Origin of the sequence: Sphaerisporangium rhizosphaerae (assembly GCF_042665155.1) — a bacterium.
In the GTDB taxonomy this organism is placed as follows: domain Bacteria; phylum Actinomycetota; class Actinomycetes; order Streptosporangiales; family Streptosporangiaceae; genus Sphaerisporangium; species Sphaerisporangium rhizosphaerae.
On record NZ_JBHTCG010000002.1, the window covers coordinates 456,176 to 512,827 of the forward strand.

48 protein-coding genes (2 of these 48 only partly in view) are annotated in these 56,652 nt (G+C 72.4%); 24 read left to right on the top strand and 24 right to left on the bottom strand.

Annotated features, from left to right (window positions below; all coding sequences use genetic code 11):
• The 7 genes from ACFQSB_RS04670 to ACFQSB_RS04700 form a co-directional block, all read left to right on the top strand.
• Positions 1-468: the 3' portion of an SseB family protein gene (locus tag ACFQSB_RS04670; protein WP_380824416.1), read on the top strand. It extends 108 nt beyond the left edge of the window; the window shows 468 of its 576 coding nt (coding positions 109-576); its start codon lies off the left edge, out of view; the stop codon is at positions 466-468.
• 47 nt (positions 469-515) lie between these two features.
• Positions 516-1,331, top strand: coding sequence for a prepilin peptidase (locus ACFQSB_RS04675; RefSeq protein WP_380824417.1), 816 nt, complete (start codon positions 516-518; stop codon positions 1,329-1,331).
• A 126-nt stretch (positions 1,332-1,457) separates the two neighbouring features.
• Positions 1,458-2,636 (top strand): chorismate synthase, encoded by a 1,179-nt coding sequence (aroC, locus tag ACFQSB_RS04680; protein WP_354839186.1) that lies wholly within the window; start codon positions 1,458-1,460, stop codon positions 2,634-2,636.
• A complete protein-coding gene (locus ACFQSB_RS04685; RefSeq protein ID WP_354839189.1) occupies positions 2,633-3,139 on the top strand; it encodes a shikimate kinase in 507 nt (168 codons plus the stop codon). The genes aroC and ACFQSB_RS04685 overlap by 4 nt, the downstream gene beginning before the upstream one ends.
• Positions 3,136-4,212 (top strand): 3-dehydroquinate synthase, encoded by a 1,077-nt coding sequence (aroB, locus tag ACFQSB_RS04690; protein ID WP_380824418.1) that lies wholly within the window; start codon positions 3,136-3,138, stop codon positions 4,210-4,212. The genes ACFQSB_RS04685 and aroB overlap by 4 nt, the downstream gene beginning before the upstream one ends.
• Before the next feature lie 118 nt (positions 4,213-4,330).
• Positions 4,331-4,765: a type II 3-dehydroquinate dehydratase gene (aroQ, locus tag ACFQSB_RS04695; RefSeq protein ID WP_354839195.1), complete on the top strand. Its 435-nt coding sequence runs from the start codon at positions 4,331-4,333 to the stop codon at positions 4,763-4,765.
• A complete protein-coding gene (locus ACFQSB_RS04700; RefSeq protein ID WP_380824419.1) occupies positions 4,762-5,547 on the top strand; it encodes an SGNH/GDSL hydrolase family protein in 786 nt (261 codons plus the stop codon). The genes aroQ and ACFQSB_RS04700 overlap by 4 nt, the downstream gene beginning before the upstream one ends.
• An 86-nt stretch (positions 5,548-5,633) precedes the next feature.
• Here the strand turns inward: ACFQSB_RS04700 and ACFQSB_RS04705 are convergent, their stop codons facing one another.
• Positions 5,634-7,811, bottom strand: coding sequence for an ATP-dependent DNA helicase (locus ACFQSB_RS04705; protein WP_380824524.1), 2,178 nt, complete (start codon positions 7,809-7,811; stop codon positions 5,634-5,636).
• A gap of 573 nt (positions 7,812-8,384) precedes the next feature.
• Here ACFQSB_RS04705 and ACFQSB_RS04710 point away from each other — a divergent pair.
• Positions 8,385-10,631: a hypothetical protein gene (locus tag ACFQSB_RS04710; protein WP_380824421.1), complete on the top strand. Its 2,247-nt coding sequence runs from the start codon at positions 8,385-8,387 to the stop codon at positions 10,629-10,631.
• Positions 10,632-10,660: 29 nt separating this feature from the next.
• A complete protein-coding gene (locus tag ACFQSB_RS04715) occupies positions 10,661-12,259 on the top strand; it encodes a Na+/H+ antiporter (protein ID WP_380824422.1) in 1,599 nt (532 codons plus the stop codon).
• Positions 12,260-12,346: 87 nt separating this feature from the next.
• Here ACFQSB_RS04715 and ACFQSB_RS04720 read toward each other — a convergent pair whose 3' ends face one another.
• The gene (locus ACFQSB_RS04720; RefSeq protein WP_354839210.1) at positions 12,347-12,604 is read right to left on the bottom strand and encodes a UBP-type zinc finger domain-containing protein; all 258 of its coding nucleotides are present in this window, start codon (positions 12,602-12,604) and stop codon (positions 12,347-12,349) included.
• A gap of 42 nt (positions 12,605-12,646) precedes the next feature.
• Entirely contained in the window at positions 12,647-13,393 is a 747-nt protein-coding gene (locus ACFQSB_RS04725) for a YqjF family protein (protein WP_380824423.1), read from the bottom strand.
• Positions 13,394-13,570: 177 nt separating this feature from the next.
• Between ACFQSB_RS04725 and ACFQSB_RS04730 the strand changes: the two genes are divergently transcribed.
• The 3 genes from ACFQSB_RS04730 to ACFQSB_RS04740 are packed head-to-tail and all read left to right on the top strand — an operon-like array spanning position 13,571 to position 14,826.
• Positions 13,571-13,939, top strand: a complete 369-nt coding sequence (locus ACFQSB_RS04730) for a hypothetical protein (protein WP_354839216.1) — start codon at positions 13,571-13,573, stop codon at positions 13,937-13,939.
• Between the two features lie 56 nt (positions 13,940-13,995).
• Positions 13,996-14,337, top strand: coding sequence for a YidH family protein (locus ACFQSB_RS04735; protein WP_354839219.1), 342 nt, complete (start codon positions 13,996-13,998; stop codon positions 14,335-14,337).
• Between the two features lie 24 nt (positions 14,338-14,361).
• Entirely contained in the window at positions 14,362-14,826 is a 465-nt protein-coding gene (locus ACFQSB_RS04740; protein WP_380824425.1) for a DUF202 domain-containing protein, read from the top strand.
• Between the two features lie 94 nt (positions 14,827-14,920).
• Here the strand turns inward: ACFQSB_RS04740 and ACFQSB_RS04745 are convergent, their stop codons facing one another.
• Complete coding sequence (locus tag ACFQSB_RS04745) at positions 14,921-16,036, bottom strand: ferritin-like domain-containing protein (RefSeq protein ID WP_380824426.1); 1,116 nt, start codon at positions 16,034-16,036, stop codon at positions 14,921-14,923.
• Between the two features lie 89 nt (positions 16,037-16,125).
• On the opposite strand from ACFQSB_RS04745, the gene ACFQSB_RS04750 reads away from it, so the two are divergent.
• The gene (locus ACFQSB_RS04750; RefSeq protein ID WP_380824427.1) at positions 16,126-16,830 is read left to right on the top strand and encodes a TetR/AcrR family transcriptional regulator C-terminal domain-containing protein; all 705 of its coding nucleotides are present in this window, start codon (positions 16,126-16,128) and stop codon (positions 16,828-16,830) included.
• 48 nt (positions 16,831-16,878) lie between these two features.
• Here the strand turns inward: ACFQSB_RS04750 and ACFQSB_RS04755 are convergent, their stop codons facing one another.
• Positions 16,879-17,739, bottom strand: coding sequence for an aggregation-promoting factor C-terminal-like domain-containing protein (locus ACFQSB_RS04755; protein ID WP_380824428.1), 861 nt, complete (start codon positions 17,737-17,739; stop codon positions 16,879-16,881).
• A 477-nt stretch (positions 17,740-18,216) separates the two neighbouring features.
• Positions 18,217-19,215, bottom strand: a complete 999-nt coding sequence (locus ACFQSB_RS04760) for a LacI family DNA-binding transcriptional regulator (RefSeq protein ID WP_354839234.1) — start codon at positions 19,213-19,215, stop codon at positions 18,217-18,219.
• A 167-nt stretch (positions 19,216-19,382) separates the two neighbouring features.
• On the opposite strand from ACFQSB_RS04760, the gene ACFQSB_RS04765 reads away from it, so the two are divergent.
• From ACFQSB_RS04765 to ACFQSB_RS04780, 4 genes are all read left to right on the top strand, one after another.
• Positions 19,383-20,603, top strand: a complete 1,221-nt coding sequence (locus ACFQSB_RS04765) for an ABC transporter ATP-binding protein (protein WP_354839237.1) — start codon at positions 19,383-19,385, stop codon at positions 20,601-20,603.
• Positions 20,604-21,345: 742 nt separating this feature from the next.
• Positions 21,346-21,960 (top strand): hypothetical protein, encoded by a 615-nt coding sequence (locus ACFQSB_RS04770; RefSeq protein ID WP_380824429.1) that lies wholly within the window; start codon positions 21,346-21,348, stop codon positions 21,958-21,960.
• The gene (locus ACFQSB_RS04775; protein ID WP_380824430.1) at positions 21,950-23,707 is read left to right on the top strand and encodes a DUF4012 domain-containing protein; all 1,758 of its coding nucleotides are present in this window, start codon (positions 21,950-21,952) and stop codon (positions 23,705-23,707) included. Before ACFQSB_RS04770 ends, ACFQSB_RS04775 begins: the two co-directional genes overlap by 11 nt.
• Positions 23,708-23,815: 108 nt before the next feature.
• Positions 23,816-24,490 carry an arsenate reductase/protein-tyrosine-phosphatase family protein gene (locus ACFQSB_RS04780; RefSeq protein WP_380824431.1) on the top strand — a complete coding sequence of 225 codons (675 nt, stop codon included), beginning with the start codon at positions 23,816-23,818 and terminating at the stop codon, positions 24,488-24,490.
• Here ACFQSB_RS04780 and ACFQSB_RS04785 read toward each other — a convergent pair.
• From ACFQSB_RS04785 to ACFQSB_RS04805, 5 genes are read right to left on the bottom strand one after another with little or no spacing between them, the layout of a single operon-like run.
• Complete coding sequence (locus ACFQSB_RS04785) at positions 24,480-25,859, bottom strand: tyrosine-protein kinase domain-containing protein (protein ID WP_380824433.1); 1,380 nt, start codon at positions 25,857-25,859, stop codon at positions 24,480-24,482. The two genes, ACFQSB_RS04780 and ACFQSB_RS04785, sit on opposite strands and share 11 nt — an antisense overlap.
• A 4-nt stretch (positions 25,860-25,863) precedes the next feature.
• The gene (locus ACFQSB_RS04790; RefSeq protein ID WP_380824435.1) at positions 25,864-26,904 is read right to left on the bottom strand and encodes a glycosyltransferase family 4 protein; all 1,041 of its coding nucleotides are present in this window, start codon (positions 26,902-26,904) and stop codon (positions 25,864-25,866) included.
• Positions 26,901-27,890 carry an NAD-dependent epimerase/dehydratase family protein gene (locus tag ACFQSB_RS04795; RefSeq protein WP_380824436.1) on the bottom strand — a complete coding sequence of 330 codons (990 nt, stop codon included), beginning with the start codon at positions 27,888-27,890 and terminating at the stop codon, positions 26,901-26,903. The genes ACFQSB_RS04790 and ACFQSB_RS04795 overlap by 4 nt, the downstream gene beginning before the upstream one ends.
• A 12-nt stretch (positions 27,891-27,902) precedes the next feature.
• Positions 27,903-28,856: an NAD-dependent epimerase/dehydratase family protein gene (locus ACFQSB_RS04800; RefSeq protein ID WP_380824438.1), complete on the bottom strand. Its 954-nt coding sequence runs from the start codon at positions 28,854-28,856 to the stop codon at positions 27,903-27,905.
• Positions 28,853-30,010, bottom strand: coding sequence for a glycosyltransferase (locus tag ACFQSB_RS04805; protein ID WP_380824441.1), 1,158 nt, complete (start codon positions 30,008-30,010; stop codon positions 28,853-28,855). Before ACFQSB_RS04805 ends, ACFQSB_RS04800 begins: the two co-directional genes overlap by 4 nt.
• A 484-nt stretch (positions 30,011-30,494) precedes the next feature.
• Here ACFQSB_RS04805 and ACFQSB_RS04810 point away from each other — a divergent pair, with 484 nt between their 5' ends.
• Positions 30,495-31,748 carry a hypothetical protein gene (locus ACFQSB_RS04810; RefSeq protein ID WP_380824443.1) on the top strand — a complete coding sequence of 418 codons (1,254 nt, stop codon included), beginning with the start codon at positions 30,495-30,497 and terminating at the stop codon, positions 31,746-31,748.
• Positions 31,745-32,899 (top strand): glycosyltransferase, encoded by a 1,155-nt coding sequence (locus ACFQSB_RS04815; RefSeq protein WP_380824444.1) that lies wholly within the window; start codon positions 31,745-31,747, stop codon positions 32,897-32,899. The genes ACFQSB_RS04810 and ACFQSB_RS04815 overlap by 4 nt, the downstream gene beginning before the upstream one ends.
• A 149-nt stretch (positions 32,900-33,048) precedes the next feature.
• On the opposite strand, the gene ACFQSB_RS04820 is transcribed toward ACFQSB_RS04815, so the two are convergent.
• From ACFQSB_RS04820 to ACFQSB_RS04840, 5 genes are all read right to left on the bottom strand, one after another.
• Complete coding sequence (locus ACFQSB_RS04820) at positions 33,049-34,356, bottom strand: hypothetical protein (RefSeq protein ID WP_380824445.1); 1,308 nt, start codon at positions 34,354-34,356, stop codon at positions 33,049-33,051.
• A gap of 64 nt (positions 34,357-34,420) precedes the next feature.
• Complete coding sequence (locus tag ACFQSB_RS04825) at positions 34,421-35,530, bottom strand: glycosyltransferase family 4 protein (RefSeq protein ID WP_380824446.1); 1,110 nt, start codon at positions 35,528-35,530, stop codon at positions 34,421-34,423.
• Positions 35,531-35,609: 79 nt separating this feature from the next.
• Positions 35,610-37,961, bottom strand: coding sequence for a hypothetical protein (locus ACFQSB_RS04830; RefSeq protein ID WP_380824448.1), 2,352 nt, complete (start codon positions 37,959-37,961; stop codon positions 35,610-35,612).
• A gap of 67 nt (positions 37,962-38,028) precedes the next feature.
• Positions 38,029-39,960, bottom strand: a complete 1,932-nt coding sequence (gene asnB / locus ACFQSB_RS04835) for an asparagine synthase (glutamine-hydrolyzing) (protein WP_380824449.1) — start codon at positions 39,958-39,960, stop codon at positions 38,029-38,031.
• On the bottom strand, positions 39,961-40,944 hold the full coding sequence (locus ACFQSB_RS04840) for a methyltransferase domain-containing protein (RefSeq protein ID WP_380824450.1): 984 nt from the start codon (positions 40,942-40,944) through the stop codon (positions 39,961-39,963).
• 246 nt (positions 40,945-41,190) lie between these two features.
• Here ACFQSB_RS04840 and ACFQSB_RS04845 point away from each other — a divergent pair, with 246 nt between their 5' ends.
• Positions 41,191-45,444 (top strand): DUF4082 domain-containing protein, encoded by a 4,254-nt coding sequence (locus ACFQSB_RS04845; protein ID WP_380824451.1) that lies wholly within the window; start codon positions 41,191-41,193, stop codon positions 45,442-45,444.
• Between the two features lie 74 nt (positions 45,445-45,518).
• On the opposite strand, the gene ACFQSB_RS04850 is transcribed toward ACFQSB_RS04845, so the two are convergent.
• Genes ACFQSB_RS04850 through ACFQSB_RS04860 form a run of 3 tightly spaced genes read right to left on the bottom strand, consistent with a single transcriptional unit; the run spans position 45,519 to position 48,288 of the window.
• Positions 45,519-46,229: a class I SAM-dependent methyltransferase gene (locus ACFQSB_RS04850; RefSeq protein ID WP_380824453.1), complete on the bottom strand. Its 711-nt coding sequence runs from the start codon at positions 46,227-46,229 to the stop codon at positions 45,519-45,521.
• A gap of 17 nt (positions 46,230-46,246) precedes the next feature.
• Complete coding sequence (rfbB, locus tag ACFQSB_RS04855) at positions 46,247-47,224, bottom strand: dTDP-glucose 4,6-dehydratase (protein ID WP_380824455.1); 978 nt, start codon at positions 47,222-47,224, stop codon at positions 46,247-46,249.
• On the bottom strand, positions 47,221-48,288 hold the full coding sequence (locus ACFQSB_RS04860; RefSeq protein ID WP_380824456.1) for a glucose-1-phosphate thymidylyltransferase: 1,068 nt from the start codon (positions 48,286-48,288) through the stop codon (positions 47,221-47,223). Before ACFQSB_RS04860 ends, rfbB begins: the two co-directional genes overlap by 4 nt.
• Positions 48,289-48,645: 357 nt before the next feature.
• On the opposite strand from ACFQSB_RS04860, the gene ACFQSB_RS04865 reads away from it, so the two are divergent.
• A complete protein-coding gene (locus ACFQSB_RS04865) occupies positions 48,646-49,632 on the top strand; it encodes a glycosyltransferase family 2 protein (protein WP_380824457.1) in 987 nt (328 codons plus the stop codon).
• A gap of 568 nt (positions 49,633-50,200) precedes the next feature.
• Here the strand turns inward: ACFQSB_RS04865 and ACFQSB_RS04870 are convergent.
• From ACFQSB_RS04870 to ACFQSB_RS04885, 4 genes are all read right to left on the bottom strand, one after another.
• Positions 50,201-51,943 (bottom strand): PQQ-dependent sugar dehydrogenase, encoded by a 1,743-nt coding sequence (locus tag ACFQSB_RS04870; protein WP_380824459.1) that lies wholly within the window; start codon positions 51,941-51,943, stop codon positions 50,201-50,203.
• A gap of 376 nt (positions 51,944-52,319) precedes the next feature.
• Complete coding sequence (locus ACFQSB_RS04875; protein ID WP_380824461.1) at positions 52,320-52,751, bottom strand: RICIN domain-containing protein; 432 nt, start codon at positions 52,749-52,751, stop codon at positions 52,320-52,322.
• 205 nt (positions 52,752-52,956) lie between these two features.
• Positions 52,957-53,157 carry a DUF397 domain-containing protein gene (locus tag ACFQSB_RS04880; protein ID WP_380824462.1) on the bottom strand — a complete coding sequence of 67 codons (201 nt, stop codon included), beginning with the start codon at positions 53,155-53,157 and terminating at the stop codon, positions 52,957-52,959.
• Positions 53,150-53,968 (bottom strand): helix-turn-helix domain-containing protein, encoded by an 819-nt coding sequence (locus tag ACFQSB_RS04885; RefSeq protein ID WP_380824464.1) that lies wholly within the window; start codon positions 53,966-53,968, stop codon positions 53,150-53,152. The genes ACFQSB_RS04880 and ACFQSB_RS04885 overlap by 8 nt, the downstream gene beginning before the upstream one ends.
• A gap of 169 nt (positions 53,969-54,137) precedes the next feature.
• Between ACFQSB_RS04885 and ACFQSB_RS04890 the strand changes: the two genes are divergently transcribed.
• Positions 54,138-54,638 carry an ATP-binding protein gene (locus tag ACFQSB_RS04890; RefSeq protein WP_380824466.1) on the top strand — a complete coding sequence of 167 codons (501 nt, stop codon included), beginning with the start codon at positions 54,138-54,140 and terminating at the stop codon, positions 54,636-54,638.
• 46 nt (positions 54,639-54,684) lie between these two features.
• Here ACFQSB_RS04890 and ACFQSB_RS04895 read toward each other — a convergent pair whose 3' ends face one another.
• Positions 54,685-55,311: a TetR/AcrR family transcriptional regulator gene (locus tag ACFQSB_RS04895; protein ID WP_380824468.1), complete on the bottom strand. Its 627-nt coding sequence runs from the start codon at positions 55,309-55,311 to the stop codon at positions 54,685-54,687.
• Between the two features lie 104 nt (positions 55,312-55,415).
• Between ACFQSB_RS04895 and ACFQSB_RS04900 the strand changes: the two genes are divergently transcribed.
• Positions 55,416-55,880 (top strand): ester cyclase, encoded by a 465-nt coding sequence (locus ACFQSB_RS04900; protein WP_380824470.1) that lies wholly within the window; start codon positions 55,416-55,418, stop codon positions 55,878-55,880.
• Positions 55,881-56,082: 202 nt separating this feature from the next.
• On the top strand, positions 56,083-56,652 hold the 5' portion of the coding sequence (locus ACFQSB_RS04905) for a hypothetical protein (RefSeq protein ID WP_380824471.1). 48 nt of this gene lie beyond the right edge of the window; 570 of the gene's 618 nt are visible here — the first part of the coding sequence; it begins with the start codon at positions 56,083-56,085; the stop codon falls past the right edge of the window.

Here is a 56,652-nt window from a genome sequence, read left to right on the forward strand (position 1 = left end):
GTGGCGTCCGCGCTGAGCAGTGCGCGCCTGCTGGTCCCGGTGGTCGCGCTTCTGACGCGGGCCGAGGTCGGCGAACACGGGCTCAAGCAGGAGAAAGAGAGCGAGATGGCGCTGCCGGTGCTGGTCGGCGCCGACGGCAGGAAGGCCGTCCCCGCCTTCACCGGCGTCGCGTCGCTCCAGTTGTGGCGCGCCGACGCCCGGCCCATCCAGGCGGCGACGCCCCAGGTCTGCCGGGCCGCGCTGAGCGAGGACGCCGCCGCCGTGATGGTCGACGTCGCGGGCCCGGTGCCGTTCGCGATCGAGGGCGGCCTGCTGCACGCCTTGGCGTCCATCGGCCGGATGCCGGCGGGGGACGACGCTTTGGAACCGATGCTGCGAGAGCTGTCCCGGCACGCCGAGGTGACGGTGGCCCGCGTCCCCGAGCGCAGACGCGGCCTGCTCACCCGCCTGCGCCGACACGCGAAATGACCGCTGTTTCCCGGGAGAGGCGACCGCCGGGGCACTAAGGTCGGCGGGTGAGCCTCATCGTCGCCGAGGCCGCGCTCGCGGGTCTGCTCGCCGGAGCCTACGTCCGCGTCCTGGCCGGCGCTTTCACCCCTGCCGCCACCCGACCTGACGACGAGTCCCGCTTTCACGACGAGTTCGGACCTGACGACCAGGCCGGACCTGACGACGAGTCCCGACCTGACGACCGCACCGCGCCTCAGGATCAGGCAGGGTCCCAGGATCAGGCCGGGTACCAGGGGCCGGGGCGTGGGGTGTATTGGGCGGAGGGGCGGGAGGCGTTCCGGCGGGTGGTGCGGGCCGCGCCCGTGCCCGCGTGGCCGCCGGTGGTCGAGGCGGCGGTGGCGGCCGTGGTCGGGCTGGTCGTGTGGCGGCTGGAGGGCGATGGCCGGGTCGCCGCCTGGTTGTACCTGGCTTTGGTGGGCTGCGCGCTCGCGGTGATCGACTGGCGGACCCAGCGGCTGCCAGACGTGCTGACCCTGCCCTCGTACCCGATCGTCGCCGCACTGCTGGTCCCCACGGGACGGCTGGGGGACGCGCTGCTCGGCGGCCTCGCCCTGGCCGGCGCCTACGCCGTGCTGTGGTTCGCCCGCCCGGCCTCGCTCGGGCTGGGCGATGTGAAGCTCGCGGGCCTCGCCGGGATGCTCACCGGCGCCCTCGGCTGGGACGCCTGGCTCGCGGGCGCGATCGCCGGGCAGTTCCTCGGGGCCCTGTACGCCGTCGGCCTGCTCGCGACCCGCCGCGGCACGCTGAAGAGCCAGTTCCCCCTGGGGCCGTTCATCCTGCTCGGCACCCTCACCGCCCTGCTGGTCTCACCGTCCCCCTGACCGGCGCGTGACCCATGGTGGACGGTGGGTGCGGCGTGCCTGGTCCCGCCGTTCCGTGAGCGGCGCGTGATCACATGGTGGACGGCGGGGTGAGGGCAGTGGGCCGTGCATGGAAGACTTGTCATCATGTTGCGCTGGTTGACCGCAGGTGAGTCCCACGGCCCTGAACTCGTCGCGATCCTGGAAGGGATGCCCGCCGGAGTGGCGGTCACGACCGCCGACGTCGAGCAGGCCCTGGCGCGGCGCCGCCTCGGGTACGGCCGCGGCGCGCGCATGAAGTTCGAGCAGGACGAGGTGACCATCGTCGGCGGCCTGCGCCACGGCCGCACGCTCGGCAGCCCCGTGGCGATCAGGGTCGGCAACAGCGAGTGGCCCAAGTGGGAGACGGTGATGGCGGCCGATCCGGTCGATCCCGACCTGCTGGCCGCCCAAGCCCGCAACGCGCCGCTGTCGCGCCCGCGCCCCGGGCACGCCGATCTGTCGGGCATGCAGAAGTACGGCTTCGACGACGCCCGTCCCATCCTCGACCGGGCCAGCGCCCGCGAGACGGCCGCCCGGGTGGCCCTCGGCCAGGTCGCCCGCAACTTCCTCAAGCAGGCGCTCGGCGTCGACATCGTCAGCCACGTGGTGTCCATCGGCACGGCCGACGCGCCGGACGGCATGATCCCCATGCCCGGCGATCTGGCCGCCGTGGACGAAAGTCCGGTGCGCTGCCTGGACGCCGAGGCCGGCGCGGCGATGATCGCCGAGATCGACACGGCCAAGAGGGACGGCGACACGCTCGGCGGGGTCGTCGAGGTGATCGCGTACGGGCTGCCGCCCGGGCTCGGCAGCTACGTTCACTGGGACCGCCGCCTGGACTCGCGCCTGGCCGGGGCGCTCATGGGCATCCAGGCCATCAAGGGGGTGGCGGTCGGGGACGGCTTCGCGACCGCGCGCCGCCGGGGCTCGCAGGCCCACGACGAGATCGAGAACACCGCCGAGGGCGTGCGCCGCATCACCAACCGGGCGGGCGGCGTCGAGGGCGGCATGACCAACGGCGAGCCGCTGCGGGTGCGCGCCGCCATGAAGCCGATCTCCACGGTGCCCCGCGCGCTGTCGACGGTGGACGTGCGCACCGGCGAGGCCGCCAAGGCCATCAACCAGCGGTCCGACGTGTGCGCGGTCCCCGCCGCCGGTATCGTCGCTGAGGCGATGGTCGCGCTGGTGCTCGCCGACGCGGCCGTCGAGAAGTTCGGTGGCGACTCCGTGGAGGAGGTCGCCCGCAACCTTTCCGGCTACCTGTCGTCGATGGTGATCAAGTGACCTCTCCCAGAGCTGTGCTCATCGGCCCGCCCGGGTCGGGCAAGTCCACCATCGGCCGCCTGCTGGCCGGCCGCCTGGGCGCCGGCTTCCGCGACACCGACGAGGACGTCGAGGCCGTGGCCGGCAAGCCCGTCTCCGACGTCTTCGTCGAGGACGGCGAGGAGCGGTTCCGCGAGCTGGAGGCCGAGGCCGTGCGCCGGGCCCTCGCCGAGCACGACGGCGTGCTGTCGCTCGGCGGCGGCGCCATCCTGCGCGAGGCGACCCGGGAGCTCCTGGCGGGGCACCCCGTGGTCTACCTGCAGGTCGGCCTGGCCGACGCCGTCCAGCGCGTCGGCCTGGCGCAGGCCCGCCCGCTGCTGGTGCTCAACCCGCGCAGTCAGCTCAAGCGGCTGATGGAGGAACGCCGCCCGGTCTACGAGCGGCTCGCCTCGCTCATCGTGGCCACCGACGGCCGCACACCCGAAGAGATCACCGACGAGATCGTCAAGGGGCTGCCGGCATGACGAGCACCCGCATCACGGTCAAGGGCGAGCGCCCTTACGAGGTGGTCGTCGGCACGGGCGTGCTCGCCGAGCTGCCCGGCCTGCTGGGCGACGGCGTCGGCACGGTCGCGGTGGTGCATCCGGCCGGCCTTCCCGAGATCGCCCGCCCGGTCTGCGGCGCCCTGTCCACGGCCGGGCACACGGTCGTGCCGCTGCCCGTCCCCGACGGCGAGCGCGCCAAGTCGGTCGACGTGGCCGCCGAGCTGTGGTCGGCGTTCGGCCGGCACGGGATCACCCGCACGGACGCCGTCGTCGGTGTCGGCGGAGGGGCGACCACCGACCTGGCCGGGTTCGTCGCGGCCACCTGGCTGCGCGGCGTCAAGGTCGTGCAAATGCCCACCACCCTGCTCGGCATGGTGGACGCCGCGGTGGGCGGCAAGACCGGCATCAACACTCCCGAGGGCAAGAACCTCGTCGGCTCCTTCCACCCGCCGGCCGGGGTGCTGTGCGATCTGGCGACGCTGGTGTCGGTGCCCCGGGAGGACTACGTCGCCGGTCTCGCCGAGATCATCAAGGGCGGCTTCATCGCCGACCCTGAGATCCTGCTGCTGGTCGAGGACGACCCCGAGGGCGCGCGGACGCCCGAGGGCCGGCACACCCGCGAGCTGATCGAGCGCAAGGTGCAGGTCAAGGCGGACGTCGTGGGAGCCGACCTGCGCGAGTCGGGCGTGCGCGAGATCCTCAACTACGGCCACACGCTGGCCCACGCCATCGAACGCGTCGAGGACTACCGCATGCGGCACGGCGAGGCCGTGTCCATCGGCATGGTCTACGCCGCCGAGCTGTCGCGGCTGGCCGGGCACGCGCCCGCGGGGCTGGTCGAGCGCACCCGCTCGATCCTCGCCTCGGTGGGGCTGCCCACGGCCTACCGCTCAGAGGTGTGGTCCCAGCTGCGCGACCACATGCGGGTCGACAAGAAGAACCGCGGGGCCCGGCAGCGCTTCGTGATCCTGGACGAGGTGGCCGAGGTCACCCGCCTGGAGGATCCTTCGGAGGAGCTGCTGGAGGCCGCGTTCCGCGAGATCGCGCGATGACGGCGGGCACGCGGACGACACGCTCGCAGCGTCGCTCGGCCAAGGACGGCGGGGTCCGCGGGGAGCGTGCCGAGCTCGGCGGCGGCGTTGACGGGTACGAGCAGGCGGCGAAGGTGAGATGAGAACGGTCTTCGTGTTCAACGGTCCCAATCTGTCGCGTCTCGGCACGCGCGAGCCGGAGGTGTACGGGGCGGACACCTTCGCCGACCTCGAGGCGCTGTGCCGCCAGACCGGCAGGGAGCTCGGGCTGTCGGTCGACGTCCGGCAGACCAACGACGAGGCCGAGCTGGTCTCCTGGCTCCACGAGGCCGCCGACGGCGCGATCCCCGTGGTGCTGAACCCCGCCGCCTTCACCCACTACTCCTACGCTCTGCGCGACGCCATCGCCCAGCGCACCGCCCCGCTGGTCGAGGTGCACATCACCAACCCGGCCACCCGCGAGGAGTTCCGGCACACCTCGGTCGTCGCCGGGGTGGCCACGGGCACGATCGCCGGGTTCGGGCTTCGCTCCTACGAGCTGGCCCTGCGCGCCATCGCGGAGGACGCACGGTGACGACGGAACTCCACCCGTCCGGCAGCCCGTACACCTCGTACGCGGCGATCGGCGACAGCTTCACCGAAGGGCTCAACGACCCCGGCGCCGACGGGCACTTCCGGGGCTGGGCCGACCGCGTGGCCGAGCGGCTCGCCGCGCTGCGGCCCGACTTCCGGTACGCCAACCTCGCCGTGCGGGGCAGGCTGCTGGACCAGATCGTCGAGCAGCAGGTGCCGGCCGCCATCGAGCTGAAGCCCGACCTGGTCAGCCTGTGCGCGGGCGGCAACGACCTGCTGCGGCCGGGCGCCGACCCCGACCGCATGGCCAAGACCCTCGCGCGGGCCGTCCGCGACCTGCGCGGCGCCGGCGCCGATGTCGTGCTGTTCACCGGCGTGGACCCGCGCGACACGCCGCTGATGCGCCAGGTGCGCGGCCGGTGCGCGGTCTTCTACCTGCACGTCCGGTCCATCGCCGACCTGTACGGCTGTCACCTGGTCGACCAGTGGTCGATGCAGGCGCTGCGCGACTGGCGGGCCTGGAGCGAGGACCGCCTGCACATGAACGCCGAGGGCCACCGCTTCGTCGCCGCGAAGGTCTGCGAGGTTCTGGGGGTGCCGTCGCAGGACGACTGGCGCCACATCTGGCCGCCCCGCGAGCAGGTCGACCGCAGGGCCAAGCTGCGCGAGGACCGGCTCTGGGTCCGCGAGCACCTGCTCCCGTGGGTAGGCCGCCGCCTGCGCGGCACCTCCTCGGGCGACACCGTCACCCCCAAGCGTCCGGACCTCGAACCGTACGCCTGACGGCGAAAGGCACGCATCCCGCCCGTTCCCACGTCGGGCGCCGCAGGAGGGCGCCGGGGTCGTCGTTGGGTGGGTGGTGGCGGGGTCTATGACGGGGTGGTGGTGAGGCGGCGGAGGGCGGCGCGGACCTTCTGGGGGTCGGTGGTGGCCCAGAACGGCGGCAGCGAGTCGCGCAGGAAGCCGGCGTAGCGGGCGGTCGCGAGGCGGGGGTCGAGCACGGCCACCACGCCCTTGTCGTCCTGGCCGCGCAGCAGCCGCCCCGCTCCCTGGGCCAGCAGCAGGGCCGCGTGGGTGGCGGCGACGGCCATGAACCCGTTGCCGCCGCGTGCGGCCACGTGCCGCTGGCGGGCCGAGGCCAGCGGGTCGTCCGGCCGGGGGAACGGGACGCGGTCGATGATCACCAGGCTCAGCGAGGGGCCGGGCACGTCGACCCCCTGCCACAGTGACAGGGTGCCGAACAGGCAGGTGGCCGGGTCCTCGGCGAACTGCTTGACCAGCAGGGAGGTCGAGTCGTCGCCCTGGCACAGCAGCGGCACGCCGAGCCGTTCGCGCAGCGCCTCGGTGGCGGCCTTGGCGGCCCGCATGGAGGAGAAAAGGCCGAGCGTGCGCCCGCCCGCGGCCTCGATCAGCTCGGCGATCTCGTCGAGGTACTCCTTGGGCAGACCGTCACGGCCCGGCTGGGGCAGGTGCCGGGCGATGTAGAGGATGCCGCTGCGGGCGTGGTCGAACGGCGACCCGACGTCCAGGCCGGTCCACGCCTTGCGCTTCGGCCCTTCGCCCTGGCCTGGCGCGCCCTCCTGGCCGGGCTCTCGGGTCTGCCCTGGGGCGCCCTGCCCGCCGGGGCCTTGCTCGGCCGTCTCGGAGGACTGCTGGCGCTCGGCGGCCGATCGCGCCGGACCGCTCTCGGCCGTGGGCGCCGGCCGCAGATCCTCCTCGCCGGCGGGACGGTCGGGGGCGGCGGCCGGGCGGGCGGGACCGAGGCCCCATTGGCGGGCCATGCCGTCGAAGGTGCCGCCGAGGGCGAGCGTGGCGCTGGTGAGGATGACGGTGCGGTCGGCGAACAGCTTGTCGCGGAGCATCCCGCCGACGCTGAGCGGCGCGACCTTGAGCACGGCGGGACGGCGCTCGGTGGCGCCCTCCAGCCACACGACCTCGGCGCGGTCGACCTCGGAGTCGCCGCCGAAGGCGTCCAGGATGCGCACGGCCGTGTCGTGCACGTCGTCCAGCGCGGTGAAGGCCGCCTTGCGCTGCCCGGCCGTCTCGGGATCGTCCTTGTCGCGCCCGCCGCCCCAGCCGTCCCCGCCGCGCGACCCCATGGCGGTGAGGCACGCGAACGCGGCGTCCCGCAGGACCGACAGCGTCACGCCGAGGACCTGCGGGAGCTGGTCCAGCCGTCCCGGCGGCGCGGCGCCGAGCAGCGCCTTGAGATCTTCACCCGCCTCCTGGAGGCGGTCGGCGACGCCCTGCTCGATGAGCCGCCCGACGCGGCGCACGGTCGCCGAGACCGTGACGTCGGACAGCTCGTCGGTGACGACGCTCGTGACCCGGTCGACCAGCTCGTGGGCCTCGTCCACCACGACGACGTCGTGGTCGGGCAGGACGGCGAACTCCTCCATGGCGTCGATCGCCAGCAGCGCGTGGTTGGTGACCACGACGTCGACCTGGCCCGCGCGCTCTCTGGCCTGCTCGGCGAAGCACTCGGCGCCGCTCGGGCAGCGCTGCGCGCCCAGGCACTCCTTGGCGCTGACGGAGAACTGCCGCCACGCCTGCTCGTTGACCCCGGGCACCAGCTCGTCGCGGTCGCCGGTCTCGGTCTCCTCGGCCCACTCCTGGATGCGCTGGACCATGCGGCCGGTGGCGCTGACCTCGCGCGGGTCGAAGAGCTGGTCGCCCTCGTCGTCCGGCCAGGCGGCGGTCAGCTTGTAGCGGCAGAGATAGTTTCTTCTGCCCTTGAGGATGGCGAACTGTGGCTCATGGGGCAGATGGTCGGCGAGTGAAGCGGCGAGCCGGGGCAGGTCGCGGTCCACGAGCTGGCGCTGGAGGGCGATGGTGGCGGTGGAGACGACGACGGCGCTGTCGGACTCGATGGCGTGCCTGACCGCCGGCACGAGGTAGGCGAGGGACTTGCCCGTACCGGTGCCCGCCTGCACCGCGACGTGCTCGTCATGCTCGATGGCGTGCCGGACGGCCTCCGCCATGGCGACCTGGCCAGGCCGTTCGGCGCCTCCGACGCCCGTGACCGCGGCCCGCAGGAGCTCGCCCACGGGCGGCAGGTCTTCCTCCTCCTCGAAGTCCTCGAGGTCCTCGAAGTCCTCCTCCGAGTCCTCGGAGTTCTCGAACTCCTCCCCGGAGTCGCCCGCGCCGGACTCAGGGTGCCCGCCGTACCCGGCGTTGTGTCCGTCCAGGTCGTCCCCGTCGTCCCCGCCGGTGCCGTCCACCCCGGAGGCGGCGGCGTCGCGGGCGTGGCCGGTCGTGCGGCCGGGGGCGTGGCCGGTGACGTCGTCGGGGACGCCTTCGAGGGCGCTGAGGGAGTCGTCGAGCACGGCATGCAACGCTACCGGCCCCACGGGGGTCGCCGTGCCCGGAGCGCTCAGCCGACCCGCGGCGCGTTCCGGGTCCATCTCGGCATTCCGGAACCCCGGTCGCGGACGGCGTGGCAGACTGGCGGGGCCGGGTCTCGGGGGGTCAAGGGCGATCCGCCGTTCGCCTGCCCGCTTCTGGGGCCAGTGTGCGAGCTGTGACCAACGGGGTCTGCCATGACGGCGACATGTACGGTTCGGTAGGGTTTCTTGAGGTTGAGTGGACGAATAAAGGCTGGTTAAAGCACGATGTCTGCCATGTCGGAAGTTGTCCCACTGCCGTCGTTCGGTGAGGTGTTCTTCGACGCCCGAGGCCAGGAGCGCGTGCTCCGGGTCACCTGGCACGACGGCACGCTCGTCCTCAGTCTCTGGCGGGGCGAGATGTGCACCGCCAGTTTCCGCATGCCGATGGAGGACGTCGGGCGTCTGCTGGACACGCTCGACGAGGGGTACGCAGAGGCGGGCGGCGAGTACGCCGAGGGGGAGGAGGACTACGGCGACGAGGCCGAGGACGCCGAGTACCCCCAGTACCCGGGCACCGGGCAGTACGCCAGGCCCGCAGGTGTGCCGGCCGAGGACGGCTACCCCGACGAGGACCACTACGCCGACGACCAGGCCTACCCCGACGAGCACGGCTACGCCGACCCCCACTCCTATCCGGACGGGCAGCCCGACCATGCCCAGGGCTACCCGCGTGAGGACGCCGCCGCCCCCGTGGGCTCCCTGGGCCCGAACGACGTGCTCGTGGCGCGCGGCGCGGCGCCCGTCCCGGACAAGCTCGTGGCCCCCCGTCCCCGCCGGGGCGCGGACGACACGCACGGCGGCCGCCGTCCCTCGAGGCCCGCGCCCCGGGCGGCCCGGCAGGCCGAGCGCACAGAGCACGCAGAGCACGCAGAGCACGCGCCGTACGCCCAGCGGGCGCCGCAGGCGGAGTACCCGACCCAGGGCCTGGACTACCCCGCCCAGGTCCCGCAGGGTGACCACCCGGCCCGCGGCGACCATCCGGACCGTCTGGCGGCCTCCGGCCACCCCGGCCACCCTGAGCACCCCGCTTACTCCGCGAGCCCTGAGTACCCCGCCGATCCCGGTCACTCCGCGAACCCCGGGTACCCGGCGAGCGCCGGCCACCCCGCCCGCCCCGAGTTCCCCGCTCGCCCCGAGTTCCCCGCCGGCCCTGATCTCCCGGCGGGTTCCGAGTACGCGGTGGGCCCCGAGTACGCCGCGCCGGACCTGGGGCCTCGGGCCGGCTACCGGCCCGAGGCCGGTCACCTGGCCTCCGCCGACCACCCCGTCCCCACCGGTCTCGCGCCGGGCGAGCTCCCGGGGCGGGGAGGCGGCCTGTCCGCGCGCCCTGAGCAGCCTTTCGGGACGGCCCTGCCCCAGGTGCCCCACCAGGCCGTGCCGTCCGTCCATCACCTCCCCGGGCCGGGGCCGAGCACGGGCCCCCAACCGGCCGCCTCGGAGTACGCCGCGCACCCCGACTACACGCCTCCCAACGGCTTCCCGCCCTACCAGGCCGACTACGTCCCGCCCGCGGGCGGCGCCCCGCGCGCCGAGTACGGCGCGCCCGCCGACCCGGCGGCGCGTGGCGACTTCGGCGCGCGCGGCGAGCACTCCGGCCCGCACGAGCACGCCGGCGGCGCCGGGCCGGACGGCCCGGCCGTCCAGGGCGGCCCCGCCCGCCGCGGCGCCGCGGCCGAGTACGGCGCGGGAACCGAGTATGGCGCCGGCACCGAGTACGGCACGCGAACCGACTACGGCGCGGGAGCCCAGTACGGCGCGGCGACCCAGTACGGGGCCGGCGCCGAGTACGGCGCGGGAACCGAGTACGGGGCCGGCACCCAGTACGGACGCGGCGCGGAGTACGGGCGGGGGACGGACTACGCCCGCGGCTCCGACCACACGGGCGCGGCGGAGTACGGTGCGGCGCCCTCGTCCGGCTACACCGCCTCCTCCGACTACCCCTCGGGTGCCGCTTCGCCCGACTACACCCCCGGTGCCGGCTATGGGGCCGCGCCCGAGTACGGCGTGACGGCCGAGTACGGCCGCCCGAACGGGTACGCCACTCCACCGCTGGACTACTCCGCGCCGCCGCCCGGCTACGGTTCCGCGGGCGAGTACCCGCCGCCCGCCGAGTACGGCGGGGCCCGTTACGGCGCGGGCGACCTGGACGCGGTGCCGCCGGAGAACCTCATCGTCAACGACTCCCTGCCGTTCGGCCAGGCGCCCGGCGGCCGGCCGGAGGGGCCCTACCGGGCCGAGGCGCCGGGCGGCGGCTACGGCGACAACCCGCACCTGTCCTCGCAGGCCGCCGTGGACCCCTCGGACCCACTGGGTCTCGGGGCCATGGGGCAGCGCCCGGCCGACTCCACCGACCCGGAACTGCCGCGCCCGTACGTGCAGGACAACATGTTCACCACCGGTGAGCGGGTGCGGCCCGACGGCCGGCCGCGCACCGACGAGCACGGCCGCCCCTACCCGCAGGAGACCGGCCGCGACTGGTAGGGATCCCGCGCGGCATATCCTTTGGGACGATGAACATTACGACGGCGCTTCAGCTCGTGCTGCTCCCCGCCGGCGCGCTGGGGGTCGCCGCCGTGGCCCGCTGGCGCGGCTGGCCCACGCCGCTGCTGCTGGTGCTCGCGGGGCTCATCGCCGGGCTGGTCACCTCCCAGTTCCGCGGCGTCCCCGAGTACCGCCTCGACCCCGACATCGTGCTGCTGGTCTTCCTGCCGCCGCTGCTGTACTCGGCCGCGCTGGACAGCTCCTACCTGCGCCTTCGCGCCGTCCGGCGGCCGGTCGGGCTGCTGTCGGTCGGCCTGGTGCTGTTCACGGCGGCCGTGGTGGGCCTGCTCGTGCACGCCCTGATCCCCGGGATCCCTCTGGCGGCGGCGTTCGCGCTCGGGGCCATCGTCGCCCCGCCGGACGCCGTGGCGGCCGTCGCGGTGGGGCGCAGGCTCGGCCTGCCCCGCAAGGTCATCACCATCCTCGTCGGCGAGAGCCTGTTCAACGACGCCACCGCGCTGACGGCCTACCGCGTGGCGGTGGCCGCGGCGGTCGGCGTGGGCGTCAGCCCGCTCGCGGCCTTCGGGCAGTTCGCGTACGCGGCGGGCGTCGGGCTGGCCATCGGCCTGGTGCTGGCGTTCCTGGTCGGCAGGGTGTTCGGCCGGCTGCGCGACCCGCTGATCAGCAACACGATCTCGCTGCTGCTGCCGTTCGTGGCCTACCTCACCGCCGAGGCGGTGCACGCCTCGGGCGTGCTGTCGGTCGTGGTGGTCGGCATCCTGCTCGGCCACCGCATGAACCGCACCAGCTACGGCACGCGGCTGGTCTCGCACTCGATGTGGAAGGTGCTCGACTTCTTCCTGGAGATCGTGGTCTTCCTGCTCATCGGGCTGCAGCTCCCGCTCATCCTGCAGGGGCTGCGGGGGGAGAACCCCTGGCACGTCGCCGGGTACGCGGTCGCGGTCTTCGCCGCGGTGGTCGTCGCCCGCGTCGTCTGGGTCGTCCCCAGCACCTACCTGCCCCGCGTGCTGTTCCGCAAGATCCGCGAACGGGAGCAGCGGCCGCCCGCCTCGTCGGTGGCGGTGATCGGCTGGGCGGGCATGCGCGGCGTGGTGTCGCTGGCCGCGGCCTTCGCCCTGCCGGCCGACTTCCCGGCCCGCGACATGGTGCTGTTCCTGACGTTCGTCGTCGTCATCGCCACCCTGCTGGTGCAGGGCCTGTCGTTCCCCCTGCTGATCAGGAAGCTCGGCGTCTCCAGCGAGCAGGAGGTCTACCGGGACAACCTGACCGAGGCCGCTGCCCAGCAGGCGGCGGCCGGCGCGGCGCTGGCCCGGCTGGACGAGCTGACCAAGGAAGGCGTGCTGGAGACCCACGCGGACGTCGTCGACCGCCTGCGCGTGCAGGCCGAGCGCCGGGCGATGGGCGCCTGGGAACGCCTGGGCGGCGGCGTCGGCCCCGAGGGCGAGGAGACGCCGAGCTCCCTGTACCGCCGGCTGCGCCGCGAGATGCTGGCGGCGGAGCGGTCGGTGCTGGTGCGCATGCGCGACGAGCGCCGCATCGACGACGAGGTGCTGCGCCGGGTCACCATGGAGCTCGACTACGAGGAGGCCACCCTGGCGCGCGACTGACCGCGCCCCCCGACGCCCGCGGGCGGCTCACCCGCCCGTCCGCGCCCATTCGCGCCCGGCCCTCGCCGGGTCTGCCACGGTGCCCGGCTATCGGGCCAGGTGTGACATGCCCACCGTCTCGTGGACGAAGCACCACAGCCATTCCTCGCCGTCCTGGAAGGACCGCATCACCGGGTGACCGGTCTGCTCGAAATGCCGGGTCGCGTGACGGCCGGGCGAGGAGTCGCAGCAGCCGACGTGGCCGCATTCGACGCACTTACGCAGGTGGACGTAGCGCCGGCCCTCGGCCAGGCACTCCTCGCACCCGTCGGGCGTGCGCGGCTCCGCCTCAGCCCTGATCGTCATGTCTTCACAGTGACCCATTCGACCCCCCTATGGGTAGCGATGTTAGTGCAGGTGGCCGGGCGCGGCGGTCCGCGGCGGGCGCCACATGCCGATGCGCGTCGCGACGCCCGCGGAGGCGTGCACCAGCGGTTCCTCGCCCGAGTCGGGGAGCCCCGCGGCGCGCACGAGGTCCTGGCGCAGGTGGCGGAGCCGCGCGTGACGCAGCGGCCAGGGAGGGTGCTCGACCTCCGCGTGGACCAGCCGGCCGGCGACGACGCTGAACAGCCGGTAGCGGTCGGTGAGGAAGCTCACCCGCTCGTCCCGCTCCTCCGGGGTAAGGGGCGCGCCGAGTTCGACGTCCGCGTCGCCCCGGGCGGCGGCGGGGCCGGGCCAGCGGCGGCGGCAGCGGTACCGGTAGAGGCCGTCTTCCACGCGCACGGCCATGCGCGACCAGTAGTAGGGGAGCCAGAACCCGGCCCGGGCGGCGAGCACGGCCGGCAGCCGCCCGGCGTCCAGCGAGAGGAACCACAGCCCCCGGCGCCCGTCGCCGTCCCGGACGTAGGTGCGGACGTTGGTCTCGGGGAAGCGCGACAGCCACGGCAGCGCCGGCACGGCGGGGGGCCGCACCCCCTCCATGAGGAAGGGCACCAGGCCGACGTAGGCCGCCTCGTCGAAGGTCTCGACGGTGAGGCCCGCGGGGAGCAGGCGCTGCACCGTGGCGGGCGGGTAGCGCCAGTGGATGAACGTCAGGGCGGTCCACCGCTGGTGCATCACCGGCAGGGAGACCTTCGGTGACCAGGTCGTGCGCATGGCCTGCTCCTACCCGGTGCGGCGGTTCCATGCCCAGGACCGGGCCTGGTGCTCTGACCGCCGATGGGGGTGCCGCCGGTGGCTCCCGAGCCGGCCGCCTTCTTCACGGCGGGCCGGATCCGACCTTTCCGAAAAGCGCGCGCGTCCGGTTCCGGGGAGTTGGATAGGGTCCAATTCATGCGACTCATCCCCCTCGCCGCAGCGACCGCGACCGGATTCCTCCTGCTCACCACGGGATGCAGCACCGTCGACAAGGCACAGGCGTGCATCGAGGCCAACAAGGTCATCGCCGAGACCGGCTCGAAGATCACCAGCCTGGCCAACGACCCGAAGGCGATGGACAAGGCTCTGGAGGACGGGGCCGCGAAGTTGCAGGACGTGGCCGACAAGGCCGGGAACACCACGCTGAACCAGGCGCTGGGCGACCTGGCCGACCGGTTCAAGGACCTCAACATCAAGGACGCCAACGACGCGGTGGACGCCGCCCAGAAGGTGGCGACCGACACCGCCTCGACGCTCAAGGCGATCGCCGAGGAGTGCACCTGACGAGCGGCCAAAACCCGAGATCTCTAGGGGGAATGGCGCTGAATTAGCCTTTCCTCATGTCTGTCGAGGGGAAGGAGCCGGACCCCCGGTTCACGCTGGCCAACGAGCGGACGTTCCTCACCTGGCTCAGCACGTCGCTGGCGCTGAGCGCCGGCGGCGTGGCCATGGCGGCCCTGCCGCGGGACGTCTTCGTGCCGTGGGTCCGCACGTCGCTCGCCGTCGTGCTGGTGCTGCTGTCGGCGCTCGCGGCGGTCCTGTCCTACCCCCGGTGGCGCAACGTGCAGCGGGCGCTGCGTCATGAGCAGCCGCTCCCGCCGCTCGCCTTGGCCCCGCTGTTCGGCTACGGTGTCGCGGCGGTGGCCGTCCTCGCGCTGATCCTCATCCTGCTCGCCGGATGACCGATGCCAGGTGACCGTTGCCGGGTGACCGATGATGACGACCCGGGCGACCGGGGTGATCCCGAGTACCGGGAGGGCCCCGACGACAGAGGAGCCCCGGACGACAGGGGAAACCCGGACGACAGAGGGAACCCGGACGACCATGGTGACCCGGTGACCTGGCCCGGACCGCGGGAGCGGCCCGGCCTGCACAGCGAGCGGACGCTGCTGGCGTGGATCCGCACGGGCACCGCGCTGGCGGCCGGCGGGCTCGGCGCGGCGGGCGTCGCCGGCCGGCACACCGGGGACGGACGGGCCGCCGTCCCCTTCGTGCTGGCGGCGCTGTGCGGGGCTGTGCTGCTGGCCAGGACCCGCGTGCGGTACCGGCGCGTCGAGCGGGCCGCCACCGAGGGGCTGCCGCTCGACGCGGGCGCGGACGCCCTGCTGGCCTGGCTCGGCGTGCTCGCCGTGGTCTCCGGCGCCGTCGCCTTCGTCCTGGTCTCCGCCTGAGGACGGCGCCGGACGGCGGCCGGTCGCCTTGGCCGAGGGCGCGGTCGGTCGCCGGGGTCGAGGGCGCGGTCGGTCGCCGGAGCGGAGGGCGCGGTCAGTCGCCGGAGCCGAGGGTGATGGTCTCGGCGATCTCCTCGGCGCGCTCGGCCTCCTCGGCGGCGAAGCGCTCGGCGTCCAGGCGCTCGGCGACGTCCTCGTCCTGCTTCATCAGCGCGTCGAGGTTCTGCCCGGCCATCTCCAGCACGCCCATGTCGGCGTAGGCCTTCTGCAGGCGTTCGCTCCACAGCCCGATGTCCTTGACGCAGGGGACGATGCGGCTGAACAGCAGCGAGCGGAACAGCTGGAGGTACTGCGACTCGTCGGTGGCCCGCATGGCCTCCTCGACCTCGGCGGGGGACAGGCCCAGGTTCTCCCACTGCTCGACCCCGCGCAGGCGGTCGCGCATGAGGTAGCAGCCCTCGATGACGAAGTCCTCGCGCTCGCGCAGCTCGGCCTGCGACAGCTCCTTGTAGTAGTCGCGCAGGGCCATCCGGCCGAAGGCGACGTGCCGGGCCTCGTCCTGCATGACGTAGGCGAGGATCTGCTTGGGCAGCGGCTTGGTGGTCATGTCGCGCATCACGCCGAACGCGGCCAGCGCCAGCCCTTCGATGAGCACCTGCATGCCGAGGTAGGGCATGTCCCAGCGCGAGTCGCTGAGGGTGTCGTCCAGCAGGGACTTGAGGTACTTGTTGATCGGGTAGGCGATGCCGACCTTCTCCTGCAGGAACCGGGCGTAGGTCTCGGCGTGGCGGGCCTCGTCCATGGTCTGCGTGGCGGCGTAGAACTTGGAGTCCAGGTCGGGCACCGACTCGACGATGCGGGCCGAGCAGATCATCGCGCCCTGCTCGCCGTGCAGGAACTGGGAGAACTGCCAGGCGGCGCCGTGGCGGCGCACCTCTTTGCGCGTCTTGTCGTCCATACGGTGCCACAGCGGGGTGTCGTAGATGGCGATGGACTGGTCGGGGATCCCCAGCACGTTGTAGGGGTCGACCTCAAGGCCCCAGTCGATGCGCCTGACCGAGTCCCACTGCTTGTCCTTGCCCTTCTGGTACAGGGCGAGCATGCGGTCGCGGCCCTCGTCGTACTCCCAGGTGAACCGGGTGGACCCCTTCATCTCCACGTCCCAGGTGGAGAGTTCGGCGGGGATGGTGTAGAGCTCGTGGGTCGACACAGGGGCCTCCAGGGGGGCGTACACCGTACGTCTCTGGAGGGTGGCACGTACGCTGTACGTACGTCAATCGCCCCGGTAAGAATGCTCACATGCCGCCTCTCACCCGTCCCCGCATCGTCGCCGCCGCCATCGACCTGATCGAGCGGGAGGGCGCCGACGCCGTCTCGATGCGGCGCATCGCGGCCGATCTGGGCGTCGGCGCCATGTCCCTGTACAACCACGTCAGCAGCAAGGCGGCGCTCCTGGACGCCGTCGCCGAGTTCGTGCTGTCGCAGATCTCCTTCACCGACGATCCCGGGGACGCGTGGACCGAGCGGGTGCGGGTGCAGGCGCGCGCGGTCCGGCAGATCGCCCACGACTACCCGCGCTCCACCATGCTGGTGATGAGCCGCCCGGTCCGCTCGCCCGCCGGGCTGTTCCCCCTGGAGCGGGCGCTGGCGACGTTGCGCGAGGCCGGCTTCTCCGGCGAGGACGCCGTCAGGGTCGTGCGCACGTTCATCGCCTACCTCGTCGGCTCGCTGATGCGCGAGGTCGGCGTCACCCCGGCCTTCGCCCCGGTGCACGACTCTGAGGACGGGCACCTGGCCGAGGTGGACGCCACGCTGTTCCCCCAGGTGGGCGCCCTGGCGTCTCTGCTGGTCGCGCGCGACCACGAGGAGGCGTTCGAGTACGGGCTGGACCTGCTGATCAGGGCGATCGCCCTGCAACTCCAGGACTCGGCGCGTCTCCAGGGCCCGGCCGCCACGCGGCCGAAGGAGTCCACGGCCGCCAAGGAGGGAAGCGCCCGGGGGTGAGCCTCCCCGGGCGCGGAGTGCGCCCTTCCCCTGGGCACTCCCGTCGGCTCAGTACCAGTTGTGCGAGCGGAAATGACCCCAGGCGCCGCACGGTGAGCCGTACCGGCCCTTGATGTAGTTCAGGCCCCACCTGATCTGGGTGGCGGGGTTGACCCGCCAGTCGTGCCCGATGCCGACCATCTTGCGCCCCGGCAGCGCCTGCGGGATTCCGTAGGCCCCCGACGAGGGGTTCTGCGCCCGGTGGTTCCAGTTGCTCTCTCTGGTCCACAGGCTGTCCAGGCAGCGGAACTGGGTCACCGGCCAGGCCCGCTGGGTGAGCAGCCGGTAGGCGATCGCCTTGTTCCTGCCCTTGGGCGTCGTGGGCGCCCACGCGCGGATCTGTGGTCGCGCGGAGGTCAGCCAGGTCCCGCGGTGCACGACGGCGGCCTTGCGCGCCGTCCCGCTCGCGGCCCTCGCCCTGGCCGTCGTGGCGGCTCGCGCCGCTCCGGCCTTCTTGACCGCTCCCGCCTTCTTGGCGGCGCCGGCCGTCGTGGCGGCTGTGGCCGCCCGGCCCGCCATGGCCGTCCTGGCGACTGTGGCCGCCCTGCCCGCCTTGGCGGGCCGGGCCGCCTCGACGAGGCCGGTGGTGAGTCCCGCCCGGGTCCAGACCGGCACCCGGGGCCGGCTCAGGGTCCAAGCCGAGATCCCCGGCCAGGCGGTGGTGGTGTGCGACCGGGCGCCGTCCGGCGCCGCCGAGACCGGCTCGGCCGGTCCGGTGTCAGGAACGGCCCGCTCCGCCGCTCCGACTGTGGTGGAGCCGGGGGTCGCCTCCGACTCCGCGATGGCCTGGGCCGCTCCGGCCGTCCCGTTCAGGACGGTGGCGGCGATGACGGCCGCGACTGCGCCACGAAAAGCGCGGTTACTGTCCAACTCGGTCCTATTCGTCGGGTCGCGTGCGGCAGGCGGCCGCACGCGGCGGCCGCCGTCGTCCCCCGCCCATGGCTCGGGCGGCAGGACGTCCGCGTGGCCGTTCCGGAATCGGTTGAGACACACCTGGTGTCCCCGGAAGGCGCCGCGACGGGTTCTAGGGCGGTTTCTAGTAGCCGCCGCGCCCGCCGCCCGTGATCCGCGACACGCCTCGGACGGTTGTTTGCGATCGGCGCGGCAGATCTCTGCCGTCTCGCGGGGCCCGGTTGCCCCGTGCCGCGCCCGCCGTGATCCGCGGATGACGCGGAAATGCCGCACAGTTGAGGTTTCGGGCGACACCACCCGCGAATACCGGACTACCGCGACATCCCGCCCGGCGAGCCGCGTCCGCGGTGCATGCCGTTTTCCGGAAGGTTTCGTGGGATTGGCGGTGGTACGTGAGGGGGCGATGCCCGGAACATGACCCGGACGCCCGGCGGGTCAGCGGCGAGGGCCGCAGCTCGCGCGGACGATCAGCTCGGTGGGCAGGGTCACCGTGCGCGCGCGCCGGCCCTCGCGCAGGACCAGCTCGGCGGCGCGGTAGCCCATGTCCTGCGCGGGCTGGGAGATGACGGTGAGCGGGGGATGGCACAGCTCGGCCCACGGCACGTCGTCGAACATGATCAGCGACACGTCGCGCGGCACGCGCACGTCCAGCTCGCGCGCCGCCAGGACGGCCGCCTCGCCGAGCAGGTTGCCGCCCGCCACCAGTGCGGTGATGTCGGAGCGGTGCTGCAGCAGCCCGGCGGCGGCGGCGTAGGCGGAGTCGCGCGTCGCGTGGGCGTGCACGATCAGCTCCTCGTCGACGGGCACGGCCCGCGCGGCCAGCGCCTCGCGGAACGCGCGCACGCGCTGCGCCTGGCCGTGCCGGGCCAGCAGGGCGATGCGCCGGTGCCCGAGCCCGGCCAGGTACTCCACCGCCGTGCGCACGCCGGTGCGGTCGTCGGTGACCACCGAGGGGACGTGCTCGGCGCCCCGCACCGGGCGTTCGGCGAAGACCACGCCGAGCCCGGAGCGCAGGGCCGGCACCCACATCTCGCCGTCGCCGGAGGGAACGGCGATCACCCGGTCCAGGCCCTCCTCGATGAGCGTGCCGATGAGGTGGGCCTCGCGCTCGGGGTCGTCGCCGGTGGTGCCGATCATCACCGGCTCGCCCGCCGACCGGGCGCAGGACAGGACGCCGTCGGCCAGCCGTCCGTAGAAGACGTCGGTGATGTCGGGGACGAGCAGGCCGATGCCGCCCGTGCGGCGCCGGCGCAGGTTGCGCCCGAGCGCGCTCGGCCGGTAGTCGAGCCGTGCCGCGGCGGCCAGGACCTTCTCCCTGGTCTCGGCACTGGCCGACCCCGTGCCCGACAGCACCCGCGACACGGTGGCGACGCCCACCTCGGCCGCCTCGGCCACGTCCTTGATGGTCGTGCGACGCTGCCCGATCGGTCTCATGGAAACGATTCCATCATGAGTTCCACCGGCAAGCCAAGCCGGGGGGTCCATCCGAAGAGTGTGAGAAGCCACTATTCCGGAAGGGCTTGACAGAGATGTCCGGTTCCGGTGAGATTCATGAAAACGTATCCACATCCGGCGGCACCCCGGACGCACGAAGGACGGCCATGGCAAATATCGTTCTGCGCAACGTCGACAAGATCTACGCCGGCGGTGTCAAGGCCGTGAACGGCCTCAACCTCGAGATCCGCGACGGCGAGTTCATGGTCCTCGTCGGCCCGTCCGGTTGCGGCAAGTCCACGGCCCTGCGCATGATCGCGGGTCTTGAGGACATCAGCGGCGGCGAGATCGCCATCGGCGACCGGGTGGTCAACCACCTGCCGCCGAAGGACCGCGACATCGCGATGGTCTTCCAGAACTACGCCCTCTACCCGCACATGACGGTCGAGGAGAACCTCGCCTTCGGCCTCAAGCTTCGCAAGATGCCCAAGGCGGACATCTCCAAGCGGGTGCAGGAAGCCGCCAAGATGCTGGGCCTGGAGCAGTACCTCAAGCGCAAGCCGGCCGCCCTGTCCGGTGGTCAGCGCCAGCGTGTCGCCATGGGCCGCGCCATCGTCCGCGAGCCGCAGGCGTTCCTCATGGACGAGCCGCTGTCCAACCTGGACGCCAAGCTCCGCGTCTCCATGCGCGCCTCGCTCAACACCCTGCACGAGCGCCTCGGCGTCACCACCGTCTACGTCACCCACGACCAGGTCGAGGCCATGACGCTGGGCGACCGGGTCTGCGTGCTGCGCGACGGCATCCTCCAGCAGGTGGACACCCCGCAGAACCTGTTCGAGGCCCCGGTCAACCTGTTCGTCGCCGGCTTCATGGGCTCCCCGTCCATGAACTTCGTCAACGCCGAGCTGGCGCGCGACGACAGCGGCGCCGCCGTCGTCTTCGGCGGGTACAAGCTCCCGGTCCCCGACTCGACCTTCGCCGAGAAGCCGGGCCTGGACCAGTACCTGGGCAAGAAGCTGATCCTCGGCATCCGTCCCTCCGACTTCGAGGACGCCGCCTCCGCCTCGGGCCACTCCAACGGCTGGGCGCACATCCCGACCCGCGTCGAGGTCACCGAAGAGCTGGGCAGCGAGATCAACGTGCTGTTCCTCATCGACGCCCCGCCGGTGGAGCACCGCGACACCGTGGCCGCCCAGGACACCGGTGACGACGACGACGCGGCCCTGCCCCTGGTCGGCGACAAGTCGCTGTGGACGGCCCGCGTCAACTCCCGCAGCCACGCCCGCTCCGGCCAGAACATCGAGCTCGTGGTGGACACCCACAACTTCCACTTCTTCGACACCGACAGCGGCCTGTCCATCGGGCACGCCGCCAACGTCGGCCGCTGAGCCCGCCGGTCCGGCCCCTCGGGGCCGGATCGCCGGACCGGGCCGTCCTCTGAGGCGGCCCGGCCCGGAAATGGGAAGAAACCCGACACCTTCCCCAACAGGAAAGCCCCCGCCGTGCACCCCTCCCACGGCGGGGGTCTTTTTTTCATCGTGTAGGCGGGGCCTCGCTGGGCCCATGATTCGGCAATGCGGGTGCTGCCGGGGTGCGCTGATTCCCCGCCACTGGGTAAAACGCGAGGCGATCAACGCTCGCCCGGCCGCGCTCGGCTTACCACGGTCGGAATCGATGCCCAGTGGGGAGTCCTCAATGGCGGGAAAATACGCGATGCCGATTCTTCTGGTCGCCCCGCTCATCGGTGGAGCGACGATGGCGCAGGCGGCCGTGGCCGAGACCGACCACGCGCGGCCAGGGCGGCAGGGGGCGACGCGGCGGGAAACGACCGGGCCGCCGGCGGCACGGCCCGCATGGCGACCATGGATAGGCGGCCACGGGCCACCGCGACGACGGCACCGAACCGAAACCACGGGTGGGCGGGCCAGGGGCGAGACTCACTGATCGGTCAATTGACGGTGATGATTGAGTGATCCAGGTGCGCCGTGCGACGGCCATTCGGCTCAAGTGGATAGAACGGGACGCACTGACATGTCGCTCGGTATCCGGGTGATGTTCTCATGACCCGAATCACTGTCCATCGGGGAGTCCAGAATGGCGCGAAAGTATACGGTACCTATTCTTATGGCAGTGGTGCTCTCAGGCGGGGCGGTGACAGGAGCTGCCGCGATGGCGTCGGCGGGCACGCGGCCCACGGCCCTGGATCCGGCGGGGCACAGGCAGGCCGCCACGCCATCACCCTCGCCGACGGTCACGGTCACCACACGGCCCACGTCCACCCCTCGACCCACGTCCACTCCGGCCGAGGACGAATTCCTGGAGGAGCACGAATATCCGCCGCGTCCGCGGGTGGACGAGGAGGACTTCAAGCACCGCAAGCACGGCGCCGGTCATCACGACAACCGCGATCACGAGATAATCAAGGCCGACAAGTTCCTGCTCAGCGAGGGCGCTGACGACCATGGGGGCGGCCATCACCACGGCCTGAACGACCATGGGTACGGGGGCGACCACGGGTACGGCGGCGACCACGGTGACCATGACCAGGAGTCCGGGGCCGAGACCTCCGGGCATGGGGGCGGCGGCCATGAGCAGGGCCACGGCGGCGCCCACGCCGGCCGGAGCCTGCCGTTCACCGGAGCGCCCGTGGCCGCGGTGGCCGGCCTCGGTGGCGTCCTGCTGGTCGCCGGAGCGACCGGAGTCCTGATCTCCGTGCGACGCCGCCGAACCGCTGGTGCACGCTAGAGGACGGCGCGTCCTCGCGGGTTCGCTCGCGTGCTGCGTCGTTCTGGTCTCGGCCGCCGGCTGGTCGGCGCACCTGGCCCTCGGCGTCCGCGACCATCTGCAGGCGAGCAGGGACGCCCTGACGCACCTACGCGCGGTGATGAGCGCCCGTGACCTCGACCGGATCGCCGTGACGCTGGCCGACGCCCACCGTCACGCGGCCGAGGCGCGGCGCCTCACCGCGGGCCCCGACTGGTCACTGCTCACCCACCTCCCGGTCGTGGGCGACGGCGCCACGACCGTGCGCGGGCTGGCCGAGAGCGCCGCGGAGGTCACCGAGGTGCTCACGGCCGTACAGCGGGCCGGCACGTCTGTTCTCACGACGGGGGGGCGCGCGAGCGACGACGCGCGCCAGGTGCTGGACGGACTGAGGGCGGCCGACCCCGTGCTCCAGGAGGCCGCCGCCCGGATCACCCGGGCACGCGACCGTCTGGTGGCCACCCCGGCGTCGACCGGGGTGGCCAGCGTGGACCAGGCGCGGGTCACGGCGCTGCACCTGCTCGATCGGCTGCACGGCATGGTCTCGGGCGCGGCCACCGCCACGGCGCTCATCCCGCCGATGCTGGGCGCCGACGGACCGCGCCGGTACTTCCTGGCGTTCCAGACCAACGCCGAGGCACGCGGCACCGGAGGACTGGTAGGGGCCTTCGGCATCTTGGAAGCCCACCATGGCAAGATCAGCATCACGGGCCTGTCCGCGAACACCGGCATCGGGCGCAGCCCTCGTCCGGTCACCGATCACGGCCCGGCGTTCCGCGCGCGGTACGGCCCGGGCGCCGCGCGACTGCTTTCGGTGTCCAATCTCTCGCCGCATTTCCCCTACGCCGCCGAGACCTGGACCGGTCTGTGGGAACGGCAGCACGGCCGGCGCCTGGACGGCGCGATCGCCATCGACCCCGTAGGACTCTCCTACCTGCTCGGGTTCACGGGGCCGGTCACCGGTCCCGGTAGAGAGCGGGTGACCGCGGCCAATGTGGTCGACCTGACGGAACGGGCGGCCTACGCCCGGTTTCCCGACCCGGCCGAGCGCAAGCGTTACCTAGTGGGGATCGCCCGGGCGGTCAGCGGTCGCCTGCCGGGCTCGATGGCCGACCCTGCTCAGGTGCTGCCCGTCCTCAAGCCTCTGATCGAGGAGCGAAGGCTCCAGGTATGGAGCCGCAGGGCTGCCGAGCAACGGCGCCTGGCCGCGACCGCGCTCGGCGGTGTGCTGCCGCGCGCCCCCGGCCCGTACGCGGCACTCGTGGTCAACAATTCGGCCGGCGGCAAGCTGGACTACTACCTGAACCGGTCGGTGGAGTACGCGCTCGGCCCGTGCAAGGACGGCAGGCGTCCGACCACGGTCCGGATCCGGCTGACCAACGACGTGCCGCGGTCGGACCTGCCCGGCTACGTCACCGGCAGGCTGGACAGCCCCGAGCGCGCCCATCGAGCCGGCTCCAACCTGCTGTGGGTGTCGCTGTACGCGGGGGCGGGCGCCAAGCTGGCCGCGGCGCGCATCGACGACCGGCAGGTGGCCGTCCTGCGCGAGTTCGAACGGTCGCACCCGGTGTACTCCACGCTACTGGAACTGGCCCCGCGGCAGTCGCGGACCATGACCTTCGATCTGGTGGAACCCGCCTCCGGCGCGGCGCCGGTGGTCCCGGTGCAGCCGCTGGCGCGCCCCCAGCGGACCAGCGTCACGATCGCCCCGGGTGCCTGCGCCTCCTGAGGCCGCCGCCTCGCCGTCCGCGAGCCGTCCCCGCTTCCAGCGGCAGGAATGGTCCAAGGACGGCGCGTCGGCGTCCGCCGGAGCGCGCAGCCGATCTAGCGTCGCCTCATGGGGCATCCGGCGGTGGCGAGCGGTGACGGGACGACGCGGCTGGTGCCGCCCGGGCACGAAGGCTGCGGGCGGCGCTGCTGGAGGGACCCCGCCGCTCCGCCGGGCCCGGCCGCCGCGCCGCGGTTCCGCATCCTGTTCGTGTGCACGGGGAACATCTGCCGCTCCCCGCTCGCCGAGCGGCTCACCCGGTCGGCCCTCGGCCCCTGTCCGGCGCTGGAGGTCGCCGGCGCGGGCACCCATGCCCTGGCGGGGGAGCCGATGACCGGGCACGCCGCGCGGGTCCTCGCCGAGCTCGGCGGCGACCACGCGGGATTCCGCGCCCGGCAACTGACGGCCGAGATGGTGGAGGCGGCGGACCTGGTGCTGGCCGCCGCGCGCGAGCACCGGGCGGCGGCGGTGGCGATGTGCCCGGCCGCCGCGGGACGGGCCTTCACGATCGCCGAGTTCGGCGTGCTGACGGGGGCCGTGCCCGCCGGGGCGGTGGACCGCCTGGGGGATCTCGGGCCAAGGGCCCGCGCGCTGGTCGCCGAGGCCCGGACGCGGCGCGGGCTGGTCCGGGTGGACCAGCCCGACATCGGCGACCCCTACGGCCGCTCCCTGCGCGCCTACCGGGCGGCGGGACGGCTGATCGCCGGAGCGCTCGCCGTCCCGTTCCGGCTGCTCACACCTTGACCGGCGTCCTGATCTCGCGCGGCGCGGTCTCGGCCCCGTAGCCGTATCCGTAGCCGTAGTACCCGCCGCGCCTGCCCGGAGCGAAGTTCAGCACCGTGCCGACCAGGCGGGCGTTGACCGACGCCAGCGTCTCCACGGCGCGGGCGATGTGCTCGCGGCGGGTCTTGCCGTAGCGGGCGAGCAGCAGCGTGCCGTCGCAGACGGCGGCCAGCGCCGCGGCGTCGGTGATCGGCAGCAGCGGCGGCGCGTCGACGATGACCAGGTCGTAGTCCGCGACGAGCTCGGCCAGCACCGCGCGCATCCCGTTGGAGCCGAGCAGCTCGCTCGGGTTGGGCGGGATCTGACCGCCCGGGAGCACCGACAGGCCGCTCGGGCCCCACGGCTGGATGACGTCCTTGAGGGCCGCCTTGTCGATCAGTACGTCGGTGAGCCCGGCCGAGCCCTCGATGCCCAGGTAGTGGGGGATGCGCGGGCTGCGCAGGTCGCCCTCCACCAGGATCACCCGCCAGCCCGCCTGGGCGAGGGTGATCGCCAGGTTGGCCGAGGTGGAGGACTTGCCCTCGTTCGGCAGGCAACTGGTGACGACCAGCGACTTCGGCCGCCGGTCGACGCCGATGAACTGCAGGTTGGTGCGCAGCGAGCGGAAGGCCTCCGAGCGCGTGGACCGGCCGTTCTCCCGGACGATCAGCGGGTGGTGCCGCGCGTCCTTCTCGTAGCCGATCACGCCCAGCACCGAGCTCCCGGCGCTCTCCTGCAGCGCCTCGGAGGACTTCACCGTGGTGTCCAGCCGGTCGCGCAGCACGAGCGTGCTGAAGGCGACCAGCAGCCCGATGAGCAGGGCGAGGCCGAGGTTGACCAGCGGCCGGGGGGTGACCGGCACCTTCGGGACGTCGGCGCTGTCCACCACCGTGACCCGCACGGCCGGGCGGCTGTCGCGGGTGGGCCGCTCGATCTGGTCGATCACCCGGGTGAACCGGGCCCCCAGGGTGTTGGCCAGGCGCGCGGCCCGCACGGGGTCGGCGTCGGTGACGGTGGCGCGCAGCAGCATGGTGGCCGGGATGGCCTCCGCCTTGATGGCCTCCTGCAGGCGCGCGACCTGCTCGCCGCCGGCGAGCCGGCTCACCACGCGGCGGCTGGTGAGCAGGTTGGCGTAGGACTGGACGCGCTGCGTCGACAGCATCCCGGCCTGGTAGGCGGTGGTCAGGCTGCCCACCTTGTCGTAGCCGGAGACCATCATGGTGATCGTCGCGACGTACTTCGGCGGTGTCCGCGCGGTCAGGACGAGCGCGGCGGTCACCGACAGGACCAGCGACAGCACGAGCACCATCCAGCCCTTGCGCGCAAGTCGTACGAAGTAGAGCAGATCCACCTGGTCATCGCCGCCTTTCGGTGATTTTTGCGAGGTTGTCGACAGGACCGACCGGCGCGTAGGCGGGCACGCCCTGCAGCAGGCCGATCAGGAGGGTGGCGACGCCGCCGGTGACGATGGCCGCGGCGAGCGCGGGCACCCATCCCACGGCGATCGCCAGGCACAGCGCGCCGGGCACCGCCGCGACCGCGCCGAGGGCCGCGGGCACGGCACGGGAGCCGAGCCCCATGCGGCGCAGCCGGTGGGACAGGTGGTCGGTGCCGCCCGACAGCGGGGAGCGCCCCGCGCGGATCCGCGACACCAGCACCACGCCGGTGTCGACCACGGCGACGAACGTCCACAGCAGCAGCCCGGCGGCGGTCGTGCCGGCCGCCCGGCCGGTCTCCACGGCGACCGAGGAGCACGTGAGGGTGAAGCCGATGAACAGCGACCCCGAGTCGCCCATGAAGATCCTCGCGGGCGGCCAGTTGTGCGCCAGGAAGCCCAGGCACGACAGCGCCAGCGCGCCGAGGAGCACCGCGAACGCCGGCCGGTCGCTCATGAGGGCGGCCGCCGCCAGGAAGGCCGCGGTGACCGCGGTGACCGTCCCGAGGGCGCCGTCCATGTTGTCCAGCAGGTTGAAGGAGTTGGTCATCACGACGATCCACATCACCGTGATCAACCCGTCCACCCATTGCCCCGTCACGGTGACGTGCACGCCGGAGAGCACGACGCCGCCCGCGGCGACCGACTCCACCGTCAGGCGGGTCACGACGGGCAGCGAGGCGATGTCGTCGATCAGGCCGAGCGCGGCGATCGCCGTCGCGGCCAGGACGATCGCGGTGATCCGCAGGTCGGCCAGGCCGAGCGCGGCGGCCGTCGGCACGACGGTGCCGAGGACGATCGCCGGGCCGCCCAGGTAGGGGGTCGGGTGGTCGTGGGCCTTGTGGCCGCCGGGACGGTCGCTGAGGTTCCAGCGCAGCGCGAGCCGCCTCAGCGCCGGGGTGGCCGCCGCGCTCAGCACGCAGGCGCTCGCCATGGAGGCCAGGCCGATCGCCGCGTTCACCGCGCGGACACCGCGAGGTCCTCGCGGGCCTCGGCGATGATCTCGGAGAGGATCTCGTCCAGGTAGCGGCGCGGCGTCCAGCCGGTGAGCGCGCGGAGCTTGCCGGTGTCGGGCACGCGGCGCGTCATGTCCTCGAAGCCCTGCTCGTAGGCCTCGTGGTAGGGGATCAGGTCGATCCCCGACGTGGAGCCGACGTGCTCGATGATCAGCTTGGCCAGCTCAAGCATGCTGATCTCGTCGGCGGAGCCGACGTTGAAGGTCTGCCCGATCGCCGCCTCGTGGTCCAGCAGCCGCAGCAGCGCGTCGACCGCGTCGGCCACGTGGGCGAAGCAGCGCGTCTGGGTGCCGTCGCCGTAGACGGTGAGCGGATCGCCGCTGAGCGCCTGGCGGACCAGGCGCGGGATGACCATGCCGTAGGCCGGGCTCTGCCGGGGTCCCACGGTGTTGAACAGCCGCACGATGATCGTCGGCAGGCCGCGCTCCTTGTGGTAGGCGTTGGCCAGGATCTCGTCGACGGCCTTGGCGGTGCTGTAGGCCCACCGGACCACGGCCGGGCTGCCCAGGATGCGGTCGGAGTCCTCCCGCAGCGGGCCGTAGGAGTTCTTGCCGTAGATCTCGCTGGTGCTGGTGACCAGGATCTTGCGGCGGTACCGGTGCGCGGCCTCGATGACGATCTCCGAGCCGCGGATGTTGGTGGTCAGCGACCGCAACGGCTGCTCGACGATCAGTTTGACGCCGACCGCGGCCGCCAGGTGCACCACGATGTCGCACTGGTGGACCAGCTCGTCGACCACGAGCTCGTCCAGGACCGAGCCCTGGACGAAGCGCAGGTCGGGGTGCGGGCGCAGGTTCGCCAGCCGCCCGGTGGACAGGTTATCCAAGATCACGACACGGTCGCCGCGGGCGAGCAGCGCGTCGGCCAGATGCGAGCCGACGAAGCCGCTCCCTCCGGTGATCAAGTAGGTGTTCCTTGACAGGGTGCTCACCGACTTCTCCCATTACATGTGAGACGCAGATTGGGATCTCATGGCTTGTTCGAACCAGCTCACGGTCATGCGGAGCCCGTCGGCCAGCGACATGGGACGCACGCCCGGGAACAGGTCGCGAAGCAGGCGGGGAGAGGCCTGTGACTCGCGGATGTCGCCCGTCCTCGCCGGGAGGAAGGCCGTCTCGACGGGCTCGCCGAGCACCGCGGACAGGATGTCGCGCAGCTCCAGCAGCGACACCCGGGTGCCGAAGGCGAGGTTCACCGGCGTCGCGCTGGTGACGCGGCGCTGGGTCGCCTGCACGATGACGTCGGTCACCGACCCCACGTAGGTGAAGTCCCGCGCCTGGCGGCCGTCGCCGTGCACGGGCACCGCCCTGCCGTCCAGGGCGGCCGACACGAACGTGGGGATGACCGCCGCGTAGGCGTGGTCGGCCGCCTGCAGCGGGCCGTACACGTTGAAGAAGCGGAACGGCAGCACCGGCAGGCCGAAGCTGCGCCCGTAGGCGAGCGCGTACGCCTCGGTGGCCAGCTTGCTCGCGCCGTACGGGCTGAGCGGGCGGGCCGGCAGGTCCTCGTGCTTGCGAGGTTCCAGGCAGTCGCCGTAGACCGAGGAGGACGAGGCGACGATCACGTGCGGCCTGGCCGCGCGGCACGCCTCCAGCACCTGCAGCGTTCCGGTGGCGTTGACGTTGTGCGAGGCCAGCGGGTCCTCCAGGGAGCGCGGCACCGAGGGCCGCGCGGCCAGGTGGACCACGGTCGTGGCCTCGCCCGCCAGCGGGGCCAGCAGGTCGGCGTCCAGGATGCTGCCCTGGACGAAGTCGACGTCCAGGCCCGCGAGGTTGCTCAGGCGGCCGGTGCTCAGGTCGTCCAGCACCGTCACGTGCCGCACCTCGGGCAGGGCGGTGAGCGCGCGGCACAGATTGGCGCCGACGAAGCCGGCGCCTCCGGTCACAAGGATTCTCATGGGGTGCTCGTCTCCGGGGTCGAGCGGCGGTGGTCGGACGCGCCGTGCAGCGATCGGTACAGGGTCTCGGTGTCGGCGACCAGCCGCTCCACGGCGAACGCGGAGGTCGTCCACGCCTGGGCCGCCCGGCCCATGCGGCGGGCCAGCTCCTGGTCCGACAGCAGCCGCACGGTGTGCGCCGCCAGCTCCCCGGCGTCCGGGGCGGCGAGCAGGCCGGTGCGCCCGTCGCGGACGACCTCGGCGACGCTGCCGACCCGCGTCGCGACGACGGGCGTGCCCGTCATGCCCGCCTCGATCAGGCTCAGCGGGGTGCCCTCGCTGTCGGAGGTCAGCAGCACCACGTCGGCGGCGGCGTACACCGTCTCCACGTCGCGGCGCCAGCCCAGCAGGTCCACCGGGCCGGGCAGGGAGCGGGCCTCGCGCTCCACCTGCTCGCGCAGCTCGCCGCCTCCGCAGACGAGGAACCGACAGCCGGGCACGCGGGCGAGCACCTCGCGGGCGACCTCGAGGAGCCGGTCGGGACGCTTGATCCTGGTCAGCCGGCCGACGTAGGCGACGACGGGCGCGCCGGGCGGCAGTCCCAGTGCCGTGCGCGCCGCGGCGCGGTCGGGCACCGGGCCGAGGCGCACGCCGGGCGGGATCACCACGTACTGCTCCGGGCGGCCGATGCGGTTGCGCAGCAGGTCGTCGCGGACGCGCGCCCCGACGGTCACCAGCCGGTCCGACAGGGTGGCGAGGAAGCGCTCGGCGTTGACGTAGACGGCCCGCTTCGGCGGCGAGAAGTAGCCCTCGAGCAGGTGGCCGTGGAAGACGTGCACCCGCGCCGCGCCGACCCCCGACAGCGAGACCGCGAGCCGTCCGAGCGCGCCGGCCTTGGCGGTGCGGGTGTGGACGATGTGCGGGCGGAAGGTCCGCATCGTGCCGGCCAGCCGGTACAGGGCGCGCAGGTCGCCGGCCGGGTTGACCGACCTGCCGAGGCCGGGCACGCGGTGCACGGCGAGGCCGGCGTCGCCGAAGACCAGGCGGTCGCCCTCGCCGTCGTCGACGTGGCCGGTGTACAGGCGGTGGTCGAACTCCTCGGCGTCCAGCAGCTTGCACAGCCCCGACACCTGGGTGGCCGGGCCGCCCACGTTCATCCGGGCGATGATTTCCATGACACGTATCCGACTGGTCACCTCCGAGAAGCTAGCTGGCCGTTTGCTCTGTTCGCCGACACCGTCATGGTGGTGGCGAAATGTTTTCCCTATCCCTACCTGCGCATGATCGATCGGCTTTCCCGGCGCCTGGCGCGCGTGGCGCGTGGCGGTGAATGCGGCTCGTCCGGGACATCGTGGCTGGTGACGGCGGTGCGGTGGCCGTTCGGGCCGGCACGGGAAATGCGCTTAATAACCGTGAAAGCGGGGCGCGGCGCCGGAAATCCCATGGATCGACGCCGAAACTCGCGCGGCCTCGATTCCCTTTCACGCAGGTCAGCGAAAAGAGTCCGCAAACCAAGGTAATGGTCGGACCGCCGGCGTTCGCGGAAAGCGGCGCCCCGTATTCGCGACGGCTAGCGTCGCCTCGCGGAGTCCGTGCCCGGCGGCCCGTCGCGGGCGACCGGACGGCCGCGGGGTGATCTCGAACTGAGGGTGCCCTTCCATGGAATATCTCATCGTCGCCGCCGCGGCGTTGCTGCTCGTCGGGACGATCCACACGACCGTCGAGCCCGAGGCGGTCCGGCGGGTGCTGCCGGTGCTGCTCGCGGCCTTCGCCGTTCGGCTGGCGGTGCAGATCCTGGTGATGCAGAACCACGTCATCCCCTACGGCGGTGACAACATCACCTACGAGTCCAGGGCGCTGGAGGTGGTGGCGTTCTGGAAGCGCGAGGGCTTCCAGTTCGTCACCTCCGAGGACATCCCGTCCCTGTACGCGGCGGCCATCCCGTGCAACGCCTTCGCCCTGGTGCTGTACGTGTGCGGCGGCCCCGCCCCGCTGGCCTGCACGGCGCTGGTCGCGTTCCTGGCCTGCGCCCTGTGCCTGGTCATGTACCGCTTCGCCCTGCTGGTGGGCGCCGACCGCCGCGCCGCCTTCCAGCTCATGCTGCTGACCGCCTTCATGCCGGCGTTCGTCCTGCACACCTCCGACATGTTCAAGGACGGCTTCAACGCCTTCCTCGTGGTCGCCTGCCTGGGCCTGGGCGCCTCGAACCTGCGGCGGTTCGACATGCGCAAGGTGGCGCTGCTGGCCGTGGCGCTGTGGGCCCTGTGGTACGTGCGCCCGTACATGGTCTTCATGTGCGCGATGCCGGTCGCCCTGGGCTTCGCGGGCCTGCGCAGGGTGCTGTCGGTGCGCACCCTGCTCATCCTCGCCGCGCTGCTGATGGTGCTGCCGTTCGCCGACCTCACCGAGAGCCCGCCGGTCGAGGCGATGCAGTCGCAGCTCGACTACGGGCAGTCGGAGCTGGTGCGCCGCGGCAACGCCGGCGGCGGCTCGGGCGTGATGTTCGACGACGGCGGCAACCCGTGGAACCGGCTCGCGCCCAAGCTGATGTACACGCTGCTGTCGCCCTTCCCCTGGACCGAGGGCAGCCTCACCCTGCAGCTCGGCAAGATCGAGGTGCTCGTGTGGTACTTCCTGCTGTTCTGGGCGGTGCGCGGCGCCGTGTGGCTGTGGCGCGAGGACCGGGCGACCGCCTGCTTCCTGCTGCTGTTCATCGTGCCCGGCACGATCGTGTACGCGACCACGATGGCCAACGTCGGCCTGATCTTCCGCCAGCGCATGCCGATCGTCATGGTCACCAGCCTGCTGGCCGCGGTCGCCTGGTCCCGGCACGTGCGGGACGCGCGCAGGGCCGCGCGGACGCGGCCGTCCCCGGGCGCCCGCCGGCCGCTGCCCGAAGGGACGCCGCGATGAGCGGGCGGCCCGCCCGGGGCGCCCTGCGCGTGTGCGAGGTGGTCAAGACGCTGGACGTGGGCGGCGTCGAGACGCTGCTGGTCGAACGGCTCCGCCGCGCGGCTGGCGGCGGCACCGCCTACACGGTGGTGTGCCTGCGTGCCTCGACCGCCGAGCTGATCGACCGGCTGCGCGACGCCGGCGTGACCGTGGTGAACCTCGGGAACGGCCCCCGCCCGCTGGCCACCGCGCGCCTGGTCACCACGGTGCGCCGCCTGGCCCCCGACGTGCTGAACGTCCACTCGCCGATGCCCGCCGTCGTCCTGCGGCCGTTCGTGCGGCTCAGCCGCCGCCGGCCGATGCTGGTGTCCACCGTGCACTACAGCCGCCGGACCGGCACGGTGTTCGCCGAGCGCGTCACCTCGGCGGTCAGCACCGCGCTGGACCGCCTGACCCGGTGGCTGGACGACGGGACGGTCGCGGTCTCCTCGCAGGTGGCGCGCTCGCCGTCCACGCGGGGCGCCAGGCGCGTGCTGACCCGCCTGCACGGGGTGGACGTGGAGGAGCTGCGGCACTGGGCGGCGCGGCGGGAGGACACCCGCCGGGAGTTCGCCGTGCCGCCGGGGGCGTTCCTCATCGCCTGCGTCGCCAACTTCCGCCCGGAGAAGGACCACGCCCTGCTGGTCCGCGCCGCCGCCGAGGTGCTGCGGGCCCGGCCGGACGCGCTGTTCCTGCTGGCCGGCGAGGGCCCTCTGCGCGACCAGGTCGCCCGCGCCGTCGAACGGCACGGGGTGGCGGGCGGCGTGCGCATCCTCGGCCGGGTGCCGGGGGCCAGGAGGCTGGCCGCCGCCGCCGACCTGGTGGTGCTCAGCTCCGCCCACGAGGCGCTGCCCGTCGTGGTCATGGAGGCGCTCGCGGCCGGGGTCCCGGTGGTCTCCACCGAGGTGGGCGGTATCGCCGAACTGGTCCACACCGGGCGGAACGGCATCCTGACCAGGCCCGGCTCCGCCCGCGACCTGGCGCGCGGGCTGCTGCGGGCCATGGATCCGGTGGTGCACCGCCGCCTGCGCGACGGCGCGTCGGCGAGCGCGCACAGCGTCGACATGGCGGGCACCGCCGAGTGGTTCGAAGACCTCTACCAGAGCCTCACCCTGACCGCCCGGCGGGGTTAGCGCGGTGACCACATGCGTTCACCGGGCGCGGCTCTCCATCCCGGCCACGTGCTGTAGTGATCGGCGCCGGGTCGGCGGGTCGTGGTACGGCGATGCCGGCGCCTTGCTACGGCGCCCGAGCCGGTGAACATTCATGGACAGCGCACTGGCTAGCCCGCCTTGGCGCAGATGCGGCGCAGCAGCGCCGCCCACACGGCCGCGCCGGCGGCGGCGGTGGCGAGCGTGCCCCAGGCGAAGACCAGTGCGGTGCCGAGCGGGGCGGGGGAGAGCCACCGGGCGAGCAGCAGGACGGCGAGCAGCGCGGCGCCCTCGCCGGCGAGGTAGGCCAGCCGCCAGCCGGGACGTCCCAGCGCCAGGGGCAGGACGTTCGACCAGCACACCAGCCCCTTGACGCACGCCGCGGCGACGAGCACGGCGGCGACCGGGCCGATGGCCGCGTACTGCCGTCCGTAGACCAGGCGCAGCACGTCGTCCAGCAGCGGGAGCGCGACGGCGGTCGCCGTCAGGCCGGCGGCGGCGAGCGGGACGCTGGCGCGCGCGATGTCCCGGCGGGCGTGCGTCCGCTCCCGCCCCGCCGCGGCGGCGCGGGCGAGCCGGGGGTACAGCATCGAGGCGACCGGCATGACCAGCGTCGCGTACAGCCGCCCCGGCGCCGAGGCGATCTTCAGGATCGTCACCAGCGCCGACCCGCCGAGCAGCCCGGCCACGGTGAGGACGCCGGACTCGGCGACCTCCGCCAGCGCCGTCCCGCCGGTGGCCTTGGCGGTGAAGGACACCAGGCCGTCCGGCAGCGGCGCCCCCGCCCGCGAGGGCCCGAGCCTCGCCAGCAGCGCGCGGGTGCCGAGCGCGCCGACCACCAGCCCGGCCAGCATCGCGGCCACCGCCTGCCCGGCCAGGTAGGCCAGCGGTCCCGCGGCCAGCAGTCCGCCGACCGGCAGGGCGAAGGAGACGACCGCGCACCCGAGGCGCAGCAGCCCCAGCTCGTGCAGCCGGTCGGACAGGGCGAACGACGCGCGCACCGCGCCGTTGGCCGCCAGCGCCGCCCGGCCGATGAGGGCCAGCGCCAGCATGCGGGCCAGGTCGTCCCCGGCCAGGCAGAGCAGCCAGGCCGCCGCGACGCCCGCGCAGCACAGGGTGGCCGCGAGGGCGCGGATCCCGACGTCCCAGCGGACCAGCCTCCGGTACAGCGCGAACCCCCGCCCGTCGCGCCGCTGCTCGATGGGCACGTAGCGCTGGACGGTGTTGTCCAAGCGCGGGTCCAGGACCAGGAAGCACAGACCGGCCACCGACTGGGCGAAGATGACGCCGCCGGAGGTCTCGGCGCCGCTCACCCGCACGAGCGCCACCAGGCTGAGCGAGGACAGGACCGCCTCGGCCAGCCCGGCGGCGGCCAGCGTGGAGAAGGTCCGCAGGTGCCGCCCGCCGGCGGGGGCGCGGCCCGCGACCCGTTCACGCACGCTCACCATGATCGTGCGCGCATCCCGTCCGCGCGGGGCCGCCGGCGCCGCAGGGGCCGCGTGGTCATGAGGCGGCCGCCGGCAGCAGGGGGCCGCCGGGGAGCAGGGCGGTGTACCGTTCCTCGACGCGGGCGGCCACCGACGACCAGTCCAGCGTCGCGGCCGCCCGCAGCCCGCGTTCGATGATCTCGGGGAGGGCGCGGTCGCCCTCCAGCACCTCCCGCAGCCGTCTCACCAGGTCGGGGACCGAACCGCTGAGGAACGTCCGGTAGGCGCCGGCCTCGACGATGGGCTCCAGCGAGGTCTCCGAGGACAGGATGACGGGGGTGCCGAGCGCGAGGGCCTCCAGCGCGGCGGTGGGGATGCCCTCGCCGATGGTCGGGAGCCGGCGCGAGGCCAGCACGAACGCCTGCGCCCGCGCCACCAGCGCGTACACCTCGCTCTCCGGCAGGTGCCCGGCCAGGTGGACTCCGCGCCCGGTTCCGGCGAGCTGTTGGAGGGCGGCCCGCTCACTGCCCTCCCCGGCGATGACCAGCCGCGCGCCGGGGTGCAGGGCGCGCAGCGCGTGGAAGGCCTCGATGGTCACCGCGTGGTTCTTGACCTTCTCCAGCGAGCCGACGCTCACGATCAACCCAGGTTCGACCGGCCCGCCGTGGTGGCGGGCGATGTGGCGCAGGTCCAGCCCACTGGACATCGTGGCGATCCGCGACGCGGGGACGCCCGCCCCGCGCAGGTCCTGCGCCGGCCGCGCGCCGATGGCGATGAAGTCGTCGACGTGGCGGAAGGCGAACGGCATGATCGGCAGATGGCGCATGGTCATGGCCCCGTGCACGGTCACCACCAGCGGAACGCCGAGGCGGCGCGCCGCCGGGCCGAGCGCCAGCGTCTCCCGGTGGTCGCCGTGCACGTGCACGACGTCCACCTCGCCCGCGTCGCGCAGCGCGCGGGCGCATTCGAGCCCGAAGGCCAGCACGTCCGACCTGCGGGCGAGCAGGCGGCTGCGCCGCGTCCGCCGCAGCGTGAGGGTTTGCGTGCCTTCCGGCGCCCGGCCGCGCCGGTGGGCGACCACCACCCGGTGCCCGCGGGCGAGCTGTTCGCGGGCCAGTCGCTCGATGTGACGCTCCAGGCCCCCCGGCTCGGGCGGCAGCCGGTATCCGACGTGGACGATGCGCATGTGACCTCTCCCGTAGGTGTGCGTGGGTCCCCTGTGCCCGCGCCGGGGACGGCACGGGCCTCGTCTCCTCCGAAGGCGCTCAGAGCGCTCGGGCGGCGAGCGCGGCCAGGTCGTAGACCGCGTAGTCGCCCGAGCGGTACACCGGCCGCGCGAACCCGCCGATGCCGAGGCCGTCGCCCGCCAGGTGCTCGTCCGCGAACAGCCAGCGCACGCCGTGGCGGTCGCGCATCTCCCGCAGGATCTCCCGCGAGGGGGCGGTGAACGCCGCGTCGTTCAGCCGGATCAGCCGCGCGTCCCAGAAGGGCAGGTACTCCAGCGGGACGCGCCCGTCCCAGCGGCGCAGGTTCGCCGCGGTGTAGGCCCACCCTTCGACCAGCACTCGCCGCTCGCTCAGCGCGGCCACCCAGAAGTGGTAGGAGGCGCACGGGTTCTCCTTCCCCCACTGGCAGTGGGCGTTGGTGGCCACCACGTCGTCCGCTCCTGAGTGGGCGCGCAGCCAGCGCGCGGCGGGGAGGATCCCATCGGGGACCGCCACGGGGGCCGGTGCGGCCGTGGCGACGTCCGCGCCTCCGGCGAGCCGGCCCGCGGACGCCAGCACCCGCGCGTGCAGGTCCGCCGGCAGGCCGATGGCCGCGAGCATCACGGTCACCAGCGCCCAGGCGCGCAGCGCTCCGGCGCGCACGGTGAGCACCACGCACGCGACCACGGCGACGGCCGCCAGCGCGACGTAGGGCAGGTACAGCGACGCGACCGGCCGCCCCTCGGGCAGGGGGACGCGCACCCCGCACGACAGGGCGATCGCGTACACGGCGGCGGCGCCCGCCGCGGCGGCCAGCAGCGTCGCCCGCAGCGAGACCCCCGAGCGGCGCAGCAGCAGCAGGATGCCGTGCACCGTGACGATCACCATGTACGGGTAGGCGCCCCACAGGAAGAACAGCTGGCTGCGGCACGGGTGCCCGAACAGGGTCATCGTGCCGAGCCCCGCGGCGCCCATGCCGAGCATGAGCACCACGCCCGGCCGGGCCAGAGCCCCGGCCCGGCTGAGCAGGCCGAGCGTCCCGCCCCACACGACCAGCCAGCACAGCAGGTAGACCAGGGCGATGCCGGCCGCCGCCCCGGCCGAGGGCAGCTCGGGCGCTGCGGGCCCGGTCACCTCACCCGTCCCGGTCAGCTCGGCGAGCGTCGTGCGCATCGTGAACAGCGGAGAGACGATCAGGCCCTGGCGCGCGCCGCCGAACAGCATGGTCTGGGCGTACAGGCACAGGGCGCCGGTCACGCCGAGCGCCGCGAGCGCCGGCCAGGGCGGGCGGCGGCGCCTGAGCACGCCCGCCGCGGCCACGGTCACCAGGCCCGCGCCGAGCAGAGGCAGGTAGGAGGCCTTGCCGCCCATGACGGCCACCAGCAGCACGCACACAAGGACCCATCGGCCGGTGCTCCGCCGCCCCTCCAGCAGCTCAACAAGGATGATCACGACCGGGGTGAACAGCATGGCGCCGAAGGTCTGGGTGGGGCTGGTCCACGCCAGGTCGGTGACGCCGCCCCAGGTGAACGACCCGTTGGTCCCCAGGTACAGGCTCGGCACCGCGACGAACAGCGTGCCCGCCGCGGCGAGCGGCCCCCCGGCCCACGAGCCCGTGACGCGGCGCCCGGTCATGCAGATCAGCACGAGCAGCACCGCCAGCATGGGCAGCGCGCCCAGGCGGAACAGCAGCACCAGCGGCTCCACGCCGGTGACCCAGCTCGCGGCGGCGTAGTGCGCGTACACGAACCAGTGGTAGAGCAGCGGCTCGCCGGCGACCATGGGCACCGTGGGCGGCATGTGGTGCCGCAGCTCGCCGACCAGCGCCAGGTGGAACGGCATGTCGACGGAGGCGACGCCGAGCCCCGGCCAGGTGAGGGCGTGGGTGCGGAAGAAGGTGGCCGCCCCCCAGGCGACCAGGAACGCCATCAGCAGCGCCAGCGACCACGACGCCCACAGCGGCGTCCGTTCCGGCTCCGCCGGCGACCGCCAGTGCCGGCGCAGCCGGGGGACGGCGAGAAAGGCCGCCACGACGGTGACCGGCCAGGCGAGCACCAGCAGTGGCGCCCCGGCGGCGCTGGCGGCCATGTAGCACAGGACCTCGACGGCGTAGCCGGCCGCCAGCCCGAGGGCGACCTCCTCGGCGCGGGTGCGCGCCCCGGCGTACAGGGCCCGCACCAGCAGCGTGCCGGGAAGCGCGAGGCCCGCGGCGACGTAGGCGGCGAACCGCGCCATGTCCGCGGCGGACACCCCGTAGTGGCTCAGCGTCGCCGCGGTGAGGGCCGTCACGGTCAGTCCCGGCAGCCACGGCGACCGGTGCGGCCGCCACCGGGGCGCGCGGTCCGCCTCGACGGCGGGGACGGCCTCCAGCGGGCCCGCGGGGCGGTCCTCGACGGACGGAGTGTGGGTCATGCGTGCAAGCTTGGCGAGACGAAGATCGATCGCAGGGCGTGGACGCCCACGCCGTGCGATGTCCTTGTCACTCCTTTATGTGCGCCAAACGGGACGCCGGGCAGGCGTTCGCCTCGACGGCGGCGCCGCCCGGCACACCGTGGGCGCGGTGCCACAGCTCGAACTGCAGCAGCGTCCACAGCCGGGACCCGTGGTCGCCGCCGTCCATGTGCCGCTGCAGCAGCTCGCGCACGGCCGCCGGCCGGAACAGGCCCCGCACCCGGGCGGTGTGGTCGGTGAGCACGTCGAAGGCCAGCTCGCGCAGCTCGCCCCGCAGCCAGGCGGCCAGCGGCACGCCGAACCCCTGCTTGGGCAGGTGCGCCAGCCCCGGGGGCAGCCACGGGGCCACGGCCCGTTTGAGCAGCACCTTGGTGTGGCCGCCCCGCACCTTGCACGAGTCGGGCAGCCGGGCCGCCCACTCCATCAGGTGGTGGTCCAGGAACGGCGAACGGGCCTCCAGCGAGTTGGCCATCGTCGTGATGTCCACCTTCACCAGCAGGTCGTCCGGCAGGTAGGTGAGGGTGTCCACGTCGAGCACCCGGCCGAGGTCGGTGCCTGCCGCCGAGGAGTCGAAGGCGTCCCGCAGCAGCGCGTGGCTGTCCACGCCCGCGAGCCGCTCGCGCAGCACGTCGCCGTAGATCCGCCACTTCTGCTCGGGGGTGAAGCACGACATCAGCCGCGGATACCGCTCGGCGGGGGGCGCCGCGGCGAACTGCATGAGCCGGCCCAGCCGCCGGGGGAGCCCGCCGAACTCGCTGCGCTCGGCCACCAGCGTTCCGGCCCGCCCGCACGGGCCGGCGAACGCGCGCGGCAGCGACGGCATGCGCCCCGCCCGGGCCATCAGCGCGTGCCGCCGGTATCCGCCGAAGCACTCGTCCCCGCCGTCGCCGTTGAGCGCGACGGTGACGTGCCGCCGGCTCATCTGGGCGACGTAGAAGCTCGGGATGGCCGAGGAGTCGGCGAACGGCTCGTCGAAGTGCCAGGCGAGCCGGGGCAGGACGTCCAGCAGGTCGGGCGTCACGACCAGCTCGTGGTGGTCGGTGGCATAACGCTCGGCGACCATGCGGGCCTTGTGCCGCTCGTCGTAGCGGTCGTCCTCGAAGCCGACGCAGAAGGTCTTGACCGGCTCGGCGCTCTGCATGGCCATCGCGGCCACCACCGCCGAGGAGTCGACGCCGCCGGACAGGAACGCCCCGATGGGGCGCTCGCTCACCATGCGCAGCCGGGTCGCCTCCAGCAGCAGTTCGCGCAGCCGCTCCTCGGCCTCGCGCTCGTCCACCGGTGGCCCGGGCGTGCGGTCGGGCCGCCAGTAGCGGCGCACGCTCGACCGGCCGTCCTCCCACACCAGAAGGTGCGCGGGCGGCAGCTTGTGCACGCCCTGGAAGATCGACCACGGCGCCGGGACGTACTGGTAGCTCAGGTAGTGGTGCAGCGCGACCGGGTCGATCTCCCGGCGCAGCGCCGGGTCCTGGGCCAGGGACTTCAGCTCGGAGGCGAACCTGATCGCGCCGGCGTCCGCCCACCAGTACAGCGGCTTCTTGCCGGCGCGGTCGCGGGCCAGCAGCAGCCGCCGCCGGTCGCGGTCCCACACCGCGAAGGCGAACATGCCGCGCAGCCGGTGCACCATCTCGTCCCCGTACTGCTCATAAAGGTGCACCAGGCACTCGGAGTCCCCGGCGCCGCGCAGCCGGTGCCCCTGGCGCGCGAGCTCCTCGCGCAACTCGGCGAAGTTGTAGATCTCGCCATTGAACACCGCGGCGACCCGGCCGTTCTCGTTGTAGACCGGCTGGTCGCCGTGCGCGACGTCGATGATCGCCAGCCTGCGCATGCCCAGCGACGCGTGCTCGTCGTCGTGGAAGCCCTCGCCGTCCGGGCCCCGATGGGAGATCACGTCGCACATGCGGCGCACCAGCGCCGGGTCGGGGCGGGACAGGGAGGCCGTGCCGGCGATGCCGCACATCTACTTGACGCCGCCGATCACGTACAGCCCCCGGTCGCGCCGGATCGAGAACTCCCGCAGGCCGAGCTCCCGCGCCCACCGCGCGAGGCGGCGGCGCGGCTGGGGCCGCTCGTAGCGCGGCGCGAGCCAGTCGAAGGTGTCCAGCACCGACCAGTTGCGGATCATCTCGGCGTCGGTCAGGCCGAGATGGCGGTGGTTGGCCACCGGGACCAGGCGCGCCAGGTACGGGCCGGCCTTCGGCACCGCGCTCAGCGCCATCGACAGCGGCAGCAGGCGCGGCACGACCTGGTCCACCAGGGAGTACAGGCGGGCGGGCGGGATGCGCTTGGTGACCGGGCGCAGCAACTGGCGCGGGTGAGGATAGGCGACCATCGCCGCGTAGACGTCGACGCAGAAACGGCCCCCGGGGCGCAGGTACCGGAACAGCGTCTTGAAGGTGCGCTCGACGTCGGGCGTGTGCTGGATGACCCCGAAGCAGAACAGGTAGTCGAAGGACTCCTCCGGGAACGGCGCCTCGTACACGCTGGCCTGCACCAGCCGCAGGTTGGGGAAGCGGCCGTTGGAGGCCGCATTGGCCTGGACGGCACTGGAGATGTCGAAGGAGGTCACCTGGGCGCCGGTCTGGCACAGCACCTCGGTGAAGCGCCCGGCGCCGCTGCCGCACTCCAGCAGCGTCCGGCCGTGCAGGTCCTCCGAGGACCAGCCGGTCGCGCGCAGCAGCCGGTCGCGGGTGATCGGCAGGCCGGAGTGGGAGTCGAGCTGGGTGAGCCTGTGGCGGTTCCACTGGTATCCGAAGCCCTCCGCGTAGGTGTCAGGGGGGACGAAGCGCGGAATCCCGTTCTCGACGGGGTAGGTGACCGCGCAGGCGTCGCAGCGCAGCCCTTCCTCGTCGCGGAGCCGGCCCCGGCACCGGGGGCAGCGCAGCGCGTGGCACCAGGAGATCCCGGCGCCCGCGCCGTCGGACACGTAGTTGGGAAGCGTCATCAGACTGCCAATCCAGCGAGACATGGAGGATGGCCGGAGCCGGCCGGGTCGTGCGACTACCAGGGTCATATTACGGAGAGTGACCATCCGGGCGCGTTCATGGCCCGGGCGTGTCTCTCCCGATGCCGTCACCAGGCCCGCGCGGAGGGCCGCAGGCTCCCGGCCTGGGCAAAGGGCGGCAAGGATAGGGCTGGGCGGGTGCGTCCGGAGGTACGGCCGAGCGCGCGTGTTGTAACGCTTGCGCGCATGAGCATGACGTGGCCTTTTCACGGCCGTTCGCTGGACTCCGACGCACTCGTCACGGGCGGCCGGGCGGCCGGGCCGTCGCGGTGGACCTGGACGCGCCGGATCACCTTGGGCACCTGTGTGGCGGTCGTGCTGACGACCGCGGGTCCCTGCGGCCTGGCGTCGGCGGCGGGATCGCCGTCCGGCGCCTTCCGCCGGGCGGCGGATTTCCCGGCCGCCTCCGTCCAGCCCATCACCGCGGCCGGACCCGCCGCGCGCGACGAGCGGGGAACGCCCGCCCCGGCCCCGGGCGAGGGGCCGGCGAGGCCGGGCGCCGGCGACCCCGGCGACCCGCCTTCGGGTGACCCGCCCGAAGGCGGCCCGCCCGAGGGGGGCCCGCCCGAGGGCGGCCCCGGGCGCCCCCACGATCCGCCCCCGGCGGACCAGACGGCCCCTCCGGGCACGGCGCCTCCGGGCACGGCCCCTCCAGGCACGGCCGAATCGGGCGCGGCCATTCCGGGCGCGGTCAATCCGGACACGGCCGCCCAGGACGCCGGCGTGCCGGGCCGGCGGACTCCCGGTGACACCACCCAGGGGCGGGCCGTTCCCGGTCAGGACGGCCCCGCACCGGCCTCCGACGGCACGCGAGCGGAGCCCGGGGCGGCGGCGCAGGACGGCACCGGGCTGGAGGAGGCGGCGGCGCGGCTGCGTGCGGCCCGGGGGCCCAGGGAGGGCGACACCGGGTGGCGCGCCGCGCAGAAGGCCTGGGAGAAGGCGTGGGACAAGCGGCGGCGCCGCGACATGCTGAAGGCGAAGGCCCGCCGCGCTGCCTGCCCGCCCACCTCGATCATCTGCATCGAGAACAGCCTGCCCGGCAGCCCGCCCAGCGAATGGGCCATCCCCGGCGCAGGTGACAGCAACATCCAGGGCTACGCCACCCAGATGAGCGTCAACGTCGGCGAGACGGCCCTGTTCAAGATCGACACCTCGGCCACGTCCTACCGGCTGGACATCTACCGCTACGGCTACTACGGCGGTCTGGGGGCCCGGCTGATCACGACGGTCAACCCGACCGCGACGCTGCCGCAGACGCAGCCCGCCTGCCTGACCGACCCCTCGGTCGGCCTGGTCGACTGCGGCAACTGGGCGGTGTCCGCCTCCTGGGACGTCCCGCCGACCGCCGTGTCGGGCGTGTACTTCGCCAAGCTGGTGCGCACCGACGGCACGCCCGGCGCCAGCCACATCACCTTCGTGGTCCGCGACGACGGACGGCACTCGGAGCTGCTGTTCAAGACCTCCGACACCGCCTGGCAGGCGTACAACGCCTACGGCGGCAACAGCCTCTACACCGGAAGCCCCGCCGGCCGGGCCTACAAGGTGAGCTACAACCGCCCCTTCACCACCGCCTGCTGCTCGTGCTGCCTGGGCGGCAACGAGACGTGGTTCTCCCTCGCCGAGTACCCGATGGTGCGGTGGCTGGAGGCCAACGCCTACGACGTCAGCTACTTCTCCAGCGTCGACACCGCGGCCCGCGGCGCCGAGCTGCTGGAGCACAAGGTCTTCCTGTCGGTCGGCCACGACGAGTACTGGTCGGAAGACATGCGGACGAACGTGGAGAACGCCCGCGACAGCGGGGTCAATCTCACCTTCTTCTCCGGCAACGAGGTCTTCTGGAAGACCCGGTGGGAACCCAGCATCGACGGCGGCGCCACGCCGTTCCGCACGCTGGTCTGCTACAAGGAGACCCACGCCAACCAGAAGATCGACCCGAGCCCGCAGTGGACAGGGTCATGGCGTGACCCGCGCTTCTCGCCGCCGTCCAACGGCGGCCGCCCGGAGAACGGGCTGACCGGCACGCTGTTCATGGTCAACGGCGTGGTGAACGACGCCATCGTCGTGCCGGCGGACTTCTCCTCGATGCGCATCTGGCGCAACACCGCGGTGGCGAACCTGCAGCCCGGCCAGGTGGTGACCTTCCCGGCCGGGACGCTCGGGTCCGAGTGGGACGTGGTGCCCGACAACGGGTTCGAGCCGCCGGGCCCGGTGAAGTACTCGCGCACGACCATCGCCACCCCGAACAAGTACCTGCTCGACTTCGGCAGCAACTTCGGGGCGGGCGTCGCCACGCACAACCTGCTGCTGTACAAGGTGGCGAGCGGCGCGCTGGTGTTCGGCGCGGGGACCATCCAGTGGTCGTGGGGGCTGGACGCCACCCACTCCAAGCCGGGCACGCCCACCGACATCACGATGCAGCAGGCGACCGTCAACCTGTTCGCCGACATGAACTGCCAGCCGGCCAGCCTGCAACCGGGCCTGGTCCCGGCCACCCCGTCCACCGACACCGCCCCGCCCACCTCGACGATCGACAGCCCCTCCACGGGCGCGTCGGTGGAGAGCGGCATCCCGGTCACGGTGCAGGGGACCGCGGCCGACACCGGGGGCGGCGTCGTGGCCGGCGTCGAGATCTCCTTCGACGGCGTGCGGTGGTTCCAGGCGACCGGCCGCACCGACTGGCAGTTCAGCTGGCTGCCGAGCGGTTCGCAGCAGAGCGTCACCATCAGGGTGCGGGCGGTCGACGACATCGGCAACCTGCAGGTCCTGCCCACGACCGTCACCGTGACGGTGACCACGCAGTGCCCCTGTTCCATCTGGCCGCCGACGACCGTTCCGGCGACCCTGAACAGCACCGACACCAAGTCCGTCGAGCTCGGCGTGAAGTTCCGGGCCACGGCCGCGGGCTACATCAACGGCATCCGGTTCTACAAGGGGTCGCTGAACACCGGCACGCACACCGGCAGCCTGTGGACCTCGTCGGGACAACTGCTGGCCACCGCGACGTTCACCAACGAGACGGACTCGGGCTGGCAGCAGGTGAACTTCTCGGTGCCGGTCCCGGTCGACATCAACACCACCTACGTCGCCTCCTACTTCGCGCCGAACGGCAGGTACTCCTACAACCTCGCCTACTTCACCACCGACGTGGTGAGCGGCCCGCTCACGGCGCTGGCCAACAACGTGGACGGCGGCAACGGCGTCTACCGGTACGGGACCTCCAGCAGCTTCCCGACCAGCACCTACCAGGCCAGCAACTACTGGGTGGACGTGGTGTTCACCCCGATGGACAGCCTCTGGACCAACGGCACCACCCCGGCGAACCCGGCCAATCCCGACACCACCCCGGTGACCACGGGCGTGAAGTTCCAGGCGTCCACGACCGGCGAGATCAGGGGCATCCGGTTCTACAAGGGGGTGCAGAACACCGGCACGCACATCGGCAGCCTGTGGACCACCGACGGCCAACTGCTCGCCAGCGCGACGTACACCAACGAGACGGCCTCGGGCTGGCAGCAGGTGAACTTCGCCACGCCCGTGCAGGTGAAGGCCGGCACGACCTACATCGCCTCGACCTACGTGGCCTCCGGGCACTTCCCGTACAACCTTCAGTACTTCACCACGCAGTACAGCAACCCGCCGCTCACGGCGCTCGCCGACGGCGCCGAAGGCGGCAACGGCGTGTACGCCTACAACGCGGTGAACACCTTCCCGCAGAACACCTTCCAGTCCGCCAACTACTGGGTGGACGTGGTGTTCGCCGCGTCGCAGAGTCTGTGGAACAACGCGGCGACGCCCGACATCGTGTCCCACCCGGACTCCGACCCGGTCGTGCTCGGCGTGAAGTTCCAGGCCACCGCCAACGGGACCATCAGGGGGATCCGCTTCTACAAGGGCCCGCAGAACACCGGCACCCACGTCGGCAGCCTGTGGACCACGGGCGGCCAGCTCCTGGCCAGCGTGACCTTCACCGACGAGACCGAGTCGGGCTGGCAGCAGGCGTACTTCGCCACCCCGGTGCCGGTCACCGCGGGCACGACGTACATCGCCTCGTACAACACCACCGCGGGGCACTTCTCCTACACACTGCAGTACTTCACCGGCCAGTACACGAACTTCCCGCTCCTGGCCCCGGCGTCCGACGCCTCCGGCGGGAACGGCGTGTACATCTACAGCCCGGTGAACACCTTCCCGCAGTACACCTACCAGGCGGCCAACTACTGGGTCGACGTGCTGTACGACCAGGGGAACGTGGGCGGCGCACCACGCGTCACCGGACCACCCGGGGCACGCCGTCCCGGCCCGCGCGTCCCTGAGACGCGTGTCGCCGGACCATCCGGGGCCGGGACGCGCCGTCCCGAGGCCGGCGTCCCTGCGCCGCGCGTCGCCGAGGTGCGCGCGGCCGGGCCGTCCGGGGCGCGCCGCCCCGAGCCGCCCGCCTGACCTGCCCGCACACCGAAGTGGCCCCGCTCGCGTCCGCGAGCGGGGCCACCGTCATCTCCACGGGTCTTCGGCCGTCAGCGCTCCGGGCGGCGCCCCCTGGTGATCAGCGAGACTCCGGGCAGCGACCGGACCGGCAGGTACCGCTCGGCCGCGATCACGGCGGACAGCGCCATGTTGACCAGCGGAGGCGTCTCCACGACATCGGACCCCGAGGTGTGCTTCCTGCGGCGCGCCACGACCGGCCGCAGCAGGACGTTCCAGCTCCACATCCGCTCGATGACCAGGCCTTCCCGCGAGAGCACCGAGCGCAGCCCGTCGCGGGTGTAGCGGCGGACGTGCCCGGAGGCCACGTCGTGCGCCGACCACAGCGCCATGTCGCACGGCACCGTGATCAGCGCGGTGCCGCCCGGACGCAGCACGCGCAGGATCTCCCGGACGGCCAGCTCGTCTTCCTCGATGTGCTCCAGCACGTCGAACGCCAGCACCAGGTCGAAGTGACCGTCCGGCAGGGGAAGGTTGCGCGCGTCGGCGTGGATGGCCTGCAGCCCGCGCTCGCGCGCCAGGTCGACGGCCGTCTGCGAGAAGTCCGCGACCAGCGCGTCCCAGCCGTGGTCGACCAGGACGCGGGTGTTGCCGCCCCCCGCCGCCCCGATGTCCAGCGCCCGCCCGGGCGGGCCGAGCCGCCGCAGCTCGCGCAGCTCGCGCGCGAGGAGGGCGCGTCGTTCGCGGAACCACCAGTGGCGGTCCTCGATCTCGACCGTGCGGCGAATCTCCGTGGCCTCCATGGCTCCTCCTAGTGACCCTAATGACCCGATGTCTTCAACGGCCGCCACCAGTCCCGGTGATCGCGGTACCAGCGGACGACCTCGGCCAGCCCGCGCTCGAAGTCGACCTCCGGTGCGAACCCAAGCGCCCCGATCTTCCCGCTGTCCACCGAGTACCGCCGGTCGTGGCCGGGGCGGTCGGCGACCGGGACGACCATGTCCCAGCCGGCCCCGAACGCGGCCAGCAGCCGCTCGGTCAGCGCGAGGTTGGTCAGCTCGACCCCGCCGCCGATGTTGTACACCTCGCCGCCGCAGCCCTTGTCGAGCACGAGCTGCACGGCGCGGCAGTGGTCGTCCACGTGCAGCCACTCGCGCACGTTGCCGCCGTCGCCGTACAGGGGGACGGGCAGCCCGTCGATCAGGTTGGTGACGAACAGAGGTATGACCTTCTCGGGGTGCTGGTACGGCCCGTAGTTGTTGGAGCAGCGGGTGACCCGCACGTCCAGCCCGTAGGTCCGGTGGTAGGCCCGGCAGAGCAGGTCGCCCCCCGCCTTGGCGGCCGAGTAGGGCGAGTTGGGCCGCAGCGGCGCCGACTCCTCCCACGACCCGCCGGCGATCGACCCGTACACCTCGTCGGTCGACACCTGCACCACCGTGCGCACGCCGGCCGCCAGGGCCGCGTCCAGCAGCCGCTGGGTGCCCTGCACGTTGGTCGTCACGAAGTCCGCCGCGCCGGCGATCGACCGGTCGACGTGCGTCTCGGCGGCGAAGTTCACGATCACGTCGTGGCCGGGCACCACCTCGGCGAGCAGTCCGGCGTCGGCGATGTCCCCGTGGACGAACGCGTACCCCGGGTGGCCGGCGACCGGCCGCAGGTTGGCCGGGTTGCCGGCGTAGGTCAGCTTGTCCAGCACCGTGACCCGCGCGTCCGCGCAGGAGGCGTAGGCGCCGGACAGCAGCGAGCGCACGTAGTTCGACCCGATGAAACCGGCCCCGCCGGTGGCCAGCAGCCTCATGCCCGCACCTGCACCCTGCTGTGGTCGCCCACCATCAGCTGCAGCGCGTTCGGCACGCCCTGCGCCCGCACCACCTCGACGTTGCGGCCGATCAGCGAGTAGGTCAGCCGGGAGACGCCCCGAACCGTCGACTCCTCGCAGACGATGGCGTACTCCACCTCGGCGTCCTCCAGCACGCAGCGCTCGCCGATCGAGGTGTAGGGACCGATGTAGGACCCGCTGATGCGCGCCCCCGCGCCGATCACCGCGGGCCCGCGGATCACCGACCCGCGCACCGAGGCCCCGGTCTCGATGACCACCCGGCCCGACACCTCCGACGACCCGTCGACGGTGCCGCGGATGCGCGGCTCGACGCCCTCCAGCACGATGCGGTTGCACTCCAGCATGTCCTGCAACCGCCCGGTATCGCGCCAGTAGCCGCTGACCAGGTGCGAGTGGACGCGAAAGCCGTTGGCGATCAGCCAGGTCACCGCGTCGGTGATCTCCAGCTCGCCGCGCGCCGACGGCCGGATCGCCCGGACCGCCTCGTGGATCGCGGGGGAGAAGGTGTAGACGCCCACGATCGCCAGGTCGCCGCGCGGGCGGGCGGGCTTCTCCTCAAGGCTCAGGATCTCCCCGGAGGGCCCGAGCTCGGCGACGCCGTAGAACTGCGGCTCGGCCACCTTGGTGAGCAGGAGCTGGGCGTCGTGGCCGGCGTCGCGGAAGGCGTCCACCAGGTCACGGATGCCGCCCACCAGGAAGTTGTCGCCCAGGTACATGACGAAAGGGTCGTCGCCCAGGAACTCCCGGGCGATCAGCACGCAGTGGGCCAGCCCGAGCGGGGCCTCCTGGGGGATGTAGGTGATCGAAAGGCCGAACGCCGAACCGTCCCCGACGGCCTCGCGGACCTCACGGCCGGTGTCGCCGATGATCACGCCGACCTCGGTGATGCCGGCGTCGCGGATGGCCTCCAGGCCGTAGAACAGCACCGGCCTGTTCGCGACGGGGACCAACTGCTTGGCCGAGGTGTGGGTCAGCGGGCGCAGCCTCGTGCCCCTTCCACCTGCCAGAACGAGCGCTTTCATCGCTCACTTGCCTTCCCGCGAGAACACATGGCCGATCGACGGGCCCGAATCTATGGGCGCTCGGACCACCTGGCCCCCCGACGTCCGCGGCTTTGCCGAACAATGGGCCCCCGGTTGCCGCCGCGGGGGGTCGGGTCACGCGGCCGCCGACGCCCGCGCCTGGTCCGTCCCCGTCCGTGCCCCTCTTCCCGCCCCGTCCGCTCGCGCAAACGGCTCCTCACGATCGGCAAAAGCCGGGCGGGCCCGTGCCCGGCGCGCGGCAACGCCGCGCCAAGGACACCGCGACGAGCCGCAGCGGTCCTGGCGTCCACCTGCGGCGATGTGGTCGGCTGCGGGCGAGAGATGATCGGGGGATCAATGTCGGTGTCGGTGGTCATTCCGTGTTACCGCTCCGCCCGGGTGCTTCCCACGCTGGTGGCAAGGCTGCTGCCGGTCCTGCGTGAGGTGTCGGTCCGGCACGAGGTGATCCTCGTCGTCGACGGCAGCCCCGACGACACCTGGCGGACCGCCGCGGACCTCGCGGCGCGCTTCGACGTCGTCCGCGCGATCCACCTGTCGCGCAACTACGGCCAGCACAACGCCCTGGTCGCCGGGATCAGGGAGGCCGCGTTCGACGTCGTGGTGACGATGGACGACGACCTGCAGCACCTGCCCGAGCAGATCCCGCAACTGCTGGCCGCGCTGGAGGGCGACCGCCTGGACCTGGTGTACGGCGTCCCGCACAAGGAGGAGCACGGGCTGCTCCGCAGCCTCGCCTCCCGGTCGGTCAAGGCCGCCATGGCGCTCGCGCTCGGCGTGCGCACGGCCCGGGCCATCAGCGCCTTCCGCGCCTTCCGCACGCCGCTGCGCGAGGGCTTCCACGACCTGTCCGGCCCGCACGCCTCCCTGGACGTCGCCTTCTCCTGGGCCACCACCCGCGTCGGCTCGGTCAAGGTGCACATGAACGAGCGCGGCCACGGCCGCTCGGCCTACACGCCGCGGCTGCTGGTCCGGCACGCCATGAACATGCTCCTCGGCTACAGCACCACGCCGCTGCGCGTGGCCAGCTACCTGGGCTTCCTCGTGGGCGTCATCGGGCTGCTGCTGGGCGGCTCGGTGCTGTGGAGCTTCATCGCCGGCGACACCACGGTGGCCGGGTTCACCACCATCGCCTCGATGGTCGCCCTGTTCTCCGCCGCCCAGCTCATGTCCATCGGTGTCCTCGGCGAGTACGTCGGCCGCATCCACGGCAGCGGCATGGGCCGCCCCACCTACGTCATCCGCGAACGCGCCGGCGCCCACATCCCCTCGGACCTCACCTACCACCCCACCCCCAAGCCCTACCGCCCCGGCGGCGTCAACTGACCCAAGGCGTCCCGGCGCCCGAAGCCGACGAGCCTTGACCGTTGAACCATGGTCTTCCTGTCTGTGCTGCCGCCTGCCCGGTGAGGTCTGGTCCGCCACCCGCTCGCCTGATTGACTGGCGCTGTGGTGACCTCCCGGTACTCGACTCGACGCTCTGGACGAGCTTTGGCGAAGCTGGTCCTGGTAACGCTACTGACGGGTGTCGTGCTCGCCTTGGGCATGTGGTGGCTGCTGACAGAGGGATGGGACGCCCTACTGGACGCCCTGCCGATATGGCTGCCTCATAGCCGCTGACAGCGCGAGCCGAGGCGGGCACGCCGACTTCCCCACGCTGTTCATCTCGTACGGAAGGCCATGGCGCCCGCGTCAACTCTTCGGCGTCCGGTTTCGGGCTTCACCGTCGGTGGGTGGAAGGGCTGGTCGCCAGATGGCCCAGACGGTCTTGCCCCGAAGGTGTCCGGCAGCAGGGTGACGCCACACTCGTGGGCCGAGCGCTCCGCGCCACGCGGGAGGCCGGCGAGAGTCCAGGGGCGTCCGCCTGGTCCGCCTTGATCCCGTAGGCGAGGCGTTATCTGGCCGTGCAGGTGATGGGCGACGGAGCCGCGACAGCGCCGCCGGACCAGCCGATCGGGAATTGCACCGTCACCGAATCGCCTGGCAGGAGTACGCCGTTCTGGGTGACGGTCACCGTGGATCCTGGCGGGTTGTAGCCGTTCCACTGCAGGTAGGTCAGCCCGTTGGGAACCTTGAAGACGACGGTCCACGAGGTGATGGGCAACGTTCCCGTGTTGCGCACCGTCAGTTCGCCCCAGGAGGCCGTCGTCCACTGGAGAAAGAACCGGATCGTCGCTTCGCAGGAGCGTGTACCCGTGGACGGCGACGGACTGGGTGACGGCGACGGCGACGGGCTGGGCGTTGGCGAGGGGCTGGGTGACGGCGAGGGGCATGGTGAAGGACTGGGCGAAGGTGAAGGACTGGGCGAGGGTGAAGGACTGGGCGAGGGCGAGAGGCTGGGGGAGGGGGAGGGGGAGGCGTTGGGCGATGGCGAGACGCCGGGCGAGGGGGAGACGCTGGGGGACACTGACGGGCTGGGTGTGGGCGACGGTGAAGGGCTGGGCGAAGGGGTGGGGCACGGCGAGGAGCCGCCCGGCGACGAGGCCGACGGGCTGGCCGACGGGGAGGCCTCCGGGCCGGAGGGTGAGGGGGACGGGCCGGATGGTGAGGTCGACGGGCCGGATGGGCCGACGGGCGGGATCCGGATGATCAAGTCGTCGCTGGGGCCCGGCGTCCCCCTGCCGTCGCGGTTGCTCGTCGCCACCCAGAGCCAGCCGTCCGGGCCGACCGCCACGGTGCGCAGCCGGCCCGGCCTCTCCCGCAGCTCGGCCACGGGAGTGCCCACCCTGTTGCCGCCGCTGACCGGCACCGTCCACAGACGCTTACCGGCGAGGGCCGCGGCGAACAGCGTCCTGTTGGCGTACGCCAGGCCGCTGGGGGACGCCTCGCTATCGCTCCAGGTCACCAGGGGGTTGGTGTAGCTCGGGTTACCGCACATGCCCTCGCAGGCGGGCCAGCCGTAGTTGTGACCCGGCCGGATGTAGTTGATCTCGTCCGTGGAGTTCTGACCGAATTCCGTGGCGTACAGCAAGCCGGCCTCGTCCCAGGCGAGCCCCTGAACATTGCTGTGGCCGTAGCTGTAGACCGGTGAGCCGGAGAACGGGTTGTCCGTGGGAACCGCGCCGTCGCGGGTGATGCGCAGGATCTTGCCGCCGAGGTTCGAGCTCTGGGCGTACGCGGGGTAGCCCGCGTCGCCCGTGGCCACGTACAGCATGCCGTCGGGGCCGAACGCGATGCGCCCGCCGTTGCGGGACTGGCCCCGGGGGATGCCGGCGAGGATCACCCGCTGGGTCTGCGGAGTGCTGAGCTGGAACCGGACCACCCGGTTGTCGGAGACGGAGCTGATGTACGCGTAGACCAACTGGTCCTGCGCGAACGTGGGAGAGAGCGCGATGCCGAGCAGGCCCCCCTCACCTCCGGGATACGCGTTCGGGACCATGGCCACCTGTATGGGCAAAGAGCCGGGACGCACCTGCGCGATGGTCGCGGTGTCGCGTTCGGAGACGAGGGCGCTGCCGTCGGGGAGGAAAGCCATGCCCCAGGGCACCTGCAGCCCCACAGTGGCGACCTGTGCCCGGGTGAAGTCGAATCCGCCTGTCCCCGCGCCCGCGGCGGCAGGCCGGGTCACGACGAGCGCCATGGCGGCGATCATGACGCAAAGGACGATGGAGAGTGCCGAGTACAGGTGCTTGGGCATCACACGCTCCGGAACGGGACGGAGGCTACCGGCTCGTCCCCATCGAAAGCGCCGGCCGCGCCCGGGGCAATCATCGGGCGGGCGACCGCTCGCCGACCTGCGCGTATGCCGCCGGCCGCGCCCCGGGACGGGAAACTTTCACGACCCGGCGCGAGGCGCCGTGGGTCGGCGGGCGTCCTCCGGCTGGGGCCACCAAGCAATCCGAGTCGCCGACAGACATCCTGGGTCAGATGACCACGATGCACCGTGCATGCACAGAGTCCGGATGGCTGCGACGGTCAGCGCGCCGATCTCCTCGTCGTGGATGAGCGGCCAGGTCGGCCATCGCGGTTCGGCGGGCGGCAGTTGATCGACGGGATCGCCGGTGTGATCGGTGCTATGACTTGCACTCCTCGAAGAACCACATCTGGTTCTGCCCCTCCCATCTTCCCCATACCGCTATCCGCGTTCCGGGGTCGGAGGACCCGCGGTTCGTGACTTCGAGATCTTTCTTACAGTTGGGGACACACACGCGGCAGGACAGCGCGACCGCCTCTTCCTCCCACACGTGCCACTCGAACGGGGATTCCCGCAGAAGGGCGCCGTCGTCATTCTTCGGCTGATGATCGGTGCTGAGGTATGTACCTGTTCCGACGTTCCGCAGGGTCCACCCGTCCCCGATCCGGTTGAGCTGCCACATCTGGGTGTCGCTGTCATTCGAAGGGTTTCCGATGGCATGGACCGTGCCGCCGTTCTCGGCGATATCGATATAGGTGCCGGACTTCGCGTTCCGTATTCTGTACACTTTTCCTGATTCGATGTCAGTCAAGTTGCGCGTCCTTTCCTGAACCCCTTCGATCCTCGAGTCATCTTGCCGCACATGTTCTTTTCCGACCACTTACCAGGCGGCAACATTCGACAGGTGACCCCTACGGATCTCGTGCCCGCTCGACGGCGGATCGCGCGAGATCGCCCTCCCGCGCGATCCGGCGCCCGGCCGCCCTCCCGCCCGCGACCTTATGGGCTTGGCGCGCTCAGCCGTCCAGTGCGCGGGTCTTGAGGCCGGTCACGAAAGCCGACCACTCAGCCGGCGCGAAGGTCAGGTTCGAGCCGGTCGGGATCTTGCTGTCCCTGACGGCGACGCACCCGGGCAGGTTTGATGCGACCTCGACGCAGTTGCCGGTGTCGCCGCTATACGTGCTTTTGCGCCACTGTGCGCCCAGAGGGTCACCCATGGTCCACCACTTTCCGTATGAGCTTGACCGACTGCCTGAACGGTAGAGCCTCAGCCCGAATTGCGTCATATCTGGTCGAAAGTTGGCCGATGACCTGCCGGTCTTCAAGGGTGCGTCCTACAGGCTGCGCATCCGCGTATGCGGCGTAGGCCGTTCCGTTCCGTTCTGCGATGATGAACCCGCCTATCAGCCCGCAGTGCGCCTCAGCCTCGTACGGGACGACTTGGATGGTCACGTGGGGGTGCTCGGCGACTTCGAGCACGGACTGTAGCTGTGCGCGCATCACCTCTTCGCCACCGATGGACCGGTGAAGCACCGCCTCATCCAGAACGATGCTGATCAGCGGGGGATCGTCGCGGTTGAGAATGGTCTGCCGCCGCATGCGGCCGGCCAGGCGTTGGTCGATCTCCTCGCGGGTGATGCCCGGAGAGGTCGCGAACATCTCACGGGCGTACGCCTCCGTCTGAAGCAGGCCGGGGATGAGCACCGGTTCCCAGCTCTTCAGCCCTGTGGCGTCCGCCTCCTCTTCCAGCCAGGGCCGGAAATACGCAGGCGCCGTGTTCCAGGTCGTGGCCATGTAGAGGTTCATCAGCGTGCCGTCCAGACCGAGGACTCTGTCGCACTCGCGTGCGAAGGCTTCGGTCGGGGCTCTCCTCATGGCCTCGACCATGGCCACCTGGGAGTCCGAGAAGCTTATGCGCGCTCCGAGTGCCTTTTGTGTAAGGCCCGCAGTGTTCCGGTGGCGGCGCAGTTCTGCGGCGAAAATGGCGCGCGGTGCCTTAATGGGGCCGGTGTCTCTCGGAGCGGTCAAATCATGCCATCCAACCGAATCGAAGGTATTTCGGCTTGCTCACGCACCTACTCACATAAGTGTGGTGCACCGTGAGTGGGTTTACCTGGTGATCGTAGCTCGCTGTTGTCAATCTCATAAGGCGAAGTCATCTGCGACCCGCACTTCTCCGAGTGCGAAAGGCTGACAAATGAGGACAGGAAGTCTGCTGGGCGTCATGGATTTGGTTGGAGCTCCCGAGTCGGTGTCGATTGCGAGGGAGTTCGTCAAAGCGAAGCTCGGCAAGGATCATCCGGCTTTGGACGACGTGACGCTGCTGGTTTCCGAGCTTGTCACCAATTCTGTCCTTCACTCTAATTCGAGGAACGGCGGGAGGATCACCCTCGCTCTCGCCGACTGCCGCGACCTCGTCCACGTGGACGTGGTTGACGCCGGAGGTGAAGCGGCCCCCGAAGTCCGCGCCGACATGTACGCCGAGGGTGGCCGGGGCCTCATGCTCGTGGAGACGCTGTCGTACCGCTGGGCCGTCCACGACGACGCCGCCGGCAGGACGGTCTGGTTCCAGGTCAAGTACGAGCCGGCGCACGGCACACCGTCATCCCCGTGGCAGCGTGAGTCGGCCGATCCTGCCTGTGAATCGCACGCGAGCGTGGGCGTCGATCCATTGCCGGCCGAGGAGGTCCGCCCGTAGAGCGAGGGCGACGGCGTGGATCCGCTTCCCCCACGGGTGGCGGAAGTCAGCCCCCCTGCAACCCTCGCCGTCGCCCTCTTCCATCGCGGCTGATGCCGTGACGAAGGACCTCAAGGCACCTCTCGGCCTGTTCGGGGCCGGTGCTGGCGGCGGCGATCCCGGCGGCCAGTGTGAGCAGGTCGGACGGATCGAGATCGGCCCGCGCCGCGGCGGCGTCCTGCGCGCGCGCGAGGAGCTTGGACGCGATGGCGCGCATCGCGGTGTGCCAGCGGTCGAACAGCTCTGAGCGCTGTCCCTCCTGGTCGTCGGGGATCGTCAGCGCCAGGTCGCGTTTCGTCGCCACGTGGGCGAGAAAGGCGCCGAGCCACTCGAACAGCGCGTCACCAGGTGAGGCGTCCGTGAGCAGAGACTCCCCCTGGGAGCACAGCGCGGCCACCTCATCGGCGTAGACCGCGATGAGCAGTTCGCTGCGCGTGGGGAAATGCCGGTACATCGTGGCGTTGCCGATTCCGGCGCGGCGGGCGATCTCGTCGAGAGGGGCGTCGGCGCCGCGTTCGGCGAAGACCTCCCTGGCGGTCGCCAGCAAGCGCTCGTAGTTGCGCTGGGCGTCCGCCCGTCGAAGGCGGGGCGCCTGGGGCCGGTCCGGCGCGAGGCCGGCATCGAAGGATGGCATGGCCCTCCTTGCCAATCGGGGAACTCCCCGCTTACAGTACCGGAATCGCATAACCGGGGATATCCCCGGTTACCTGAGTGCTTCGACCCCGGAAAGGACGATTCGTGTCACACGAGATAGAAGAGGTCGCGTTACAGGTCTCCGCGGCCGAGGTACATCGACGCATCATCGAACTGGGGGGTGCGGGGCGGATGGAGGAGGCGCTGGCGCTCATCCATCCCGAGGTCATCGATCACCGCGGCGGCACGTCCGGCGACCACCATGGTCTGGACGCTTGGAAGGACAAGTGGGAGCACATGCACGACGGCTTCCAGGACGTCTCGGTGACGGTGGAGCACAACGTCGCGTCAGGCGACTTCTCCGTCAATCGTTATACCCTTCGCGGCACGCACTCCGCCTCGGGACGCCGCTACGAGGTGACCGGGCTTGACATGATCCGCGTTCAGAACGGCAAGCTGGCGGAACACTGGGCCTTGGCCGACCTGGCGGCGATGGGACGTCAACTGAGCGCCGACGACAGCGTCGAAGGGCCCGCACAAACGGACACGGGCCGGCAGATCCGGCACTGACCCGAGATTCGGCCGCGTACACATCGGACCACCGTTCGCGCGTCGCTCACCAGCGCAGCCTCGCATCGAACTCCCGAAAGATGCGTCCCAGGTCTCGCCTCCGAAGGTCGGGGGGCGTCCGGCCCGGGCGGAAATCCGCGTGCGAGGTGGTACGGGCGTTCCGTACGCTGCGGGGGTGTTGCCGGAGCTGGGGTGGCCTGCGATGACCCATCGAGAGGCCACGGCCGAGTTGGTGCTGGCGGGGTGGACGCCGTGCGGCGTCGGGGACTGGGCGGTCGGGCTGCGCTCTCCCGACGGCATGTGGGTGGCCAGGGTGTGCCCGTTCGACCCGGCCTATGCCGCCTTCCTCGAACTGTGCCGCCGCCGGCCCGGCAACCCCTACCTGCCGCGCGTCGTCTTCGACACCCCGCTGGACGGCGGTGGCACGCTGGCCGTGCTGGAGTTCCTGGCCCCGCTCGACCCCGCACGGGCGAAGGAGGTCGCCCGCCAGTGGCGGACGGGCGGGGGTGACGCCGCCCTGACCGAGGTGCGCCGGACCGCTGTCGAGGTCGACGCCGAGTTCCGGGCCCGGACGCCCTGGTGGGACGGCATCGATCTGAACCCCGGCAACGTGCGGCGGGCGCTCGACGGGCGGGTCGCGGTCATCGACGTGTTCTGCATGGACGGCGTCTCACTCTACGAGCAGATCCTCAAGGACGCCTCCGTGGTCCGCGGCAGGTTGCCCGAGAGCCGTCACATCCTCGACATTCCGTGCATCGCCCGCGAGAGCACC

What these genes read in the sequence shown, in the direction of transcription:
- aroC (WP_354839186.1), top strand. Translation starts at nt 1,458, where the DNA reads ATGTTGCGCTGGTTGACCGCAGGTGAGTCCCACGGCCCTGAACTCGTC.
- aroB (WP_380824418.1), top strand. Translation starts at nt 3,136, where the DNA reads ATGACGAGCACCCGCATCACGGTCAAGGGCGAGCGCCCTTACGAGGTG.
- aroQ (WP_354839195.1), top strand. Translation starts at nt 4,331, where the DNA reads ATGAGAACGGTCTTCGTGTTCAACGGTCCCAATCTGTCGCGTCTCGGC.
- ACFQSB_RS04710 (WP_380824421.1), top strand. Translation starts at nt 8,385, where the DNA reads ATGTCGGAAGTTGTCCCACTGCCGTCGTTCGGTGAGGTGTTCTTCGAC.
- ACFQSB_RS04715 (WP_380824422.1), top strand. Translation starts at nt 10,661, where the DNA reads ATGAACATTACGACGGCGCTTCAGCTCGTGCTGCTCCCCGCCGGCGCG.
- ACFQSB_RS04720 (WP_354839210.1), bottom strand. Translation starts at nt 12,604, where the DNA reads ATGACGATCAGGGCTGAGGCGGAGCCGCGCACGCCCGACGGGTGCGAG.
- ACFQSB_RS04725 (WP_380824423.1), bottom strand. Translation starts at nt 13,393, where the DNA reads ATGCGCACGACCTGGTCACCGAAGGTCTCCCTGCCGGTGATGCACCAG.
- ACFQSB_RS04730 (WP_354839216.1), top strand. Translation starts at nt 13,571, where the DNA reads ATGCGACTCATCCCCCTCGCCGCAGCGACCGCGACCGGATTCCTCCTG.
- ACFQSB_RS04735 (WP_354839219.1), top strand. Translation starts at nt 13,996, where the DNA reads ATGTCTGTCGAGGGGAAGGAGCCGGACCCCCGGTTCACGCTGGCCAAC.
- ACFQSB_RS04750 (WP_380824427.1), top strand. Translation starts at nt 16,126, where the DNA reads ATGCCGCCTCTCACCCGTCCCCGCATCGTCGCCGCCGCCATCGACCTG.
- ACFQSB_RS04760 (WP_354839234.1), bottom strand. Translation starts at nt 19,215, where the DNA reads ATGAGACCGATCGGGCAGCGTCGCACGACCATCAAGGACGTGGCCGAG.
- ACFQSB_RS04765 (WP_354839237.1), top strand. Translation starts at nt 19,383, where the DNA reads ATGGCAAATATCGTTCTGCGCAACGTCGACAAGATCTACGCCGGCGGT.
- ACFQSB_RS04780 (WP_380824431.1), top strand. Translation starts at nt 23,816, where the DNA reads ATGGGGCATCCGGCGGTGGCGAGCGGTGACGGGACGACGCGGCTGGTG.
- ACFQSB_RS04800 (WP_380824438.1), bottom strand. Translation starts at nt 28,856, where the DNA reads ATGAGAATCCTTGTGACCGGAGGCGCCGGCTTCGTCGGCGCCAATCTG.
- ACFQSB_RS04805 (WP_380824441.1), bottom strand. Translation starts at nt 30,010, where the DNA reads ATGGAAATCATCGCCCGGATGAACGTGGGCGGCCCGGCCACCCAGGTG.
- ACFQSB_RS04810 (WP_380824443.1), top strand. Translation starts at nt 30,495, where the DNA reads ATGGAATATCTCATCGTCGCCGCCGCGGCGTTGCTGCTCGTCGGGACG.
- ACFQSB_RS04815 (WP_380824444.1), top strand. Translation starts at nt 31,745, where the DNA reads ATGAGCGGGCGGCCCGCCCGGGGCGCCCTGCGCGTGTGCGAGGTGGTC.
- ACFQSB_RS04825 (WP_380824446.1), bottom strand. Translation starts at nt 35,530, where the DNA reads ATGCGCATCGTCCACGTCGGATACCGGCTGCCGCCCGAGCCGGGGGGC.
- ACFQSB_RS04830 (WP_380824448.1), bottom strand. Translation starts at nt 37,961, where the DNA reads ATGACCCACACTCCGTCCGTCGAGGACCGCCCCGCGGGCCCGCTGGAG.
- asnB (WP_380824449.1), bottom strand. Translation starts at nt 39,960, where the DNA reads ATGTGCGGCATCGCCGGCACGGCCTCCCTGTCCCGCCCCGACCCGGCG.
- ACFQSB_RS04840 (WP_380824450.1), bottom strand. Translation starts at nt 40,944, where the DNA reads ATGACGCTTCCCAACTACGTGTCCGACGGCGCGGGCGCCGGGATCTCC.
- ACFQSB_RS04845 (WP_380824451.1), top strand. Translation starts at nt 41,191, where the DNA reads ATGAGCATGACGTGGCCTTTTCACGGCCGTTCGCTGGACTCCGACGCA.
- ACFQSB_RS04850 (WP_380824453.1), bottom strand. Translation starts at nt 46,229, where the DNA reads ATGGAGGCCACGGAGATTCGCCGCACGGTCGAGATCGAGGACCGCCAC.
- rfbB (WP_380824455.1), bottom strand. Translation starts at nt 47,224, where the DNA reads ATGAGGCTGCTGGCCACCGGCGGGGCCGGTTTCATCGGGTCGAACTAC.
- ACFQSB_RS04860 (WP_380824456.1), bottom strand. Translation starts at nt 48,288, where the DNA reads ATGAAAGCGCTCGTTCTGGCAGGTGGAAGGGGCACGAGGCTGCGCCCG.
- ACFQSB_RS04865 (WP_380824457.1), top strand. Translation starts at nt 48,646, where the DNA reads ATGTCGGTGTCGGTGGTCATTCCGTGTTACCGCTCCGCCCGGGTGCTT.
- ACFQSB_RS04870 (WP_380824459.1), bottom strand. Translation starts at nt 51,943, where the DNA reads ATGCCCAAGCACCTGTACTCGGCACTCTCCATCGTCCTTTGCGTCATG.
- ACFQSB_RS04880 (WP_380824462.1), bottom strand. Translation starts at nt 53,157, where the DNA reads ATGGGTGACCCTCTGGGCGCACAGTGGCGCAAAAGCACGTATAGCGGC.
- ACFQSB_RS04890 (WP_380824466.1), top strand. Translation starts at nt 54,138, where the DNA reads ATGAGGACAGGAAGTCTGCTGGGCGTCATGGATTTGGTTGGAGCTCCC.
- ACFQSB_RS04895 (WP_380824468.1), bottom strand. Translation starts at nt 55,311, where the DNA reads ATGCCATCCTTCGATGCCGGCCTCGCGCCGGACCGGCCCCAGGCGCCC.